The following is a 42,377-nucleotide window of genomic DNA, read 5'->3' as shown; positions in this document are numbered from 1 at the left end:
GCGCTTGCGGCAGTGCATAGAACTTACCCGGATGCAGACCGTGCTGGCACCAAGAAGTCACGCGCACCTTCAGGGGAAGACGCCGTCAAAATAGGCGTCTGGAATTCCGTAAAACCCTGATCATTCATACGCTGACGCATGCTCGCAATAACCTTGCTGCGCAGCATGATGTTACGGTGCATTTCCAATACCAGCGTAAACGCTTGTCCACCTCAGATGGCATAGCGCTGGACCCGGCGCTAAATCGTTCAATGATCGACACTCACGCCGCGCTCCGCTAGCTGATCGCGTAGCGGCAATACCAACGAACCGCCCACAAGATCGCCTCACTAAGAAAATTTTGCCCTTAGAAATCGCTCATTTGTCATGTCTTCGCCACACCCCAAAACGGGTTCAAACAGGAATGCCAACTTTGCAACAGGGCCAAACCACATAACCTATATGCGTCGATCACCAAACCTGAGAACAGATGGCAGTATATCTTTCTCAGCCACCTGTTGTGCCGACACTCCACCTCACCCTTACTTCTGCGACACCCCCAAATGGCCCGTCTTACGCTCTAAAGCCAAGCGCTCTTGCCGTTCACGTTCCGCATAACGGTGCCGTTGCTCTTCCGAGCGTTCATTATGACAATGCGGGCACGCCACACCCTGCACATAAAGCGGAGAGGCTTTTTCCGCCTCCGAAATCGGCCGCCGACACGCATGGCACAAATCATAATGAGAAATTTCAAGGCCATGCTCCACCGCAACGCGTTGGTCGAAGACAAAGCACGCACCTTCCCACAGGCTCTTTTCCTCTGGCACCGTCTCCAGATATTTCAAAATACCACCCTGCAAGTGGTACACATCTTCCACACCTTCCGAGCGCGCAAAAGCCGTCGATTTCTCACAACGGATACCCCCCGTGCAGAACATCGCAATTTTTGGCTTACGCCCTTCCGCTTCCAAAGCCTCCCGCCGCTTACGGAACCATTCAGGAAACTCACGAAAGCTGGTCGTCTTCGGGTCTTCAGCCCCCTTAAACGTCCCGATCGACACTTCGTAATCATTACGCGTATCAATCAAAATCGTATCCGGATCAGAAATCAAATCATTCCAATCTTCCGGCGCAACGTAATGACCAACACTATGCCGTGGATCAATATCCGGGCACCCCATCGTCACAATCTCACGCTTCAACCGCACCTTAAAACGCCGGAACGGCAATTCCGGTGCTCGTGAGAATTTCACTTCAATATCTGCACATCCCGGCAAAGAGCGAATACGCGTCAAAATAGCCGTAATCGCCTCATCCGTTCCCGCAATCGTGCCATTCAACCCCTCAGGAGCGACCAGCAGAATCCCGCGAATGCCCAACGCCTCCCCATCCTGCTTCAACAGGGCCTGAACAGATGGGCAATCCTCAATCGGCACAAATTTATACAGAGCTGCCACACAAATAGGCATTTCAACGGAAGAAGATATCTCAGACATAAAACTCGGTCACGCAACGTTCGTTTGTTGATCCTCCGCACCCGGCAGAGCACGGTCTTTCATCAAGCGGCGTATCGTGCGGATGACCTGCGCTCCCGTAATCAAACGAGTACACTCAAATTGACGCTTATCCCCTTTATGACGAGGGCACCAAAAGAAGTCTTTATGATCAAACTGGTGTTGCGGATCATTCCAGCAAGAATTGCACGTATGCCAATTGATGACACGATACGGCGTAGCAAACTCATTATCCGGATGCGTAAACCCTGAAATCATAACAACAGGCGCCCCCGCCGCATGAGCCAACCACGCCAGACCGCTCGATAACCCTATAAAGAAACTTGCGTGTTTGAGCCAGCGTGCTCGTTCAGAGAGCGGCCTAGGGCCCGTTTCATCCTCACAACCATGCGGAATGTGATTATACACATACCCCGTTCCATGGAACGCATCTTTATCAATACAGATAACGCGGTATCCCGCCTTCTTCAAAAACGCGATCACCTCATGCCAGCCAGCAGGGTTATTCCAATACTTACATTGCGTACTCGCCTGCGTTGCTATGACCACATAAGGGCCATCAATCGGTGGCGTATCTCCATCCGGGATTGTCACCTTCGGCGGTGTATCATCCCAAGGATCAACCCCTAAAATATACGCCGCAGTACGGTGCAACCCAACATGTCGAAAATCCGTCGGCTGATAGACACAATCTTTATCCGTGAAGAACAAACCAATACGATACGTCGCGTAAAAGCGGCTCGTAAAAGCCTCGTCCTTTTTCGCAACATTATGCCCGATTAACACCACCTCAGGGTTAGCATCTGCGACAAGCGGTAAAATAATATCCGCAACACTGCACGTCACACGCGCACCTGTCTGCCGCGCAAAACGGATAACGGCTGGCAACCATGCCAGTGTATCCCCCAACGTCCCCACAGGGAGCTGCACCAAAACCGGCCGTTCCCGCAAAGACATCTTATGATGCAACGCGGCTACACGCGTCCCATCCGCCTGCACCAAAGTCACATCAATCTGAAACGGCACATGATACTTCTTCGTCGAAGAGACCATACCGCCTTTTAATTGGGCATTGAATAATACATTACCCGTCTCATAATCGGACAGACAGATATGCCATTGTCCAATTTTTGGGTCGATTTCAGGCACCATCACCCGGGCACCATCATTGAAATCAAAACGTATATTACGCTCAACACTCAATACCGGCACCGCAGTCGGTAACAAATAAGGCGCCGTATCCGACGCCTTACTCTCAACAGGCGCCGAGGATGTTTGAGAGGATATCAAAGGAAAATTATCAGCCATCGTTCTTTTCGATATCCTCTTTCACAATTGGAATTTAAACAAAATATAATCAAATAAGAAAAACGAAAAGCCCCCGTTTATTATAAATAAAATTATTCACTATTATATTATAAAGCAAGGATAATTTATTCATATTTGAGCTTTAATAGATGATGATATTTTTGATTTCCCAACAACACGCCGAACCAAACGCGTTCCGAACCGCCCTAGACGGTCCATCCACAAATACACCACCGGCGTCGTATATAAAGTCAATAACTGGCTCACAATCATCCCGCCCAGTACCGAAATCCCCAAAGGCGCACGCATCTCAGAGCCATAACCATGCCCAATAATCAAAGGGACAGCCCCAAGCGCTGCAGCCAAAGACGTCATAATAATCGGACGGAACCGGGTGACAGAAGCCTTGTATACGGCTTCTTTCGGACTCAACCCTTCTTTGCGCTCAGCTTCAATCGCAAAATCAATCACCAAAATAGCGTTCTTCTTCACAATCCCTGTCAGAAGAATAATCCCAATCATCGCAATCAAACTGAACGAACTGCCCGACACCAAAAGAGCCAGAACCGCGCCAATACCCGCTGACGGAAGCGTCGATAAAATGGTGATTGGGTGGATCAAACTCTCATACAAAATCCCCAACACAATATACATCACCGCCAAGGCGGCCGCGAAGGCCAACAAACCATTAACCAACATTTTGGAGGTATCACCCGCCGTTCCCGTAAATTCCCCCAAAACACCAGAAGGTGCATGCGTCTCCTGCAAAGCACGCTCAATAAATTTCGTTGCTTGTGAATAGGAAAACCCCGGGGTGAGATCGAATGAAAACGACTCTGAGAAATACCCCTCCCGATGCGCCACCATTAAAGGCTGCGGCTTCATCAAAACCTGCGCCACATTATCCAATGGCACCATCGTTTCGCTCGAAGACGATACAGCAGACCCCGCAGAACTCGTACCAGACAACCTATTGGCCAGCGCATTCTGAATCGATGCCGCAGCACGCGCATTAAACGCAGATTCCGTTCCACCCGTTTCACGCACACGTATCAAGTTCGAGGCAATACCACCCGCTGCCGTTCCTGCCGAAGTCGAGACCCATAACGAATGCAATTGATACGGATCCAACCGATATTCTGGTGCCACAACCATCACCACACGATGCGTCGTCATAGGCAGATGAATCGTAGAAACAATGCTCTGCCCATACGAATCATACAATGCCTGCTGGATCAGTTGCGGCGTCACTCCATAGCGCGCTTCCGTCTCACGGCGCACTGCCACAACAGCAGAGATCGTTTGATGTTCTGTCGGTGAAGAGAGGTTGTTAAAATGCCCAGAATTACGCAAATAAGACATTAACTTCGGGATATAAGCCGACAAATCATCAATATTTTCACCGCGCAACACATAACGATAATTCCCAGTATTACTCTGGCTATTCCCGCCTTGATTGCCGCCGCCCTGATTCCAGAACATCACCTCAGCACCGGGATCATTCGGTAAGGCTTTACGTATCCGGGCCAGAACCGTCTCAACCGGAGGTCTCTCGCTTTTATCTTTCAAATGCAGATAAAAATCTGCCTCATTTTTCGAACTCGTAAACACGGTTGTCGACAAAACATCAGGGTCTTTCCCCACAATATTCGCCACAACTTTAATACGCCGATCCAACTCTTGGAACGACATCGTCGGGTCACCCTGTATATTCCCTCCCAAAAGCGAAATATCTTGCTGCGGTACAAACTCCTTCGGCAAGATCGTGACGACCGCAATCAACGCAATAAAGCTTAAGGGTAATGTCAAACCCACCAGCACCGTATGCCGTAAGCACCAGCGCATGGAACGCGCATAGAGCGCAGACAACCCGTCCAACACCCATACGGTTCTGTTCAGAATAGCCCCAACAAAACCATGCGCTTCTCCATCGCCATGATCCACTTCCAGCATACGCGCGCACATCATTGGCGTCAGCGTCAGCGAAAGCCACATAGAAATAACAATAGCGGCAATCATCGTCATGCAGAACTCGAACATGATCGAACCCGCGGTGCCCGGCAAAAACAACAACGGTATGAACACCGCAATCAGTGATGCACTGATCGATAGAACCGTAAATCCAATCTCAGAAGCACCACGTACACTGGCATCATAGCGCGTCTCACCATTCTCAATGTGACGCGCGATATTTTCCAACACGACAATGGCATCATCAACCACAAAACCAACAGCAATGGTCAAAGCCATCAAGGACAAAACATCGAGTGAAAAATGGAACATCGCCATCACAGCCAATGTCCCTGACAAGGCCAAGGGCACCGTCACGGCTGGAATAATCGTCGTCTTAACACGGCGGAAAAAGACTAAAATCACCAGCACAACAAGGATCACAGAGATAAATAACGTCTCTTTGGCATCCAATAATGCCGCCCGAATAGAGCGGGATGTATCCAACCCAACATGCAACGCCACATGAGGCGGCAAAGACGCACGAAACTTATCCATCCGCGCATTAATACCATCCACAATCGCCACGGTATTCGCATGGGGCTGCGCCGTCACCACCAGCGTCACCGCCCGCTGCCCATTCAAATAGGCCGTTTGATAAACATCTTGCACATCATCTTTGACCGTTGCGACATCACTTAACCGCACCGGGAAAAAGCTATTGCGATACGCAATAATCAAGTTCCGATAATCTTCCGCTTTAAGCGCCTGATCATTCGTTGTCAGCGTCATACGCTGACCGTGACTGTCAATAAAACCTTTCGGCGTAAACGCATTCGCCGAAGCCAATGCAGACCGAATATCCTCCAGCCCAATACCCCACCGATACAAAGGACCTGGGTTAAGCTCAACACGCACCGCAGGGTTAGACGAACCGACAACCTCGACCCGTCCTACCCCAGACACTTCAGACAAAATCGGATCAACATTGATATGGGCAATATCGTAAAGCTGCCCTTGAGATAACGTATCCGACGTCAAACTCATCAAATAAACCGGGAATCCACCACCATCTTGCTTAAAAGCCTGCGGATCTCCATCCAAAGTCCCTTGGGGCAAATCCACCCGTGCAGCGCGCAACGCAGCACGCACATCACGCAACGCTCCATCCGGATTGCGGGACGATGAGAAATTCAAGTAGAGGCTACTACTACCCTGCGTTGTTTCAGATTCAATACTTTCAAGATCTGCCAGCCCCGTCAGTCGATGCTCCAACGGTCCGACAACAGACGTCGCCATTTGCTCCGGATCTGCCCCCGGCTGCGTCGCCACCACCATAATCGCAGTGGATGACATATCCGGCATAGTCGAGACCGGAAGCGATGGATAACAAATAATCCCTGCAACAAAAATCGCGATAGACATCAGCGTTGTCGCAACGGGGCGGTCAATGAAAATACGGCAGAAGTTCATAAGAAAAGTATAGCCTCATTGACCTGTTTTTTGTCATTACCAATTAGACACAATACATCATGCCTAATCCATGAAAATTATCATGATATTCTGGTTAAAAATCCGGCATGCCCGCAGGCTGCGCCGAAGGCTGCCGTAAATAACACCGCTCCGCCCAGCGTGGCGGCAAAAGATCCATCAGCCGTGACCCAACCACCAGCCACAACGGAAACACCACACGCCGCTTCCCCCGCCGCACACCCCGCATAATACGCGAAACGGCCTCTTCCACCGAGACCAGACCCGGCATCGGGAAATCATTCCGCCACACCATTGCCGTGTCCACAAACCCACAACACACGGACGTCAACGTAATACCAGCGCCACCTAACAAAGGTGCCATAGCTACAAACAGTCGATCCACCGCCGCTTTAGAAGCGCCGTAAGACGGCGTACCCGGGTAAGAGACAAACCCCGCAACGGAGGAGATCACGCAAATACGCCCCCGCAAGCCGCGCGCGTTACGACGGCGCCGTTTCATCAACGCCGCCGCAGGGTAAAAGATATTCAAAACCCCCACGACATTAATATCAAACATCGCCCGGACACGCTCTTCACGTTCGACTGCTACGCCGTAATGATCACAAGGGGGGCGCCCCCCCGTAATGCCCGCACATAAAAAAACATAGTCCAACACCTGCGCCTGATGAACCCATGCTTCTAACCCGGCACGATCCCGCACATCCAGCACCGCACTTTGAACCTCCGCCCCTTGTGCACGGCAGTACTCCCCCAACACCCAAAGAGCTTCAGCTTGAATGTCTGTAAGAAACAACACGCATCCGGGCCGCGCCAAAACACGCGCAATTTCTCGCCCAATGCCAGACGCAGCCCCTGAGATCAAAACCCTCATGGTTCAGAACACGCGTTCAACCGCACCTCACCAACGCGCAGGACACCTGCACAAGAGAAAGCCTTCCTATCGCGTACCACTTCAGAACAATCCAAATAATAACGTAAATATGTATTATAAATACGCTTTCCAATTAAAATTTTTGGCATTTTTTATATGATCATGCCATTGTATTCCTGTTTCCTTAATAATATTATAATATCCAATTCCTGGATCTCTTTCTGTTTTTCGAACAATAAGTCCTGTAATAGCTGGAAATTCTTTATTTTTAGTCCACTCAGCCAAATCATCAAGCCCCATATGCTTTAATAATTTCCCGGCATCATCACCTCTTTCAAGTCTCCTTCCCGGCATAATTTCATGCAAAATCTCCGAATATGTAGGACATTTTCGAACCGAATCCCCCCGAATTTCAACATGCTCAAGATACGGTATAAGTATCTTTAATAGCGCCTTTCCATTATCGCTTAAAATCATAACTACCCCATAAGTTAACACTATATTTATACATAAAATATAACCATCATATTAATAAATTTATTTCAATACCAATACACAAAAACAAACGACATAAAAAATATGATCGTCTTTTGAGAGCCCATTTGATAGTTCATGGATAGGCGTTTTTGTGTGTAATATTTACCCCCATAGCGACGAAGATCATGACCCTAAAACGCAATTGAGAGATCAAAACACCCGACCTTCACGAATTTCTCTTCACCGTCCACAAGGAGAAACACACAGGACGAGAGGTTGATGGCTTGGAGAGTAGCGCCTTGGGCGCTAGAGAAGGAACGAACACATCACAAGAACAGGATCATTCCCATGAGCGATACGCCTCCCGACCGCCTCTGCGCCAGCCCCGACAGCCCTTTCTACAATGAAGAAGTCCTAGCACGTGGCGTCGGTGTCCGCTTCAAAGGTGAAGAAAAGACCACGGTTGAAGAATATTGCATCAGCGAAAGCTGGGTGCGTCTCACCGTCGGTAAGGCAATGGACCGTAAAGGCCGCCCCATGACCCTGAAGATCACCGGCCCAGTCGAAGTCTGGTTCAAAGACGACAACACCGAATCGTAATAAACAAAAAGAGAGAGCGCACTCCATGGCTCCATTACCTCGCCGCATCATTATTGATACGGACCCCGGTCAGGACGATGCCGTCACCATTCTTCTGGCGCTTGCGTCACCAGAACTGACGGTAGACGCCATCACCACCGTTGCCGGTAATGTGGCCGTGGAGCAAACAGCGCGTAATGCCTGCGCCCTGCTGGAACTTGCACACCGTACTGATGTCCCCGTCTATGCCGGTGCGGCCCGCCCGCTCCGTAAAGACCCCATCTACGCGGCCAATGTTCACGGAGAAACAGGCATGGGCGGCGCAAACCTGCCGCCCCCCACCCTCAGAGCACAACCCCAACATGCCGTTGATGCCCTGATTGAACGCCTCACCCAGGCACATGACGACCAAAACCCCATCACCCTCGTCTGTCTTGGCCCGCTGACCAACATCGCCACCGCCTTAACCCGCGCGCCTGACTGCGTGCACGGCATCGCACAGATCGTCGCCATGGGCGGCGCACAGCGCGAAGGCGGCAACATCACCCCCACCGCAGAATTTAATTTCTTTGTAGACCCTGACGCCGCCAAAATCGTTCTCGAATGCGGGCGCCCCATCACATTGCTTCCGCTTGACGTCACACACCGCGCCATCGCCACCCCCAAGCGCCTCGCCCCCATCAGCGCACACAACACCCCCGTCAGCGCCATGGTCACTCGTATGCTCGGCGCAGAAGACCGTTTTGAAAAGCTCAAATACGGCTGGGAAGGCGGCGCACTGCATGACCCCCTCACCATTGGCTGGCTCTTGCGCCCTGATCTCTTCGCAGGGCGGGTATGCAATGTCGTCGTTGAATGTGACGCTCCCCTTTGCCTCGGCCAAAGTATTGTCGATTATTGGGCCGTTACATCACGTACACCAAACGCTTTGTGGGTGGACGAGATCGACGCAGAGGCGTTTTATAGTCTTCTCGCTGAGCGTCTTGGCCGCTTGAAGTAAACCTCACTTCAACCTCTTGGGATGGCTCGGCTCTTTCGATCTTTCGGAGTTTCGATCATGGCTGATACATCCCCATCATCTGAAGATCGCTTCACCGTCGTCATTATTGGCGGTGGTGCGGCAGGCATCTCCATCGCGTCATTACTGAAAAAACACCGCCCGAACCTTTCCATCGCCATCATCGAACCCTCCACGACCCACGCCTACCAACCGGCATGGACCTTGGTTGGCGCTGGTGTTGTTCCCCTACGCAAAACCCTACGCCAAGAAGGCGGTCTCATTCCCCGTGGCGTCACATGGATCCGAGAACGCGCAGCCTCCTTCGCACCCGATGACCTCAGCGTCACCCTTGAAAGCGGCCGTACCGTCCAGTACCGCCGCTTGATCGTCTGCCCCGGCCTACAACTGGACTGGGACAAAATCGAAGGCCTCCCCGAAACCCTCGGGCGCAACGGTGTCACCTCCAACTACTCACGTGAAACGGCTGCCTATACATGGGAGTGCATCCGACACTTGGATGGCGGCAAGGCAATTTTCACGCAGCCCCCTATGCCGATCAAATGCGCAGGCGCACCACAAAAAATCGTCTACCTCGCCTCAGACCATTGGCGTCAAGAAGGCTCACTACATAATACCGAAGTAGATTTCTGCCTCGCAGGGGACGCCCTCTTTGGCGTTGCCCACTGGGTCCCAACCTTACAGCGTCAAATGGATTATTACGGCGTAAACGTACGCAAAAAAGAGAACCTCATCAAAGTTGACGGCGAAAAACGAGAAGCCACATTCCAAATCGTCGGAACAGAGGAAACCATCACACGCAGCTTTGACCTGCTGCATGTCACCCCACCACAAAGCGCACCAGATTTCGTAAAAGCCAGCCCCCTCGCCAATGCTGGTGGTTGGCTCGACGTTGACCCCGCCACCCTGCGACACACCCGCTATGACACAATTTTCGGCGCTGGTGACGTCATGGGCACAACCAACGCCAAAACGGCCGCCGCAATCCGTGAACAAGCCCCCATCGTTGTCGAAAATGTGCTTGCGTCCTTAGACGGACGCCCACTCAAAGGTGTTTATAACGGCTATGGCGCATGCCCTTTGACAGTCGCCTACGGAAAAGTCGTTTTAGCCGAATTTACCTATGGAGGAAAAATTGCCCCCAGCTTCCCATATGATCAGCGCAAACCAAGTCGCTTTGCATGGTTCCTAAAAACGCAAGTCTTTCATCGAATTTATTGGCATACCATGATGAAAGGATATTCTTTTAGAAAAACAATTCAGTCACGATAATCTAAGTTGCCGTCTGACTATTATCTACGGCCTCACCTTAAAATCAGGGGCAGGGATCAAAATCCCTGCCATGTCTGGGCAGTGCCCCAACATCAAAGACGAATACGCCTTTACCCCAAAAGCAGCGCGACCTTCGTCATAAAGGCTTCGCGCTCCCCTTTTGCGAGGATCGGCGCAGCATCTGCAATCGCATCCAACCAACGCTCTAACTCAGGCTCTTCAGCCTTCGCGAAATTGCCGAGTACATGACCATGCACACGGTCTTTATGGCCGGGGTGACCAATTCCCATCCGTACACGCCAGTAATCTGGCCCGGGCAAGCAGCGATCCATAGAACGCAGGCCATTATGCCCCGCAGCACCGCCACCACGTTTGATCCGTAATTTAGCAAAAGCCAAATCAAGCTCATCGTGAAATACGGTAATGTCGGATTGTGGGATTTTGAAAAACTGAGCCGCCTGCTGAACACTATCACCCGAAAGGTTCATATAGGTCAGTGGCTTGAGGAGCAGAATTTTCTGCCCCCCAATGTTTCCGTCGGCCGTTTCACCACGGAAACGCTTGCGCCATGGAGAAAACCCATGACGCGCGGCAATGGCATCAACTGCCATAAAACCGATATTGTGTCGATGACGGCTCATCCCCGGCTCGGGGTTGCCGAGGCCGGTCCAGAGCTGCATGGACTTACTCCGCAGCAGCGTCTTCAGCGTCCGCGTCAACACTCGGAGCAGCAACAGACACGATCACGAGATCAGAAGGCTGAGAACCGGTCAGCTTTGCGCCTTCCGTACCCTTCAGATCTGTCCAACGAACGGTGTCGTGAATGTCCAGACCACTGATGTCTGCAACGAAGTGCTCAGGAATGTTTGACGGATCAATTTCAACGTCAACGGAGTGGTAGACAACGTTCAGAACGCCGCCACGCTTCACGCCTGGTGCTTCGCCTTCAACAGCAACTGGCACTGCAACATGGATCTTGTGACCCGGTGCAATACGCTGGAAATCAACGTGGATCGGTGCGTCAGAAACCGGGTGCAGTTGCACGTCACGGATCAGAACGGAAGCCGTAGCACCGCCTTCAATGGCGAGCGTGTATACACGTGAAGAAATACCACCACGATACAGCTCCTTCATGATGAGGCGCGGATCGATGGAAACAATTTCAGGCTCTTGCTTGTTGCCGTAAATTACAGCTGGAACAAGACCTTCACGTCTCGTAGCGCGCGCTGCCCCCTTACCAGCCTTCGCGCGCGTGGAGACAGCAAGTGTCGTCAATTTGGTCACTATTTTACGCTCCTGCGTAGAAAAAATTCATAAAACACAGACCTCCAGGGGTGCCTGTGCGTGCGGCGACGTAGCTGAAAATGGCACTCTGCACAAGTTTTTTCGCACAAAAGCGCCATTTATCCGCAGAGTTATTATTGAGGTGTAATTGCTTTTAACACCAAAGCAGGCGTCAGAATCTGTGGCAAAACAACCCCTTCCCCATGAGGCGGGTAGTACACATAAAGCGGCACACCATCACGGCCATGCTCTTTCAAGAAAGCTGAGATCGTCGCATCCCGATTCGTCCAGTCACCCTTCAAATAGGCCACATGATTTTGGACAAACCCCTTTTGTACAGACGCCACATCCAACGCTACACGCTCATTCACCATACAAGTGATGCACCAAGAGGCCGTCATATCCACAAAGACAGGTCGGCCTTCAGCCCGCAACGCGGCTAAACGGTCTGGCGTATACGCTTCAATCCCTGCCTGCTGTGAAGGCGCAGCAACAGCCTGTGCCGGCCCACGCACGGCCTGCGTTAAAGCACCAACACATCCCAGCACCGCCAGCGCCGTCAGCCCACGGCATAGCCAAACCGTCCGGTCTGCCCCTTCCATAATGGCGCGACGCTGCCCAATGCCATGCAGCCATGCCGCAATCGCCAGCAGCACCAAGCCACCAGCCACGGTCACCACAATATCAGCCCCACGCTGCACCACAGCAACCCAAAGCAGCCACACGCACGTTGCCAAGAGCGGAAACGCCAAAACTTGCTTCAACACATTCATCCATGCACCCGGCTTAGGGAAGCGTGCAGCAATGCCCGGCACCCCAGCCGCCAGAAGATATGGCGCAGCAAGACCAAGCCCCATGGAAAGAAAGACCAACAGCCCCATCACCGGCGGGCCACTCAGCGCCGTCGTAATAGCAACCCCCATGAAAGGCGCAGTGCATGGCGTCGCGACAATAACCGCCAAAAGGCCCGTCATGAGGTCATTCCCCACACCATGACCACTGGTTTGGATTTGCCCCAAGCGCCCCGCGCTAATTTCAAAAATCCCCAACAAGTTCAGCGCCATGCCAAACAGCAACCAACAGACCGCAACCACAAAACCCGTGGATTGGAACTGAAAGCCCCACCCCGCAGCAGACCCGGCCATACGCAGCCCAATCATGGCACCGCCAAGAACCGCAAAGGACCCCATAACGCCCAGAGTATAAAACAGCGCACTCCGCAACTGAGCAGCCCGCCCATGCCCGCCCATCCGCGCTAACGACAGAGCCTTCATCGCCAAAACCGGGAAAACGCATGGCATCAAATTCAAAATCAGCCCGCCAATAAACGCGAACAGCATCATCCGCAGCCACCCAGCAGCCCCGGGAGAAGCCTCCACCACATCTGGCGACGCTGCAACGGGCTGAGCCGCCGCCCCCGGCTTTACCGTCACCGATAAAGCACTTTCTTCCCCATGCGCATCTTTCAAAACGACAACGCCGCTTAACGGCACATCACGTTTCGCATTTTTTTGGAAGGACAGTGCTAAAGAGAGACGATTCTTCTGCACGGTCAGGCGCTGCTGCGCCACCTGATCCAAAACGCCACTCTCCAACGGCAAAAACCACGCATCAGACACCGCCTCGGGTGACAAACCCGCGCCAGATAATGTCAAAGCACCATCCGTACTCAGAGTAACCGGAAAAGGAGACGGCACTGGCATATGCGCTTGCACCGCATCAAAGCGCGCGGCATCTTTCCCAAATGGCGCCGCAGCAGACGACGCAGGCAGGGACAGCGTGAAATCACCACTTTCCGGAACACAAACCTGCGCACACACCAACCACTCAGCATGCGCATGCAGCGTCACGGGGCCATTGCCCTTCAGCGCTAAGGTCTCAGGGAGCAAAACATCCCCAAGATACGCATACGACATCAAGCCACCTTCACTGATCCGTACTGGAACGGGCCAATGAATGTCTGATCCCGTACCCGCCGCACCGCCAGAGGCCGTAACATCTAAGGTCGGCGCATCCCCTGCATCCCCCGGATTAACCCAGTATGTATGCCACCCCGGTTTCAGCTGAAGCCGCAACCCCACCCGCAACGCCTGATTCGGGCCAACCGCATCACGGTCCGTCACCAAACTGGCCGTATCATTCTCAGAAACAACCGGGGCACTTTCTGCCGCATGAGCCGAATATGATGTCACCACACCACACGATAAAGCAGCCCATAAGGCTAAAAAACGAGACACGTTACGCAAGGTCAATCCTCAAAACGCAAAAAAAGGGGACACGATCACCAACAAGAGCGTTAGAGATAAGATGCATCGCCATGATGCACCACCCTGTACGTTATCATAATGATGTTTTGCCTGATGTTGTATGCCCTGAAATACCCCCTCAATCGTGCTTTTCATGCCCACACCCACACCTAATTTTATTAATAAGCAAAACCGGGCTTTTATAAAAAATAATTCGGTCCTATCTATGATTCTATGAGCTACATTCCTTTAGCGGGCCTCTCCCTGCGCGATATCGAATACGTCGTCGCTGTTGACGACCTACGGAACTTCTCACGTGCAGCAGAACGGTGCGGCGTCAGCCAAGCTGGCCTGTCAGAACAAGTCCGCAAATTGGAACAGCTCTTAGACGTCACATTATTTGAGCGCTCGCGCCGCCATGTCGCACCAACCCCCGAAGGAGAACGCCTCATCACCCTCGGGCGTGAGGTTCTCGCAGCCGCCCGCAACCTCTTAGAAGTTGCCCGCGCACGGTGCAGCCCTTTGGACGGGATTTTACGCCTAGGCGTCATCCCTACTTTAGGCCCTTACTACATCCCCAGCCTTTTGCCTCAACTCCGCCATAAATACCCACAACTCTCCCTACAGCTTACTGAGGGAATGACGGATATTATCGTCCGTCAACTGCGCGGCGGCGAGCTGGACCTAGCTTTAATGGCCCTCCCCGCCCCAACTGATACGCTCGAAACCGTCCCATTATTTAATGAAGCCTTTTTAGGCGTATTTCCATCCACACACGAACTCGCCCACCATAAAACACTCAAACTGCAACAACTCGGCCGCCACGACCTCCTCCTCCTTGAAGACGGCCATTGTCTACGCGATCAAGCATTATCCCTCTGCACGGCACTTCCCCGCCCGCGTGAAGGCAGCAGCAACCCACGCCTCGCAACAAGCCTCGAAATGCTTTGGTATATGATTGGCGCTGGTGAAGGCTTTTCACTCATCCCACAATTAGCACTACAAAACCGGAGTAATTTCCAAAACCTTGTCCGCATACGGTCCTTCACAGAAGCGGAAGCGCAACGCACTATCGGCCTCGCATGGCGCCGTTCCGACCCCCGCGCAGAAGTTTTTCGGCGTTTAGCCCACTTCCTCCGCGAAACAACGCCTGAACCCTGCACCCCCTACCCATCCGCCCCTTAACAGACCTCATGCAAGAGCCGAACGCATCGTAGAAAAAGCCTCCACCCGCAAAGCACCACATGTTCCCTGTAAACATTCATGCAGGGACGGAACCGTACGCACGCTAAACTGCGTCACAAATGGCAAAACACCTTCTGCGGGCAATGGACGGCTAATATAATAACCCTGATGCTGCGTGCACCCAATGCTCTGCAATACGGCCATTTGCATCGCCGTCTCGACCCCCTCTGCCGTTAATGAGATAGACAACTCACGGCACATCACAACAACCCCCTGAATAATTGCTTGCGCGGCTTCAACCCGCCCTAATTCAGCAATAAAACTTTTATCCATCTTCACACGCGTGACCGGGATTGAGCGCAAAAAACTGAGCGATGAATACCCTACGCCCAAGTCATCAATAGCAACCTTCACGCCCAAACTCCGCAGCGCCATCACCGCCGCATGTACACCGGGCAAATCCTCAATCATCGCCGTTTCGGTAATCTCAATTTCCAAACGCTCCGGGGGCAAATGACTCTCTTTCAACGCCATATAAATACTGTCCAGCAGGTCATCTTCAACAAAGCTAATGGGTGAAACATTCACCGAGAGAATAAGGTCATCAGGCCATTGCGCCGCTTCTTTACAAGCTGTTTTCATGACCCAACAGTCAATCTGAAAAACCGCCCCTATTTCTTCTGCAATAGAAATAAATTTATTCGGTGGAACAGAGCCCAGTTCAGGGTGCTCCCAGCGTAAGAGAGCTTCAAAACTCATGACGCGCTTTGTGCACCAATCAACCACAGGTTGATACACAAGATGAAACTCATGAGTCTCAACTGATGTTCTCAAAGCCTGCTCATATTTCTGCCGCCGCTCAGCTTCATCCAACATCCACGGCTCATAAACAGCACAACACCCTTTACCGGTGCTCTTCGCTGCATACATGGCGCAATCAGCATGGCGCAGTAAACGCTCCGGCGTGACCTCACCAACCTGAGCAATAGCCACCCCGACACTCGCGCTAACAGCCACTTGCCCAAAAGGGAGTTCCTCACATAACGACAAATCAGCCGCTATACGGGCCGCCATACTCATAACCGCGTCCTCATCCACACATGAGGCACAGAACACTACAAACTCATCCCCGCCTAAGCGCGCAACCAGATCATTCGCCCCAACATTTATCTGCAAACGCTGTGCGACAAGACGCAACAATTCATCACCCGCACCATGTCCATAACGATCATTAACCTGCTTAAAATTATCCAAATCCAAATAAATAAGAGCCACCATACCCGCAGCCTCTGACAACGCTAAAGCACTACGCATCATATCCTGCAACGCCGTACGGTTTGCTAAACTCGTCAGAATATCTTCCCGTCCACCTTGTAACTTTAAACGTATTTCCTCCAATGCGCTGGCCATCGCACCAATTTCATCACGCCGTTTTTCTTCTTTAACCGAAACAGCAAATTCACCCTTCGCAATGGCTAATGTCCGATCCCGTAATCTGAGCAATGGCCAAGCAATCTCTCGATACCCCATCACAGCAGAAACCAGCACAAACATCACCAAAGTCACGCCAGAAGCCCACCCGCATAAACGGATATCTGACCACACAGCCGCTTCTAAACCTGTCACCTGCTGCCGTACACTCCCCCCTAGAACGCGCTCTAAAGTATTTATGTCTTCTTGAGTTTTATATTTTGAATAAACATTATCTATCATAATTCCGTTATTATAAAAATTATAGAGATGCATTTTTGTTATTTGTTCAGAATAGCGGCGGGATAGAATACCATTCTTTCGCCGCATCTCATCCGGCTCCTGAACAATGCTCTGAGCAATCCCCAATGTATCTCCCCAAGAACAAGAGACACACGACAGAACAGGCACACGCCCCTCAGACTGCTGCAATAACGCTGAATAATCTGCTCTAATGTCTCGTTCACGCTTGGCAATATCAACGGCAGTATAAACACTGCTCATCAATGACACGGCACAGAAGGAAAATGTTAAAATAAACACTTTCCCTTGAATCGAAACATTCCTAAACAACCCAATCTCCGCACAAAAGCATCTCAGCAATGTGCATTTGGTTTGTTAATGACGTCCTAATTCTTCACTATTAAAAAGAATATATCCTTTTTCTATCACAGAACATTCTACAAACCCTCTTATGATCCGTATTTCTGCTGCACAGCCTGCCCGACCACCAAAGTCAAAAAGACGTTTTCAATAACCATTAAGCATTGAACATACTTTCCACGCTTTTTCCGCACGGAAAGGCAAAACAAGAAAAAAGACGCGTACGAAATGTCGCCCTACCTCTGCGCCAAAAACAACACATCCTTATTCCTTAGACCTATCGCTCCTCAGCTATCCTGAAAACGATCAGACGCAACCGTCGCAACCATCAGAACACCAATCAATGGAACAAAGCCCACCATTACCGCTTCAGAAATAAGACAGGTCGGAAGACCAATAAGGTACGAAATCGCCATAGAAATCATGATGTAAAACCGCCTATTTTTAACGCCGGGATTGGCGTTGGCGGGGAGACATCTACGAATTCATACTTGAGCACAACAGCAATTTACAGCACATCAGAGCTGCACTTTTCGCATATTATGCACCCAGAGAAACCCTGCCAATTCCCATGATCATGGCAGTGGCGGCAACGCACCACGGCGCTTTAATCCATGCCAGCTTAAAAAAGTATCCGCCAAGAAAAACGATAACGCCCCAACCGTACACATCAAAGCCAAACCAAAAAGCGCTAACATCCAAGACGATGTCCCTGCATCACGCAACGACCCAACAAACAACGCCATCGCCGCACCACACGTCGCGGCACCCCCCGTCCCATTCAGCAAAATAGCCGCATCCAACACAAAAATACGGCGCTGCAAATGAACAGCATGCGCTTCCAAATGCTTACGATCCACAGGCTCCATCGGCGCTTCACTCTCCACAATTGGAGCCGTAAGTTGTTTATGAATCGCCTCTAAATGATCTGATACACGGGCCAGACGCGTGTTGAACACGTTAATCAAAGTCCCAATACCGGACAGCATAAAAACCGGCGTCAATGCAACTTGGATCAGGTGTGCCGCGCTACCCACAGGGTCAATATCGGTGGAAGTCTGAAAAAACATAATGTCTCTAATCGATTCCGCTACAGTTCTTCGCGCTTGAAAGCCACGCAACATATGGCAGCCCACCGCTCGAATACGCTCTATAACGCCCCCCCACTGGAAAGGCTTCGTCCTTATAGAGTAATAAATACCACACCTCACAACACGGAAGGATGGCACATGCGCCTCTGGCGGCCTCTCTCACGTCTCGCGCTTTGTATCGGCACATCCTTCGCCGCATTAACCGGCCAGCTCGCCCCAGCCCATGCAGCCGAAAGCTGCACTGGCCTTGCTCAACATGTTGAGCTCAGTTGCCAGAGTTGGACCGATATTAACGCGCAGCTTCAGGCCGGAACGCGCACCATCATCATTCCTATTGGTGGAACAGAACAAAGCGGCCCCTTTATCGGCGTTGGCAAACATAATGTCCGCGCCCTTGCCCTAGCGGATATAGTTGCCAACACCGTTGGGCAAACACTTGTCGCGCCCGTCATCGCTTATGTCCCTGAAGGCAGCACCACACCCCGTACGTCCCATATGCGCTTTCCCGGCACCATCTCTGTCCCCCCCACCGTGTTCACGGGCCTTCTCCAAGGCGCTGCTGAAAGTTTCCGTGTACAAGGCTTCCATAATATCATTTTTCTCGGGGATCACGGGGGCTATCAAAGCCTGATGACCGAGACGGCCCAAACCCTCAATAAACGCTGGAAAGGCACCGCTTACGCCCTCGCCGCCACCAGCTATTATGAAGCTGTTCCCAACGCATTCGCTGATGCCCTCCGCGCCAAAGGCTATGGTGCAGATGTTGGCAAGCATGCCGAACTCAGCGACACATCTCTCATGCTGGCTGTTGACCCATCTCTCGTCCATAGTGATGCTTTACGACATGCATCAAAGCCAACCACAGCAGATGGAGTCTATGGAGGCGATCCGCGCCCTGCCACAGCAGCGCTCGGCCAGATTGGTACCTCTCTTCAAATACAGGCCGGGGTTGCGGCCATTCAATCCTTTAAGGAGAAGCACCCATGACATTTACCCCTCGTTCCCTCCGTATTGCCAGCGCTGCCGCGTTGAGCCTGCTGTTCAGCACAGCACTCTCCGCACATGCACAAACAACGGACACTACACCAGCACAGCCAATAACCGCACCAACCCCGGCAGATGCAACGACCACTCCTTCCACTGTGCACACCATTCCGGGCATGCCGGCCGTCATCAACCCCAACAACATTTACAGTGAAGCAAGCGCTGGCCGGGTTACCCCAGCCATCACCAATGACCCCGCACGCATCTATGTACCCAACCTGCGCGGCAACAGCGTTTCCGTCATTGACCCACAAACCTTCAAAGTCGTGAAAACCATTCCCGTTGGTCGTTCACCACAGCATGTGGTGCCAAGCTGGGATCTGCGTACCCTTTGGGTTACAAATAACAGTGAAGGGCGCTCTGACGGTTCCCTCACCCCCATCGACCCCGCCACCACACTGCGCGGCAAAGATGTGGTCGTAGATGACCCGTATAACATGTACTTCACCCCCGATGGCCGCTACGCCATTACCGTTGCTGAAGCGCATGAACGCCTCGATTTCCGTGACCCGCACACCATGGAACTCAAAGGCTCCGTCTCAGCACCACAATGTAAGGGCATCAACCATGCCAACTTCGCAGCCGATGGCAGCTACGCCATCTTTACCTGTGAATTTGGCGGTTATGTTGCCAAAATTGATACCGTCAATCTCAAACTGCTCGGTATGCTCAAACTGTCACGCGGCGGCATGCCACAAGACATTATGGCCGCACCAAACGGACGTAAGTTTTACGTTGCAGACATGATGGCCAACGGCGTGTTCGTCCTCGACGGCGATACATTCCGTGAAACCGGCTTCATCCCCACCGGCATCGGTACGCACGGCATGTACCCAAGCCGCGATGCCAGCGTGCTCTACGTTGCTAACCGTGGTTCCAACAAAATCCATGGCCCACGCCGCGGCCCTGGCAGCGTCTCCGTGATTGATTTTGCCACAGACAAAGTCCTGAAAACATGGCCCATCCCCGGCGGCGGCAGCCCCGATATGGGCAATGTCAGCGCAGACGGCAAGCTCCTCTGGCTCTCCGGCCGCTTTGATGACGTTGTCTACGCCATTGATACGGATACCGGTGCAGTCCGCAAGATACCCGTCGGGGCAGAGCCACATGGCCTCGCCGTCTGGCCACAACCCGGCCGCTACAGCATCGGCCATACAGGCCTCATGCGCTAAGTTATAGCCCCACAAAAAAAGCCCCGGTTCACGCCGGGGCTTTTTTACATCCACTTCACACGGTCACATCATCCAACCGTTTTATTAACCGCCAAACCACCTGAAGCCTGACAGACCGGCATAATCTCCATCGAATTCACATTCATATGCCACGGCAAACGCACCAGCCATGAGACCGTCTCCGCAATATCTTCCGGCTGCAAGGGCGTCGTCCCCGCATAAACAGCGTCAGCCTTCGCATCATCGCGCAAACGCACATTGCTGAACTCACTGCCACCGCACAGGCCCGGCTCGATATTTGTGACGCGGATTTTCGTGCCCAACACATCCGTGCGGAGATTACGGCTAAACTGACGCACAAACGCTTTCGTCGCCCCGTAAACATTTCCACCCATATACGGATATGTCCCCGCCGTACTGCCAAGCGTCATGATATACCCAGCATTACGCACCACCATTTGCGGCAAAAATGCCCGCGTCAATTCCACAACACCAGACACATTCGTGGCAATCATCGTTTCCCAATCATCAGGATTCGAATCCTGTGCCCGATCAACACCTAACGCCAAACCCGCATTATTGATCAGCACATCCACCACGTCCCAACCCGACGGCAAACGCTCTGGCAACGCACGCAGCGCAGCTTTGTCCTGCATGTCCAACGTCACAGGAAGAACATGATCTCCCAACTCCGCACGCAATGCTTCTAAACGCTCTGTACGGCGCCCCGTCGCAATGACCCGATGCCCATCTCGCACCAATCTCTCGGTAATGGCACGACCAAAACCCGCCGTAGCCCCCGTCACCAATACTGTTTGAGACATCCTACCCTCCACAAACTGCACCTGCTGAATACGATGCAATTCCATCATTATTCATGACAAATGCTTGCAAACAAAGGTGAAATTCTCGCATGTTACACGGATGACGAACACTTTCTCCGGACACAACGAAAACCTCACTGGGAAACTGCTCATCGCAGCCCCTCAACTCGCTGACACCTTTTTTGCCCAGAGTGTCATCTATGTATGCAGCCACTCTGACAGCCACGGGGCCATGGGCCTCATCATCAATAAGCGGGTCTTCAAACCTTCCATTGGAGAGATCTTTAGCCAACTCTCCATAGAACCTAACCCACCCAAGCGCGCTCTCCCACTCTGCCTCGGCGGCCCTGTTGATCATGACCGTGGCTTTATCCTCCACAGCGCAGACTGGCAGCATGAAGGCGGCATTACCGTCACGGACACGACACGCCTCACCGCCAATTTAGACATTCTCAAAGACATCGCCGCCGGAAAAGGCCCCGAGCGCGCTATCATGGCGCTTGGCCATGCGTCTTGGTCCACCGGTCAATTAGAAAATGAAATCTTAAAAGACTCCTCATGGCTCGTTGCCCCCGCAGACCAAGACCTCATCTTCAGCACACAATACGCCGATAAATGGCGCAAAGCCCTAACATCCATTCAGATTGATCCACTGCGCCTTTCCCCCCATACCGGAGAAGCTTAAAGGTTTTTACAAACACTCCGCTGACAATATTCCTCACCCCATATTTTACAGAGCAAAACGCACGACGCTCTCTCATCGCAAACACAAACCACTTCAGGTCATGCCTACCATCACCTAAAATCTCTTGCCCAAAAGGCGAATAATGGCATGGCCCGCAAGGCGCGCCCCCTTTCTGTCACGGTATCATGAACAAAAAGATGCGCCCGAATATAAGAGAGTCGTTTATACTCTCCCCTCTATAGTCTTGGCAGAAAGCATCTGGTTATGTCCTCCGCATTGCCCATCCTCCATGTGTATGAACACTGCCCATTCTGCGTAAAAGCGCGTATGATTTTCGGACTGCATGCACTGCCTTTCGAAAAGCGTATTTTCCTCCATGATGACACGACTGGCCCAACCGAGATGGTTGGGCGTAAAGTTGTACCAATCCTTGAAGAAAACGGGACTTTCATGCCCGAAAGCCTCGATATCATCGCACATATTGAGAAGAGCGCCCCCACACCACTCCTCACCGGCCCACTCAATGACGCCATCACTCAATGGCTCTCCAGCATTGCCGCACCTGCTTATAAACTTCTCATACCGCGCGTGGCCTCTGCCCCATTCCCAGAGTTTTCCACCACGTCCGCACGAGCCAACTTCATCCGCCGCAAAGAAAGTGCCGAACATCCTTTCGGCATAATTCTGGACAACAGCACGGACGACATTCAGCACATCAACCAAAAGCTCCTAGAGCTTGCCCCTCTGATCCAATCCCCTAGCGCCGTAAACGGCACCTTATCTTACGATGACCTGCATCTCTTCGCTCAACTGCGCAGCCTGTCGCTCATTCGCGGAATTCACTACCCAGTTGAGGTTGATGCCTATCGCCACACCATGAGCGAACGAGCGCGTGTACCCTTGTTAGAGGTCTTCGCCGTCTAACCGTCACAGAAACTTTTTATACACCCCATTGCCTCGCCCATAACAATTTGGCGTAAAGAAACACTATGAAAATGCGTTTTTCTTCCCTCCTCTCCCTCGGCGCGCTCCTCGCCGGGTCCTTGCTCTCCGGCTGTGCGACCACGCCGCAGACATCACAAGATAATACCGCCACCGAACCAACACCGGTCATTCTGGTGTCACTCGATGGCTTCCGGACGGAGTATCTCTCCCGTGGGCTGACGCCCCATATCGCTGCCATCGCACAAAACGGCATCACCACCACCGCGATGCACCCATCATTCCCCTCCATCACCTTCCCAAACCACTATACGCTGGTGACCGGTTTGCGCCCCGACCATCACGGCATCGTCGGCAATACAATGACGGACCCCGCTCACCCGGGCGTCACCTTCACAATGGCCAGCAAAGAATCCTACTGGTGGGATGAAGCCGAACCAATTTGGGTCACAGCCAAAAAACAGGGGCTCAAAGTCGCCACCATGTTCTGGCCCGGCTCCGAAAGCGAAATCCACGGCATCCGCCCCGATGATTACAGCGCTTTTGATAAAAGCATGACGGATGATCAGCGCGTGAATAAGCTCTTAAGCTGGTTTGATGTCCCCGCCAAAGATCGCCCACGCTTCGCAACCCTCTACTTCAACACAACCGATACAAACGGGCACCACTTTGGCCCCAACTCACCACAGGTCAATGATGCCCTGCGCGATGTCGATGAAGGCGTTAACCGCCTGATGGAAGGCCTTGCCAGCCGCCACATCAAAGCCGACGTCATCGTCGTTGCTGATCACGGCATGTCCGAGATTGGAGACAACCACTTTATCGCCTTGGATAAGGTCGCACCGGCAGCATCGTTTAACTTTATCACCGGCGGCGCGTACGCTGGCGTCAACGCCCAGCCGGGCAAGACCAAAGTGCTCGAAGCCGGATTGCTCCATAAGCATGACCACATGCAGTGCTGGCGCAAAGGCGAAATCCCTGAGCGCCTGCACTACGGCACCAACCCACGCGTACCAGATTATATCTGCTTAGCGGATCCGGGCTGGGTCGTGCTCAAAACAAAGCCCGATGCCAACCACCCTCCCATTAAGGGCGATCATGGCTATGATCCCGCCTCTCCGGACATGAATGCCCTCTTCGTTGCTTCCGGGCCGGACTTCCCTGCTGGAAAAGTTCTTGCACCTTTTGACAACGTGGACGTCTACCCATTGGTGATGCAGTTGCTCAAAGTTCAAGCACAACCAAATGACGGTACATTAGCCCCCTTCGTGCCTTTGCTGACCATGAACCCAACCTAACCTTCATACCAATACAGGCTGAGAGGTCACCTTCTCAGCCTGCTTCAACTCTCCCCCAACACCACCTATCTGGCACATTGGGGCAGCCTATCCACCCTCATAAAAAACGACGAACCAAGCGTTACAAACTCCAGTTCACCGCCAGCATCGGCGTTATACTCGCAGCCGTATTACGCCCTTGGAATGTGATGCCCGCACCTGCGATCACACCCACCATCCCCGTAATATTATACTCCAAAGCTGGCGCAATCATGAGCGAGTAAGAAGCCGGCGCATTATCTTGGAACACACTCCCCCCCTTGCTCCGTCCATGCACACGCACAGCATCACTCTGCGACACGATAAAATCCGTCGCAAAAACCCAATGCTTGGTAATGCTGTACTCGTTTGACAGATTAAACACCGAACCCTGCCCAACGGAAACATGCCCTTCAAAACCCGGCAATGTTCCATAAACAGAACGCCCTTCAAGATGGCGCCCCGTCGGCACAACATAAGAGTAATTCAACCGCACACGATCTAAGCGACCATTCGGCAACCAGACATAAGACTGTGCAAAAACCGAAAGCTGCTCACTAAACACACCCGACCCAATCGGGTTCGCAGATTCTGATAGATGGTCAATACGCTCAACCGGTAGTGTTTCTTGAAAGTCCAACGACACTGTCGGCAAAGAGCTTTCCTTCGGCGGATGCCAAATCCGATATTGCATTTTCACAGCAACATCACCGACGTGAATCCCACGATATGGTGCAAAAGCACGGCTACTATTATAGCCAAAATTAGCCTTGACCCCGACCATAAGGTTCGAGGTCAAGCCATAATAAAGTGGGTTAAAAGAGCGTACATGATTCACCACTGGCCCTGACTGATGCTGACCTCTGGCCGAGTACGTGCCGTAAGACATCACATTCCATAAATACGGCTCAAAGAACGCACTCCCTTGTGGCAGGGTCGCCGCCGTCGAGGAATACAACGACCCAGTCACCCAAAAGTCATTTAAGGACTGACGCTGGTCATTCGCCTGAGCAACACCAGCCGAAAATAACACAGCAATAATAGCGAAGGATTTTAACCTCTGCTCTGAACACAACCTAAAAGAAAACCTATTCTTTTTAAGATACGTGCAGAACGTCAATCATCATCTCCTCAAACATTATCGAGATGAGCAATGTTTGTGAAATCGCTGCAAAAAACAGTACAAATAAACACTGCATCTCAGCAGGCTATTTGATACAAATATTGCTCTATAATAAAAAACCGCCACATCCCGAGGACATGACGGCTCCCACCGCATGGTGGTGGCACTGCTTTTCCCTACCACCATGACTTTAGTGGCAAGGAATATCAGAGAAAACAACTCTTTCTTTAAAGTAAAAGAAAAAGTTTTATTTCGTTTTCATTATGGACGACGGCGACGACTAGAGCCATCACCTGTCGGGCGGCCGCCACGTGAGCCGCCTTCTGGGCGGGAGCGGTTCGGACCTGCGCCACCACGGCCCTTATAGCCACCACCAGCACCACCACGTGGGCCACCCTTACCAAAACGCTTGCCTTCGCCCGGATTACGACCACGCGCACCGTAGCCACCACCCTGTGGCGCTTCTGACGCTTCAATCGTCACTTCATCAGCATCTGCACCAGCAAGGCAGGACTTAAAGCGATCAACGCTTTCATCCGCGATTTGGAAGTGTGTCTGCTCTTGATCAATACGGATGCTACCGATTTCACGCTTCTGCACACCACCCAAACGGCAAATCAGCGGGATCAGCCACTTCGGATCTGCACGCTCCGTGCGACCTACACCCATACGGAACCACTGGCCAGCCATAACGCGCTCTTCACGCGGTGCGCGTTCTGCGCGCTCACCACGCTCGCCACGTTCACGACGCGGTGCCTCAATAGAAACAGGACGCAGCGCTTCAACACCTGGCAGACGCGCACGGTACATACCAACCAATGCTCCTGCCAAAGCCTTCGCGTCATGCGTTTCCGCAATCTTCGTGACCAGCGCATCATCTGTTTCACCAGAAGCTGCCGTCAAAATTGGGTCTTCAAGCAAACGCTGTGCATCCTGCTCTGCAATCGCGTCTGCCGTTGGAACAGCATCCCATGATGCATTCAGCTTTGCCAATGCCAAAAGACGCTCAGCACGACGGCGCTGGCTGAACGGCACCATCACAACGCTGGTACCCTTACGGCCCGCACGACCGGTACGACCTGAACGGTGCAGCAGCGTTTCGGCTGATGTTGGAATGCTCGCATGAATCACAAGATTCAGCGCTGGTACGTCAATACCACGTGCCGCAACGTCCGTCGCAACACACACACGGGCTTGACCAGAACGCAGGCTCTCAATAGCGCGGCTACGCTCATTTTGTCCCATCTCACCAGAGATAGCGACTGATGCAAAGCCACGCTCTAACAGAGCGGCCTGAACCTGATTTACCATCATACGGGTGTTACAGAACACCATCGCCGTTGGGCTTTCATAGAAACGCAGAACATTCACCAAAGAACGTTCGATTTCCTGAGGAGCCGTCACAACCGCACGATACGTAATATCGCTATGCTGCTTCGCACCGCTAACCGTATCAACACGTGCAGCATTCTTCTGGTAACGCTTTGCCAGAGACACAATTTCACGCGCGATTGTCGCAGAGAACAGCAACGTACGACGCTCAGCCGGAGCACCATCCAGCAACTGCTCCAACTCATCACGGAAGCCCATATCGAGCATCTCATCCGCTTCGTCGAGTACGACGCAACGCACAGCGCTCAGATCAAGGGCACCACGGGAGAGGTGATCACACAAACGGCCCGGCGTTCCCACAACGATATGGGCGCCACGGTTCAGTTCACGTGCTTCACGGCGCGCATCGGTACCACCAATGCAGCTCGCAATACGTGCACCAGTATCAGCATAAAGCCATTCAAGCTCATTTTGCACCTGAATCGCGAGTTCACGCGTTGGGGCAATAACAAGCGCCATAGGCTGCGGGGATGGTGCAAGACGCTCAGCTTCACCCAGGAGAGTCGGCGCAATCGCGATGCCAAAAGCAACCGTTTTGCCTGATCCTGTCTGAGCCGACACCAGCAGATCCCGCTCATCAAGTCCCGGCTGTAAAACAGCTTCCTGAACAGGCGTAAGCTGTTCGTAACCGCGTGCTTCAAGCGCGCGTTTGAGTGCGGGATGGATATCGGAAGACAACATGGGCAACAATTACTCGACAAACGTCACGCCGACGTCAAAAAATGCGGCGGCAGGGAGGGGTGGGATAGAGACTTATGCGTCAAAAAGCCAGTAAAATACCGAAAGGTATTGGTCTGCCCCCTCCTGACATCCCCCCTCCAGCACAGCTCTTCGCCGCGTGAACGATCAATTAGGCATGTTTAATCGCGTGAACGACGCCCAATCAAGGCACGAACCGTGTCGTGCCAGCCGTTAAGATCTTCTGGAGGGACCACTTCCCCTGTATCAAGATCCACGAATCCAGCACGAGATAGCAGAATACTTATCAGACGGCTACGATCTTCTGCTTCCAAGGCCTGCCAAAGCGCAACGGCCTTCTGTGGATAGAAGCTATCCCCAAACGTCACAATCAGCGGTGCACCGGGCTTTAACACACGGTGTAGCTCATCAAAAACGGCTAAAGGCTGGGTCAAATACGCCACACCATCGCAGAGCGTCACCGCATCTAAACTCTGATCTTCAAAGGGAAGAATCGGATTTTCGTTTAAATCCTGCACTTTACGTTTCGTCAAAACAGGATTCGCTTCAAGGGTTGTTTTCGTCACCCCCAGCCCTGTCGCCTCAGAAAACTTTGCCTCTTCCGGATAATGGCTCAAAGATCCAGCCATCAGATCCAGAACACGCCCCCCAACCGGCAACGCTGTCTGATACAAGGCCGTAACCGCCGTACGCGCCCCCAAATCCATCAATGTATCGGGCAAACGATCCGCATAAAACGCCGCATCCGGCGCATCATCAACGCGCGTAAAGGCCGCAGCATGGAACCCTTCAATCTGCTCTACCTTACTCATCGCACCACTCCCCTCTATCATCAGGTCACTCAAAATCCCCTCTCCCGTAAATCATGTTCTCCGTGCGTCAACCCGCCACATGCGCTAGAAGACCCCCGCCATGACTCTATCCTTCACGAAAATGCACGGACTCGGTAACGATTTTGTTGTTATCGACACACGCCACTCTCACTCTGTGCCCAGCACAGATATGATTAAACATCTCTGCGACCGGAGATTGGGAATCGGCTGTGATCAACTGGTCCTGCTCAACGCCCCCACACGCGACGGGGCCGATGTTTTTGTGCGCTTTTTCAACCCGGATGGTTCAGAAGCCGGCGCATGCGGTAATGCCTCACGCTGCGTCGCCCTCTACTTACAGGATCTCTCAGCCCCCACACTCCAAACACAAGCAGGCCTCCTCTCTACCACTCGGCAAGGCGACCTCATCACCGTCAATATGGGTGCACCACGCTTGGACTGGAAGGAAATCCCTCTCAACCACGCGTGTGACACGCTGGACCTGCCTGTGCAGGACATCACCCCACATCCCGCGGCGGCCTGCTCTATGGGTAACCCACACGCCACCCTCTTTCATGGCATCCAAGACGCTGAAACCCTCGGCCCCATTCTTGAACACGCCCCCCTTTTTCCAGAACGCGCTAATATCGGCTTTGCAGAAATCCTCTCCCCAACACATATGCGCTTGCGTGTCTGGGAGCGTGGCGCAGGCCTCACCCCAGCCTGCGGTTCCGGCGCTTGCGCTGCTGTCGTCAACGCAGCCCGGCGCGGCCTGACAGAACGCGCCTGCACAGTCGATGTCGATGGCGGCACACTGCATATTGACTGGCGCGCTGACGGCACCGTCTGGATGACTGGCCCTGCCACCCGCGTTTTTGAGGGAACACTCTCATGACGTCCCCAAAAGTCCTCACCTTTGGCTGCCGACTCAACGCCCATGAAAGTGACGTCATGGCGCATCTGGCAGAAGGCGAAAACGCCAAAGACACCATCATCGTCAATACCTGCGCGGTCACCGCCACCGCAGAGCGCCAAGCACGCCAAGCCATCCGCCGCGCTCACCGCGAAAACCCCAATGCCAAAATTGTCGTCACCGGTTGCGCGTCTGAAGTCGCGGAAGAAAAATGGACGGCCCTTCCCGGCGTCTCCCGCGTGGTCAAAAACACCGATAAGCTAAACCCCAAACATTGGGGCACCCCGCAAGCACAAGCAAAACGGCCCAGCACACCGCCCTCACGCCATGCCCGCGCCCTCTTGCAAGTACAGCAAGGCTGCGATCACCGCTGCACCTTCTGCATCATTCCCTATGGCCGTGGCGATTCACGCTCCACCCCCCTGCCAGAAGCACTCGAACGCGCTCAAGCCCTCGTCGATGCTGGCCACCTAGAAATTGTCCTCACGGGTGTAGACGTAGCCTCATGGCGCGGCCCCAACGGTGAAGGCTTTGGCCATATTTGTCGCTCCCTCTTAAAAGAACTCCCAGCCCTCCAGCGCCTACGCCTTTCCTCAGTAGACCCCGTCGTACTCGACCCAGACAAAGGCGATTCTGACCTCTGGTGGCTTCTTGAGAATGAGCCACGCCTCATGCCGCACCTACACCTCTCCCTACAGGCTGGCTCTGACCTGATCCTCAAACGCATGAAGCGCCGCCACACCACCCGCAGCGTCGCCCATAGCTTGGACCGCATCCGCGCCATCCGCCCAGAAATCGGCATTGGTGCAGACCTCATCGCAGGCTTCCCAACGGAAACCGATACGCTATTTCAGGAAACTCTATCCTTCATTGAAACGCAGAAAATCCCTTTCCTGCACGTCTTCCCTTACAGCGAACGCCCAGAAACACCCGCAGCCCGTATGCCCGCCGTCCCCAATGCAGAACGCCAAGCCCGCGCTGCACTGCTGCGTGACGCTGGTGAACGCAATAAAACCGAGTTCCTGACGCAATTTGTCGGCACGCAACAAGCCGTACTCATTGAAACCCCTGCCCAAGGCCATATTGCCAGCTTCGCCCCATTCCGCTTGATCGACCCAGAAACATCCCCCCCACGCGGCACTCTGGCCCCCATTCATGTCGAATATGCCGAAAACGGAACGCTCTTCGGCATCCTACAGGGCTAAGGCGCTCCTTCTGTCCGTCTTGAAAATGAGGGAGTGTATCGCCGTAAGTTATTCTTTTTGCTTAAAAAAGCAAAACCTCCTTATCCATTTATACGCAATGCTTTAGGTGATCATAGTGATGCTTAGCTCTGTTCTAATGAGCTTTCATGTTCCAATGATTTGTGAAGCTTTGCCGTCATAAACTCCAAGACACTTGCGTCACTGTTCCCAAAAACAGGAAAATATGGGGCCCCAACAATCAAAAGTTTTTTGGTTCTTTTTTCCAAAAAATAATAAAATGCCTCCACAGCAACAGAGCTTTTCTTTCTGTTTTTCTTCAAAAAAAGAACCCATCACACCAAAACACATGAGAAAATTCCCAAAATCCCCTTCCAAGGCTTGACGCGAAGCCCAACCTGTCCGAACTCCCAAGTATGGCTGGATTTTTCTCTCGACTAAAACAGGGTTTGTCCCGTTCAAGCGCACGGCTTGGCGCGGTCTTTACGCATCGTCGGCTCGACGAAGCTGCACTTGAGGAACTTGAGGACGAGCTCATTGCAGCCGATCTCGGCCCCGCAATCGCACAACGCGTCATCGAAAATTTCCGGCGTTCTCGCTTCGGAAAAGACGTCACCAGCGATGAAATCCGTGAAGCTCTCGCCCATGAGATTGCGCAGGTTCTCAATCCCGTCGCACAACCCTTCACAATTGATACCAACCGTAAGCCGCATGTCGTGCTGGTCGTCGGTGTCAACGGCGTTGGTAAAACTACAACCATCGGCAAAATGGCCCGCCATTATTCCGAAGAAGGCAAGAAAGTCATGCTCGTCGCGGGCGATACGTTCCGCGCCGCTGCCGTCGAACAATTAGACGTTTGGGGAAAGCGTAGCAACGTACCCGTCATCTCCGGCAAACATGGCGCTGATGCCGCGGGCCTCGCATTTGACGGCCTCAAACGCGCAACAGAAGAACACGCGGACCTTCTCCTCATCGACACCGCAGGGCGCTTACACAATAAAAGCGCACTCATGGAAGAACTCGCCAAAATCATCCGCGTCATGCGGAAGTTTGACGAAACAGCTCCTCACTCCGTGCTACTCGTACTTGATGCCACAACCGGCCAAAACGCCATTGAACAGGTCCGCGTCTTCCGCGAATTGGTCAACGTCACCGGCCTGATCGTCACTAAACTGGACGGCTCCGCGCGTGGTGGCATTGTCGTTGCCCTCGCTGAGCAATTTGGTCTGCCCGTCCATCTGGTCGGCGTCGGTGAACAAGTAGAAGACCTCCGCCCCTTCCTCGCAGAAGAATACGCCCGAGGCCTCGTCGGGGGCGATAGTGACCTCGCCGCCCGCTTAGTGGAAACCCAGCCCGAAAGTAACGAAACCTAATACAACACACGGTGAGGCAACACCTCACCGTACCCCCCTCAACGCACAGAAGACAGCCCCCATTCTTCCTCCAACGCCGTAACCCTTTTCTCTAACCTCACCCGCTCCACACGCAAGCGCTGCCCCCCTATAAACCGCGCTACAACGGTAGAAGCCTCAGCCACAAACCACGCAAACGCTAAAGCGCACCAGTCTAGAATTAAGAGCTTTTCGTCCTCTACAATCTGCACACATACAGGCCAGGCCGCACGCCCTCCCCACACATGGTGCAAAGGGCGTACCATCACCGCGCCAATATAAAACAACATAATCACCAAGCGCTGACGATCCGCTCGCGTGTCGATCATCATTAAAACCGCAACAGGCAACAGCAAGACGCACAGCACCAACACAACACCGGGGCAATACATCACACCAACCCCTAGAAAGAGACCATGCCACCATCGCAAGTCAGGGAATACCGCACCACGCTTCATGGTCTAATGCCCACAAAACTCATACCAAATGCTCGACATCGCCACCACGATGCCAACCACCAAACAACAAAACTCTCCTAAATTCCGTGCCTGTTTTTGCGTAGCACTCAGCCTCTCCGCCTCACACGCAATATAAGCACGGATCGTCTCCACTTCATGCTCCGCCTCCTGCGCTTGCGCCTGATCACGCCCCAAATCAGACGGATCTTGCACAAAACTTAACAACGCCCCGAGGTCACCACGTTCCACTAATTGTGCAAGCTGCTCAGATTTATGCTCTCGTACTGTTTTGCTCCGCCACGCACTCAACTCTTCCTGCAAATAAGGCAAAGCTTTTTGTGCAATATGCGACAATGGCCCCATATCGGACATCTGCTGCACACGCGCAATCATCTGTAAATCTGACACCCACACCGCACGCCCCGCCACATGCACATCTGCAATCGAGCGCATAAACCCTAATGTTGCGTGTACATTTAAAAAACTGCGCATGTGCTTATCCAGCAAAGCCCCTCCCGGAAAACTTCCCTGCTCAGCACAGTGCTTTTCCAACCAACACACCAAACCAACCGATTGAATAATCCGTTGATCCCAACATTGATCCGACAAGCAGGGCTGGTAGTGATTCGCGTGATACACAATACGCCGCGCCTGCTCCTGACCTTTAACAGAAGACTGCCGGGCTAAACGTAAAAAATGCTGTAATGGCTGCTTTAACAATGGGGAGAGCTGCGCCTTATTCACTAAATCCGGCGTAGCAATCAAAAGCCCTACAAAACCAAAGACATCCCGCCGCATGACCGAATCCTCACCCTCTCGCCAAGCATTGGCCATCATGTGCGGCAAAGCCTGCGGCCAAAACCACCGCTCCCCCCAACATAACGGAGCCGTCGGGTCCAGCAATGATACCGCCTGCATCAGAATCCATGTCTTGGAACTCACCGCCCCAACAACACCACCAACAACCACCAAACGTTCTATGTGGCGAGCGACATCCACAAGATCCAATTCATGATGCAGCCATTTACCAATCACACGCCGCTTCAAAAGTGATAAAAACGTATCCGGATACCGCCCCGCAAACCACGCAACCGCTTGCGGTGTCCGCAAAGCATACCCCTCAATAACCAAAGGCACCCGCGCCAAAATCCGACTACGTGACGAAAACATTTTACTTGGCGCAATCGTCACCAAATCCTTCGGTGCTGGCCGATAAGCTGGCGTGTCAGATAACATCGCCTGCAACAACGACACCAAACCGACAGGGATCGTCGCACCCGCCATATATACTGCCGCAGACCCACGCTCAAAACGGCGCTGTACAATTTCTTCATCAGACAAGCCCTCTAAGGGAACCTTGCCCGTACACAGCATTAAAATCATCACGCCAAGCGCAAAGACATCACACGCAATTGTGCCGTCACCACGCTGATGAGGTGCACACACCGCAGACGATAATGGCTCAAACACAACAGGCTGATGCACAGCAGGCGGCGTCAAGCCCAAAGGTCCCAAAAAAAGCCGACGGCTCCCCTGCTCTTGAAAGACATTATCCGGCCGTAATGCCCGACAGGTCATGCCCAGACCATCAAGATGCATCAGCAATTCAGCAATAGGCCGAATAACGCTCTCAATCAGTTGGCTCTCAGGCCAAGGCGTAAAACCAACAGATAAGGGCGGCCCCGGCAAGGGTGAACACATCACCCATAATGCACCATCATGATATTCCTGCGCCTGAAGCGGAATCACACTTTCATGGCGGTATAACGCATATTCGGGCCATCGTGCCCGCAAAGTTTGGGGAGCAAGCGCCAATAACGGCGCAGCCGGCATACTGACATCATGCGCCTCATACGCATCGCATCCCCCCATTGGGGGCTTCGGCCGGTCTAAGCGGACATTATAACGCCCGCCAATAAGAATCTTATCTGCCGCAACCATACCCCTTCACCGCCCCCAACGGCTCTTCCAGCCTATAATACCAGAAGAACCCTTGATGGAGCGTTAACAGGGGAGGTTATAACTTCAGCAATTAGTCTTCGAACGGATCACGCATCAGGATGGTGTCATCACGCTCTGGACTGGTTGAAAGCAACGTCACCGGCGCTTCAATCAGCTCTTCAATGCGGCGCACATATTTGATCGCTTGCGCTGGCAGTTCTGCCCATGAACGCGCTCCGGCCGTTGTTTCCTGCCAGCCCGGCATCGTTTCATAAACAGGGCGTACCCGCGCCTGCGCACCCGGAGCAGATGGGAAGAAGTTGATCTTCTCTCCGTCCAACTCATACCCGGTGCAGATGGAAATTTCGTCCAGACCATCCAGAATATCAAGCTTGGTCAACGCAATGCCCGACACACCACCAACGCGGCATGCACGGCGTACCATCACAGCATCAAACCAACCACAACGGCGTGAACGCCCCGTTACCGTACCGAATTCATGACCACGCTCACCAATCGTACGGCCAATATCATCATGCAGTTCTGTCGGGAACGGACCTTCACCAACGCGCGTCGTGTATGCTTTTGCAATACCCAGCACAAAACCGATGGAAGACGGGCCCACGCCCGAACCAGATGCCGCAACAGCCGCAATGGTGTTCGAACTCGTCACATACGGGTACGTGCCATGATCCACGTCCAGCATGACAGCCTGAGCACCTTCAAACAGGATACGACGGCCAGCGCGACGTGCTTCATCCAAACGGTCCCAAACCGGGCACGCGAAAGACAAAAGACGCGGCGCAATTTCAGCCAACCATGCCTTGATCTCTTCCTTCGAGAAGGTATCTGCCCCTAAACCTGCCAGAAGCGTGTTGTGGTGCAACAACAACTCATCCAGCTTCCAGTCCAGCGTTTCTGGCTCAGACAAATCACAGATACGAAGTGCACGACGCGCCACCTTATCTTCATAAGCCGGACCAATACCACGGCCCGTTGTGCCGATCTTATGCTCACCACGCGCCGCTTCACGCGCACGATCCAGCGCACCATGCACAGGCAGAATCAACGGCGCTGTCTCAGCAATCCACAAGGTTTCTGGATTCACGACCAGACCTTGCGCGCTCACACGGTCGATTTCGGTCATCAGTGCATGGGGGTCAACAACCACACCATTCCCGATCACACCAACCTTGCCGCGTACTAGGCCGGATGGCAGCAGAGAAAGCTTGTAAACCTGCTCACCCACCACCAGCGTATGACCCGCATTATGGCCGCCTTGGAAACGCACAACGATATCGGCGCGGCTGGCAAGCCAGTCCACAATCTTACCTTTACCCTCATCGCCCCATTGGGTGCCGATTACGGTGACGTTGGACATGGGCTTGCTTTCCTCGAAGAATCAAAAACGAACAACAGATTACAGCGCGTGAGCCGCGCCATCACGCCAAAAATGCGTGCAAGACAAACGCAACGCTTCCGCCTCAAGCTGCGCATCCTGCGCCAAAGCAGATACCGTTGCAAAACCTTGAGTGTGCAACGCTGAAAGCGCATCACCGGATATCTCCAGCGGCACATAGCAGCGCGGGCGCGCGGGGGGAAGCGGGGCCGCACGTAACAAAGCTTGTGGACGCAACGTCAAACCACATGCAGGCTCTGAGCCCGCCAGGTAACGCCCACCACGCCCCAATTCCTCACGTGAACCCACAGCAAACACCGTGACGCACAATCCCGTATGATATTGCCACCCACGGAATTCCACCGGATCAATAGTCAAACGAATACCGGGACGACGCGCACGCAGCGCTGCGATGGATTCAACCAAACGTTCCAAATGCGGACGCACAGCTTCCGGCAAGGCCAAACCACGCAAAATCTCTAGCGCACGATCTGCTGGCCCAGCCGCTCGCAACAACGCCAACAGCGTCTCCGCAATCGAACCACCCAGTTCCGCCACAGCACCAGCATCTTTACGGTCCAGTGCGTGCAAAAGCGCCGCACGGTCCTTTTCCGCAATCGCTCCGTCAATCACACCCAGCGCCAGAGCTGGCATGGACAGATCAAACGAAACATCCGCAATGCCCAGCTCATCCAAAGCCTGCGCACCCAGCGCAATCACTTCAGCATCCGCCACAGCAGAATCCGGACCGATCAACTCAATACCGGCTTGAGACACCTGACGATCCGTCTCCCGCCCCGGCGTACCAACGACAATGCAGCTGCCAGAATACGATAAACGCAAAGGCCGTGGCGCATCCGCCAAACGAATCTGCGCAATACGCGCAATTTGCGTCGTCATATCCGGGCGCAGCGCCATCATACGATGGGAGTTCGGATCCATCAGACGGAAGGTCTGATTTTGCAACGCCGAACCCGCACCATTCAGCAGCGCATTTTCAAACTCCAGCATCGGCGGACGAACCCGCTGATACCCATGCCGTGAAAAAGCTTCCATCACACACGCAATACCGCGTGCTTCCGCTTCCGCCTCTCCCGGTAACAAATCCGCAAAACCGGAAGGAAGCAGCGCATCACCACGAGCATCCTGCGTCAGGATTTCGTCAAATGAACTCATGGGGCAAAAGCCTCCCGCGTTTCTTCATACGCCCAGTCTAACCAAGGCAGAAGAGTTTCAATATCAGCACGCTCCACCGTTGCACCGCCCCAAATGCGCAGCCCAAGCGGCGCATCGCGGTAAGAAGCCAGATCATACCCAGCATCTTCTGCAGCAACGAGGCCCGTCAAATGCTTAACAACCTTCATCTGCACATCACGCTCTAACGCCACAAACCACGGTGCCGTAATTTTCAGGCATATAGAGGTGCAAGACCGTTCCTCTGGCTTTTCGGCCAAGAACGAAATCCAATCAGAACGCTCAACCCATGCCGCAATAACGGCCAGATTGCCTTCCGCACGCGCCTTCAGCGCTGGCAAACCGCCCACACCCTGCGCCCAGCGCAAAGAATCCAGCGCATCTTCCACACACAGCATGGACGGCGTGTTGATGGTATCCCCAGCGAAAATACCCTCAATCAAACCCTTCTTATTCGCCAGACGGAAAATCTTAGGCAAAGGCCGTGGTGCAGGCTGCTGCAAACGCTCTGCAGCACGTGGGCTAATCGCCACCATCCCGTGGGCCGCTTCCCCGCCCAGCGCTTTTTGCCAAGACCACGTCACAACATCGAGGCGATCCCACGGCAAATCCATCGCAAACGCAGCTGAAGTGGCATCACAAATCGCCAAACCATCATGCTGCACCGGGATCACATCCGCATGCGGCAAACGCACACCCGATGTCGTCCCATTCCACGCAAACACAACATCGCGCGCCCAGTCCACCGCCGTTAAATCCGGCAATTGACCATAAGGCGCATCAAAAACACGTATGTCTGGGAGCGCGAGAACATCCCGCAAATCGTGAGCCCATGTGGCGGTAAAACTCTCAAAAGAGAGCACATCCACACCGCGCTGCCCCGCCAAAGACCAGAGAATCATCTCAACAGCCCCAGTATCAGACGCAGGCACAACCCCCACACGCCAATCATCCGGCACGCCCAACACATCACGCGACCGCGCAATAACATCTTTCAAACGTGCTCGCCCTTCAGGCGCACGATGAGACCGACCTAATAATGCATTATCGAGAGCGGAAAGAGACCAACCAGGGCGCTTCGCACACGGACCTGACGAGAAGAACGGGCGATGAGGTCTTACGGTCGGTTTATTCATGAACGTTCCAAGCTGGGCGGTTCGATGCCCTGCCATTAAGGCAGGGCAATATCTGGTGCGAGAGGGGGGATTCGAACCCCCACGCCTTTCGGCGGTCGATTTTGAATCGACTGCGTCTACCGTTCCGCCACACTCGCATGGAACGGAGGCACCATACTGCATTTCATCAGGTAGGGCTAGAGGCCAAAAGCCCCTTAATCCATTATTTCCCGCACATAAGGCGTAAATTTTGGATTGCCGCGCCAGAAGCGCCCTTCCCCAAATTGTCTAAACGCGCCGTAAGCAACACTTTTTCACCATCACTATGCACCCGAAGCTCCATAGCATCCGTGCCCGCCAAACGATCGGCTAACAACGTTAGCTCAGCGGACAGAACCTGCACAACATCACTACCCGCATAAGTCTTACGCAAAATTGCTTCGATCTCAGCCGCCGTCGTCGCTTCTGGCAGACTCCGCAAATGCAGTGGAATGGAAACAATCATCCCCTGCGCAAAATGCCCAACAGACGGCACAAAGATCGGCGCATGGGTCAGCCCTGAATAATGCTGAATTTCCGGCACATGCTTATGCTGTAATCCCAGCCCATACAGCAAAAAAGCCGGCCCACCTTCACGCTCATGCGCTTCAATCGCACTCCGCCCAGCGCCACTATAGCCCGATACCGCATTAATCGAGATCGGATGATCCGCCGGGATCACACCTACCGCCACCAAAGGCCGCAACAAAGCAATCGCCCCCGTTGGATAGCACCCCGGGTTTGACACATGCCGCGCCGCCGCAACACGCGCGGACTGCTCCGCATCCATCTCAGGGAAACCATAGACCCAACCATCCGCACGCCGATGCGCGGTTGATGCGTCCAAAAACCGTACATCCAGCCCTTCACCCAAGGCCACAGCCTCACGCGCCGCATCATCCGGCAAGCACAAAATCGCCACATCCGCTTGACGCAACATGTCTTTACGCGCCTCAGAATCCTTACGCAGCGCCGGATCAATCGATAAAATCTCAAACCCTAACGCGGCAGGCAACGCTTCAATACGCTGGCGAATACCGAGCCCCGTCGTCCCTGCCTCACCATCGATAAAGATCCGCGCCATGTGCTTTGCTCCTGCCATCCTGAATTAGGGGGTCCATTCTCTGTCAGGCTTATTGTAGAGAGCGAAGACGACACTGTCATCTTTTCCTCTCACCCCAAGGGCCCGCCATGACCGCTCCCCACGCTGAAGAACGCCAAATAGACCGTCTTCTGACCATCATGCGCCGCCTCCGTGACCCACAAAATGGCTGCCCTTGGGATATTGCCCAAACACCCCAAACCATCGCCCCCTTCGCCATTGAAGAAGCCTATGAAGTCATGGACGCCATCGCACGGGCCGACCATGACGCCCTCCCCGATGAGTTAGGAGACTTGCTCCTACAAGTCGTATTCCAAGCCCAAATGGCCCAAGAAGCTGGGCAGTTCGACTTTAACGATGTGGCCCGCACCATTGCCGACAAAATGGAACGCCGCCATCCCCATATTTTCTCCCCCGGCGCAGAGCGTGGGAACTGGGAAAACATCAAAGAAACCGAACGCCGTGGCCGCGCCGAATTCGGTGCCCTCGCAGGCATCGCCGCCTCCCTCCCTGCACTCTCCCGCGCCGCAAAAATTTGCTCACGGGCCGAGCGTGTTGGCTTTGACTGGGATGACGCACAAGGCGTGTTCCAAGCCGTCAAAGGCGAAATTGCAGAACTCGAAGCCGAAATGGGCGGTGACCCAGACCGGATAGAAGATGAACTGGGCGATGTTCTTTTCACCGTCGCCAGCCTAGCCCGTAAAATGAACATTGACCCCGAAGCCGCCCTGCGCCGCAGCAACGCAAAATTCACCCGCCGCTTTGAAGCCATGGAAGCCGCCCTCGCCCAAGACGGCAAAACCATGCCAGAACAAGACCTCCCAACCCTAGAAGCCCTCTGGAAAGCCGTTAAAAAACAACCCGGCATGGGCTAAACACTCCCAAAAAAGATGCACCGCCCCAACACCCCACGATATTCTCGGCACGCCGGGAACCTGCTAGAGAACCGAGCATGACCGACGAGCTTGCCACTTTCGACTTTGACCTCCCCCGATCCTGCATCGCCACAGAACCCGCGCGACCAAGAGATAGCGCACAGCTTCTGCACGTTCCTGCACAAGGCCCCTCCGCCCTCGGCATCGTACGGGACCTCCCATCGCTCCTCCGGGAAGGCGATCTGCTGATCGCCAATGATACTGCCGTCATCCGTGCGCAGCTTTCAGCCACACGCGGCACAGCCCGTATTGGCATTACCCTTGACCGTATTTTAGCGGATGGGAGCTGGCACGCCCTCGCCCGGAACTCCCGCAAGCTCCGCTCCGGCGATATCCTCAATTTTGGCGATGATCCGGTCACAGCCACAATCGTCGAAAATGAAGGGGACGGCGCCGTCCAAATGCGCTTCTCCGTGGAAGGAGAAGCCTTTGACGCGTTCCTAGAACGCGTGGGCGCACTCGCACTCCCCCCCTATATTGAGCGCCCCTCCGGCCCAACGCAGCAAGATGATGATGACTACAAAACCATCTTCTCAGACAAGCGCGGCGCAGTCGCCGCCCCAACAGCCGGTCTTCACTTTACACCAGAACTCCTCGCCGCCCTTGATGCACGCGGCGTAACCCGCAAAACACTCACCCTCCATGTCGGTGCGGGCACCTTCCTGCCCGTACGCTCCTCCATCTCAGAGCACCGCATGCACGCGGAATGGGGTGAAATTGATGCCGAAACCGCCCAACTCATCAACGATACCCGCGCCAAAGGTGGCCGCGTCATCGCCGTCGGCACCACATCCCTGCGCCTTCTGGAAAGTGCCGCACAAGAAGACGGAACCGTCCACCCATGGCGCGGTGAAACCTCCATCTTCATCCGCCCCGGATACCGCTTCCGCGCGGTAGACCTTCTCATGACCAATTTTCACCTTCCGCGCTCAACACTCTTCATGCTCGTCTGCGCCTTTAGCGGAACAGACACCATGCGGGCCGCCTATGCCCGCGCCATCAATGAAGAGATGCGTTTTTATTCTTATGGCGATGCCTGCCTGCTGGAGCGTGCCGAATGAGCAAGCCTGATTTCTCCCAACATGCCGATAAAATGGTCTGGACGCCTGAAAGCACCTGCGGCCAAGCCCGTGCAGGCCACCTGCACACACGCCACGGCACCGTCCCCACCCCAACCTTCATGCCCGTCGGCACTGTCGGCACCGTCAAAGGTATGATGATGGATTCCGTCCGCTCCACCGGCGCGGGCATTGTTCTGGGCAACACCTACCACCTCATGCTCCGCCCCACGGCAGAGCGCGTGGCAAAGCTCGGCGGCCTGCACCGTATGATGGATTGGCAAGGCCCTATCCTCACCGATTCCGGCGGCTTCCAAGTCATGTCCCTCGGCGCACTACGCCAATTAGATGAAGACGGCGTCACCTTCCGCTCCCATATTGATGGCAGCGCACACCGCCTCACCCCCGAAAGCTCCACAGATATTCAGCATAAGCTGGATGCCACCATCACCATGGCTTTCGATGAATGCCCCGCACTCCCCGCCACACCAGAAGCCCTGCGCAAATCCATGGAAATGTCCATGCGATGGGCAGCCCGCTCCCGTGAAGCCTTCATCGCACGCCCCGGCTATGGCCAATTCGGCATCGTCCAAGGCGGCACCGAGCGCGACCTCCGCGCAGAATCCATCAAGGCCCTGACCGATATCGGCTTTGAAGGTTACGCCATTGGCGGCCTCGCCGTGGGTGAAGGGCAGGACCTCATGTTCTCCACCCTCGATTTCACCACCCCCATGATGCCGCAGGATAAAGCCCGCTACCTCATGGGCGTCGGCACCCCCGATGACCTTCTGGGCGCCGTAATGCGTGGTGTCGATATGTTCGACTGCGTCATGCCGTCACGTGCAGGACGTACCGCCCGCGCTTATACTGAGCGCGGAACTATCAATTTACGTAATGCACGCTTCGCCGAGGACACACGCCCCATCACCCCTTATGATGATAGCCCCATGGCTGGACGCTACAGCCGTGCCTATCTGCACCACCTGTTCCGCGCCAAAGAAATGCTTGGACCGATGCTGCTGACACTCCACAACCTCGCTTATTATCAACGCCTCATGCGCCAAATTCGCGCCGCTATTGTGGATGGAACATTGAACGAATTAGCCGTTAAACTGCGAGCCGATTGGGCGCAGGGCGATTGGTCCGAAGATGAGTGGCCAATGCCTTCTTATCAGTAAATACCCCCCCTAAGGGAGGGATTATAACCCCTCCCTTATAAACCCCATTTCCTCGCCACCCTAAAACGTCATTTAAAATTAACAAGACTTAATGTTTCCACC

36 protein-coding genes, 1 tRNA gene and 2 pseudogenes are annotated in these 42,377 nt (G+C 53.6%); 15 read left to right on the top strand and 24 right to left on the bottom strand.

The window, feature by feature from the left end; translation table 11 throughout:
* The 7 genes and pseudogenes from NTH01S_RS11615 to NTH01S_RS11790 all read right to left on the bottom strand — a co-directional run.
* A pseudogene (locus tag NTH01S_RS11615) lies at nucleotides 1-185 on the bottom strand (amino acid--tRNA ligase-related protein); the annotation flags it as partial.
* Nucleotides 182-322: pseudogene (locus NTH01S_RS12095) on the bottom strand (IS6 family transposase); the annotation flags it as partial. The pseudogenes NTH01S_RS11615 and NTH01S_RS12095, both read right to left, overlap by 4 nt.
* A 199-nt stretch (nucleotides 323-521) precedes the next feature.
* On the bottom strand, nucleotides 522-1,475 hold the full coding sequence (trhO, locus tag NTH01S_RS09125; RefSeq protein WP_068172769.1) for an oxygen-dependent tRNA uridine(34) hydroxylase TrhO: 954 nt from the start codon (nucleotides 1,473-1,475) through the stop codon (nucleotides 522-524).
* A 9-nt stretch (nucleotides 1,476-1,484) separates the two neighbouring features.
* A complete protein-coding gene (locus tag NTH01S_RS09120) occupies nucleotides 1,485-2,801 on the bottom strand; it encodes an autotransporter strand-loop-strand O-heptosyltransferase (protein ID WP_068172759.1) in 1,317 nt (438 codons plus the stop codon).
* Nucleotides 2,802-2,930: 129 nt separating this feature from the next.
* Nucleotides 2,931-6,224 (bottom strand): efflux RND transporter permease subunit, encoded by a 3,294-nt coding sequence (locus NTH01S_RS09115; RefSeq protein ID WP_068172756.1) that lies wholly within the window; start codon nucleotides 6,222-6,224, stop codon nucleotides 2,931-2,933.
* Nucleotides 6,225-6,318: 94 nt separating this feature from the next.
* Complete coding sequence (locus NTH01S_RS09110) at nucleotides 6,319-7,116, bottom strand: SDR family NAD(P)-dependent oxidoreductase (protein ID WP_068172753.1); 798 nt, start codon at nucleotides 7,114-7,116, stop codon at nucleotides 6,319-6,321.
* A gap of 114 nt (nucleotides 7,117-7,230) precedes the next feature.
* Nucleotides 7,231-7,593 (bottom strand): hypothetical protein, encoded by a 363-nt coding sequence (locus NTH01S_RS11790; RefSeq protein WP_157070926.1) that lies wholly within the window; start codon nucleotides 7,591-7,593, stop codon nucleotides 7,231-7,233.
* A 348-nt stretch (nucleotides 7,594-7,941) separates the two neighbouring features.
* On the opposite strand from NTH01S_RS11790, the gene NTH01S_RS09105 reads away from it, so the two are divergent.
* The 3 genes from NTH01S_RS09105 to NTH01S_RS09095 are packed head-to-tail and all read left to right on the top strand — an operon-like array spanning nucleotide 7,942 to nucleotide 10,462.
* Complete coding sequence (locus NTH01S_RS09105) at nucleotides 7,942-8,193, top strand: DUF3297 family protein (RefSeq protein WP_068172750.1); 252 nt, start codon at nucleotides 7,942-7,944, stop codon at nucleotides 8,191-8,193.
* 25 nt (nucleotides 8,194-8,218) lie between these two features.
* Nucleotides 8,219-9,172: a nucleoside hydrolase gene (locus tag NTH01S_RS09100; protein WP_068172747.1), complete on the top strand. Its 954-nt coding sequence runs from the start codon at nucleotides 8,219-8,221 to the stop codon at nucleotides 9,170-9,172.
* 57 nt (nucleotides 9,173-9,229) lie between these two features.
* Nucleotides 9,230-10,462, top strand: coding sequence for an NAD(P)/FAD-dependent oxidoreductase (locus NTH01S_RS09095; RefSeq protein ID WP_068172744.1), 1,233 nt, complete (start codon nucleotides 9,230-9,232; stop codon nucleotides 10,460-10,462).
* Between the two features lie 110 nt (nucleotides 10,463-10,572).
* On the opposite strand, the gene pth is transcribed toward NTH01S_RS09095, so the two are convergent.
* The 3 genes from pth to NTH01S_RS09080 form a co-directional block, all read right to left on the bottom strand.
* A complete protein-coding gene (pth, locus tag NTH01S_RS09090) occupies nucleotides 10,573-11,142 on the bottom strand; it encodes an aminoacyl-tRNA hydrolase (protein ID WP_068172742.1) in 570 nt (189 codons plus the stop codon).
* Nucleotides 11,143-11,146: 4 nt separating this feature from the next.
* On the bottom strand, nucleotides 11,147-11,746 hold the full coding sequence (locus NTH01S_RS09085; RefSeq protein WP_068172738.1) for a 50S ribosomal protein L25/general stress protein Ctc: 600 nt from the start codon (nucleotides 11,744-11,746) through the stop codon (nucleotides 11,147-11,149).
* A 134-nt stretch (nucleotides 11,747-11,880) separates the two neighbouring features.
* Nucleotides 11,881-13,983, bottom strand: a complete 2,103-nt coding sequence (locus tag NTH01S_RS09080) for a protein-disulfide reductase DsbD family protein (protein ID WP_068172776.1) — start codon at nucleotides 13,981-13,983, stop codon at nucleotides 11,881-11,883.
* Between the two features lie 243 nt (nucleotides 13,984-14,226).
* Here NTH01S_RS09080 and NTH01S_RS09075 point away from each other — a divergent pair, with 243 nt between their 5' ends.
* Nucleotides 14,227-15,177, top strand: a complete 951-nt coding sequence (locus tag NTH01S_RS09075; protein ID WP_068172735.1) for a hydrogen peroxide-inducible genes activator — start codon at nucleotides 14,227-14,229, stop codon at nucleotides 15,175-15,177.
* A gap of 6 nt (nucleotides 15,178-15,183) precedes the next feature.
* Here NTH01S_RS09075 and NTH01S_RS09070 read toward each other — a convergent pair whose 3' ends face one another.
* From NTH01S_RS09070 to NTH01S_RS09065, 3 genes are all read right to left on the bottom strand, one after another.
* Nucleotides 15,184-17,151, bottom strand: coding sequence for a putative bifunctional diguanylate cyclase/phosphodiesterase (locus NTH01S_RS09070; RefSeq protein WP_157070925.1), 1,968 nt, complete (start codon nucleotides 17,149-17,151; stop codon nucleotides 15,184-15,186).
* 386 nt (nucleotides 17,152-17,537) lie between these two features.
* Nucleotides 17,538-17,675 carry a hypothetical protein gene (locus tag NTH01S_RS11785; RefSeq protein ID WP_157070924.1) on the bottom strand — a complete coding sequence of 46 codons (138 nt, stop codon included), beginning with the start codon at nucleotides 17,673-17,675 and terminating at the stop codon, nucleotides 17,538-17,540.
* Between the two features lie 150 nt (nucleotides 17,676-17,825).
* Nucleotides 17,826-18,320, bottom strand: a complete 495-nt coding sequence (locus NTH01S_RS09065; protein ID WP_068172728.1) for a DUF2721 domain-containing protein — start codon at nucleotides 18,318-18,320, stop codon at nucleotides 17,826-17,828.
* A gap of 159 nt (nucleotides 18,321-18,479) precedes the next feature.
* Here NTH01S_RS09065 and NTH01S_RS09060 point away from each other — a divergent pair, with 159 nt between their 5' ends.
* Both NTH01S_RS09060 and NTH01S_RS09055 read left to right on the top strand, forming a co-directional pair.
* Nucleotides 18,480-19,328 carry a creatininase family protein gene (locus NTH01S_RS09060; protein ID WP_068172726.1) on the top strand — a complete coding sequence of 283 codons (849 nt, stop codon included), beginning with the start codon at nucleotides 18,480-18,482 and terminating at the stop codon, nucleotides 19,326-19,328.
* On the top strand, nucleotides 19,325-20,557 hold the full coding sequence (locus NTH01S_RS09055) for a YncE family protein (protein ID WP_084367226.1): 1,233 nt from the start codon (nucleotides 19,325-19,327) through the stop codon (nucleotides 20,555-20,557). The genes NTH01S_RS09060 and NTH01S_RS09055 overlap by 4 nt, the downstream gene beginning before the upstream one ends.
* Nucleotides 20,558-20,625: 68 nt before the next feature.
* Here the strand turns inward: NTH01S_RS09055 and NTH01S_RS09050 are convergent, their stop codons facing one another.
* On the bottom strand, nucleotides 20,626-21,381 hold the full coding sequence (locus NTH01S_RS09050; protein WP_068172723.1) for an SDR family NAD(P)-dependent oxidoreductase: 756 nt from the start codon (nucleotides 21,379-21,381) through the stop codon (nucleotides 20,626-20,628).
* A 100-nt stretch (nucleotides 21,382-21,481) separates the two neighbouring features.
* Here NTH01S_RS09050 and NTH01S_RS09045 point away from each other — a divergent pair, with 100 nt between their 5' ends.
* The 3 genes from NTH01S_RS09045 (at nucleotide 21,482) to NTH01S_RS09035 (ending at nucleotide 24,306) form a co-directional block, all read left to right on the top strand.
* Complete coding sequence (locus tag NTH01S_RS09045) at nucleotides 21,482-22,066, top strand: YqgE/AlgH family protein (RefSeq protein ID WP_068172719.1); 585 nt, start codon at nucleotides 21,482-21,484, stop codon at nucleotides 22,064-22,066.
* A 264-nt stretch (nucleotides 22,067-22,330) separates the two neighbouring features.
* Nucleotides 22,331-22,990 carry a glutaredoxin 2 gene (gene grxB, locus NTH01S_RS09040; protein WP_068172716.1) on the top strand — a complete coding sequence of 220 codons (660 nt, stop codon included), beginning with the start codon at nucleotides 22,331-22,333 and terminating at the stop codon, nucleotides 22,988-22,990.
* Between the two features lie 65 nt (nucleotides 22,991-23,055).
* Complete coding sequence (locus NTH01S_RS09035; RefSeq protein WP_068172713.1) at nucleotides 23,056-24,306, top strand: alkaline phosphatase family protein; 1,251 nt, start codon at nucleotides 23,056-23,058, stop codon at nucleotides 24,304-24,306.
* Nucleotides 24,307-24,427: 121 nt separating this feature from the next.
* Here NTH01S_RS09035 and NTH01S_RS09030 read toward each other — a convergent pair whose 3' ends face one another.
* The 3 genes from NTH01S_RS09030 to NTH01S_RS09020 form a co-directional block, all read right to left on the bottom strand.
* Nucleotides 24,428-25,399, bottom strand: coding sequence for a hypothetical protein (locus NTH01S_RS09030; protein ID WP_157070923.1), 972 nt, complete (start codon nucleotides 25,397-25,399; stop codon nucleotides 24,428-24,430).
* A 309-nt stretch (nucleotides 25,400-25,708) separates the two neighbouring features.
* Nucleotides 25,709-27,520 (bottom strand): DEAD/DEAH box helicase, encoded by a 1,812-nt coding sequence (locus NTH01S_RS09025; RefSeq protein ID WP_068172707.1) that lies wholly within the window; start codon nucleotides 27,518-27,520, stop codon nucleotides 25,709-25,711.
* A gap of 179 nt (nucleotides 27,521-27,699) precedes the next feature.
* Nucleotides 27,700-28,350 carry a class I SAM-dependent methyltransferase gene (locus NTH01S_RS09020; protein WP_068172704.1) on the bottom strand — a complete coding sequence of 217 codons (651 nt, stop codon included), beginning with the start codon at nucleotides 28,348-28,350 and terminating at the stop codon, nucleotides 27,700-27,702.
* Between the two features lie 100 nt (nucleotides 28,351-28,450).
* Here NTH01S_RS09020 and dapF point away from each other — a divergent pair, with 100 nt between their 5' ends.
* From dapF to ftsY, 3 genes are all read left to right on the top strand, one after another.
* Entirely contained in the window at nucleotides 28,451-29,245 is a 795-nt protein-coding gene (gene dapF, locus NTH01S_RS09015; protein WP_068172701.1) for a diaminopimelate epimerase, read from the top strand.
* Nucleotides 29,242-30,468 carry a MiaB/RimO family radical SAM methylthiotransferase gene (locus tag NTH01S_RS09010; protein ID WP_068172698.1) on the top strand — a complete coding sequence of 409 codons (1,227 nt, stop codon included), beginning with the start codon at nucleotides 29,242-29,244 and terminating at the stop codon, nucleotides 30,466-30,468. Before dapF ends, NTH01S_RS09010 begins: the two co-directional genes overlap by 4 nt.
* Before the next feature lie 413 nt (nucleotides 30,469-30,881).
* Nucleotides 30,882-31,838 carry a signal recognition particle-docking protein FtsY gene (gene ftsY, locus NTH01S_RS09005; protein WP_068172694.1) on the top strand — a complete coding sequence of 319 codons (957 nt, stop codon included), beginning with the start codon at nucleotides 30,882-30,884 and terminating at the stop codon, nucleotides 31,836-31,838.
* Nucleotides 31,839-31,876: 38 nt separating this feature from the next.
* Here ftsY and NTH01S_RS09000 read toward each other — a convergent pair whose 3' ends face one another.
* From NTH01S_RS09000 to argC, 7 genes are all read right to left on the bottom strand, one after another.
* Nucleotides 31,877-32,314: a hypothetical protein gene (locus NTH01S_RS09000; protein WP_068172691.1), complete on the bottom strand. Its 438-nt coding sequence runs from the start codon at nucleotides 32,312-32,314 to the stop codon at nucleotides 31,877-31,879.
* A 3-nt stretch (nucleotides 32,315-32,317) separates the two neighbouring features.
* Entirely contained in the window at nucleotides 32,318-34,255 is a 1,938-nt protein-coding gene (locus NTH01S_RS08995; RefSeq protein WP_068172688.1) for a serine/threonine-protein kinase, read from the bottom strand.
* 91 nt (nucleotides 34,256-34,346) lie between these two features.
* Nucleotides 34,347-35,636, bottom strand: coding sequence for an adenylosuccinate synthase (locus NTH01S_RS08990; protein ID WP_068172685.1), 1,290 nt, complete (start codon nucleotides 35,634-35,636; stop codon nucleotides 34,347-34,349).
* 39 nt (nucleotides 35,637-35,675) lie between these two features.
* Complete coding sequence (locus NTH01S_RS08985) at nucleotides 35,676-36,830, bottom strand: ATP phosphoribosyltransferase regulatory subunit (protein ID WP_068172682.1); 1,155 nt, start codon at nucleotides 36,828-36,830, stop codon at nucleotides 35,676-35,678.
* Nucleotides 36,827-37,984 carry a phosphoserine transaminase gene (locus tag NTH01S_RS08980; RefSeq protein WP_068172679.1) on the bottom strand — a complete coding sequence of 386 codons (1,158 nt, stop codon included), beginning with the start codon at nucleotides 37,982-37,984 and terminating at the stop codon, nucleotides 36,827-36,829. The genes NTH01S_RS08985 and NTH01S_RS08980 overlap by 4 nt, the downstream gene beginning before the upstream one ends.
* Nucleotides 37,985-38,037: 53 nt before the next feature.
* Nucleotides 38,038-38,121 (bottom strand) — tRNA-Leu (locus tag NTH01S_RS08975).
* Nucleotides 38,122-38,186: 65 nt separating this feature from the next.
* On the bottom strand, nucleotides 38,187-39,086 hold the full coding sequence (gene argC / locus NTH01S_RS08970; RefSeq protein ID WP_068172676.1) for an N-acetyl-gamma-glutamyl-phosphate reductase: 900 nt from the start codon (nucleotides 39,084-39,086) through the stop codon (nucleotides 38,187-38,189).
* A gap of 107 nt (nucleotides 39,087-39,193) precedes the next feature.
* On the opposite strand from argC, the gene mazG reads away from it, so the two are divergent.
* The 3 genes from mazG (at nucleotide 39,194) to tgt (ending at nucleotide 42,275) form a co-directional block, all read left to right on the top strand.
* Entirely contained in the window at nucleotides 39,194-39,979 is a 786-nt protein-coding gene (mazG, locus tag NTH01S_RS08965; protein ID WP_068172673.1) for a nucleoside triphosphate pyrophosphohydrolase, read from the top strand.
* Between the two features lie 77 nt (nucleotides 39,980-40,056).
* A complete protein-coding gene (gene queA, locus NTH01S_RS08960; RefSeq protein WP_068172670.1) occupies nucleotides 40,057-41,100 on the top strand; it encodes a tRNA preQ1(34) S-adenosylmethionine ribosyltransferase-isomerase QueA in 1,044 nt (347 codons plus the stop codon).
* Nucleotides 41,101-41,132: 32 nt separating this feature from the next.
* Nucleotides 41,133-42,275 (top strand): tRNA guanosine(34) transglycosylase Tgt, encoded by a 1,143-nt coding sequence (gene tgt, locus NTH01S_RS08955; RefSeq protein WP_068172772.1) that lies wholly within the window; start codon nucleotides 41,133-41,135, stop codon nucleotides 42,273-42,275.
* Nucleotides 42,276-42,377 lie beyond the last annotated feature (102 nt).

Source organism: Neokomagataea thailandica NBRC 106555 (assembly GCF_001598495.1).
Taxonomy (GTDB): domain Bacteria; phylum Pseudomonadota; class Alphaproteobacteria; order Acetobacterales; family Acetobacteraceae; genus Gluconobacter; species Gluconobacter thailandicus_A.
This window is presented reverse-complemented; position numbering and strand designations above follow the sequence as displayed.

Excerpts from the sequence above, each read along its gene's own strand:
- trhO (WP_068172769.1), bottom strand. The coding sequence starts at position 1,475 with ATGTCTGAGATATCTTCTTCCGTTGAAATGCCTATTTGTGTGGCAGCT.
- NTH01S_RS09120 (WP_068172759.1), bottom strand. The coding sequence starts at position 2,801 with ATGGCTGATAATTTTCCTTTGATATCCTCTCAAACATCCTCGGCGCCT.
- NTH01S_RS09115 (WP_068172756.1), bottom strand. The coding sequence starts at position 6,224 with ATGAACTTCTGCCGTATTTTCATTGACCGCCCCGTTGCGACAACGCTG.
- NTH01S_RS09110 (WP_068172753.1), bottom strand. The coding sequence starts at position 7,116 with ATGAGGGTTTTGATCTCAGGGGCTGCGTCTGGCATTGGGCGAGAAATT.
- NTH01S_RS11790 (WP_157070926.1), bottom strand. The coding sequence starts at position 7,593 with ATGATTTTAAGCGATAATGGAAAGGCGCTATTAAAGATACTTATACCG.
- NTH01S_RS09105 (WP_068172750.1), top strand. The coding sequence starts at position 7,942 with ATGAGCGATACGCCTCCCGACCGCCTCTGCGCCAGCCCCGACAGCCCT.
- NTH01S_RS09100 (WP_068172747.1), top strand. The coding sequence starts at position 8,219 with ATGGCTCCATTACCTCGCCGCATCATTATTGATACGGACCCCGGTCAG.
- NTH01S_RS09095 (WP_068172744.1), top strand. The coding sequence starts at position 9,230 with ATGGCTGATACATCCCCATCATCTGAAGATCGCTTCACCGTCGTCATT.
- pth (WP_068172742.1), bottom strand. The coding sequence starts at position 11,142 with ATGCAGCTCTGGACCGGCCTCGGCAACCCCGAGCCGGGGATGAGCCGT.
- NTH01S_RS09075 (WP_068172735.1), top strand. The coding sequence starts at position 14,227 with ATGAGCTACATTCCTTTAGCGGGCCTCTCCCTGCGCGATATCGAATAC.
- NTH01S_RS09070 (WP_157070925.1), bottom strand. The coding sequence starts at position 17,151 with ATGAGCAGTGTTTATACTGCCGTTGATATTGCCAAGCGTGAACGAGAC.
- NTH01S_RS11785 (WP_157070924.1), bottom strand. The coding sequence starts at position 17,675 with ATGATTTCTATGGCGATTTCGTACCTTATTGGTCTTCCGACCTGTCTT.
- NTH01S_RS09065 (WP_068172728.1), bottom strand. The coding sequence starts at position 18,320 with ATGTTTTTTCAGACTTCCACCGATATTGACCCTGTGGGTAGCGCGGCA.
- NTH01S_RS09060 (WP_068172726.1), top strand. The coding sequence starts at position 18,480 with ATGCGCCTCTGGCGGCCTCTCTCACGTCTCGCGCTTTGTATCGGCACA.
- NTH01S_RS09055 (WP_084367226.1), top strand. The coding sequence starts at position 19,325 with ATGACATTTACCCCTCGTTCCCTCCGTATTGCCAGCGCTGCCGCGTTG.
- NTH01S_RS09050 (WP_068172723.1), bottom strand. The coding sequence starts at position 21,381 with ATGTCTCAAACAGTATTGGTGACGGGGGCTACGGCGGGTTTTGGTCGT.
- NTH01S_RS09045 (WP_068172719.1), top strand. The coding sequence starts at position 21,482 with ATGACGAACACTTTCTCCGGACACAACGAAAACCTCACTGGGAAACTG.
- grxB (WP_068172716.1), top strand. The coding sequence starts at position 22,331 with ATGTCCTCCGCATTGCCCATCCTCCATGTGTATGAACACTGCCCATTC.
- NTH01S_RS09035 (WP_068172713.1), top strand. The coding sequence starts at position 23,056 with ATGAAAATGCGTTTTTCTTCCCTCCTCTCCCTCGGCGCGCTCCTCGCC.
- NTH01S_RS09025 (WP_068172707.1), bottom strand. The coding sequence starts at position 27,520 with ATGTTGTCTTCCGATATCCATCCCGCACTCAAACGCGCGCTTGAAGCA.
- NTH01S_RS09020 (WP_068172704.1), bottom strand. The coding sequence starts at position 28,350 with ATGAGTAAGGTAGAGCAGATTGAAGGGTTCCATGCTGCGGCCTTTACG.
- dapF (WP_068172701.1), top strand. The coding sequence starts at position 28,451 with ATGACTCTATCCTTCACGAAAATGCACGGACTCGGTAACGATTTTGTT.
- NTH01S_RS09010 (WP_068172698.1), top strand. The coding sequence starts at position 29,242 with ATGACGTCCCCAAAAGTCCTCACCTTTGGCTGCCGACTCAACGCCCAT.
- ftsY (WP_068172694.1), top strand. The coding sequence starts at position 30,882 with ATGGCTGGATTTTTCTCTCGACTAAAACAGGGTTTGTCCCGTTCAAGC.
- NTH01S_RS09000 (WP_068172691.1), bottom strand. The coding sequence starts at position 32,314 with ATGAAGCGTGGTGCGGTATTCCCTGACTTGCGATGGTGGCATGGTCTC.
- NTH01S_RS08995 (WP_068172688.1), bottom strand. The coding sequence starts at position 34,255 with ATGGTTGCGGCAGATAAGATTCTTATTGGCGGGCGTTATAATGTCCGC.
- NTH01S_RS08990 (WP_068172685.1), bottom strand. The coding sequence starts at position 35,636 with ATGTCCAACGTCACCGTAATCGGCACCCAATGGGGCGATGAGGGTAAA.
- NTH01S_RS08985 (WP_068172682.1), bottom strand. The coding sequence starts at position 36,830 with ATGAGTTCATTTGACGAAATCCTGACGCAGGATGCTCGTGGTGATGCG.
- NTH01S_RS08980 (WP_068172679.1), bottom strand. The coding sequence starts at position 37,984 with ATGAATAAACCGACCGTAAGACCTCATCGCCCGTTCTTCTCGTCAGGT.
- argC (WP_068172676.1), bottom strand. The coding sequence starts at position 39,086 with ATGGCGCGGATCTTTATCGATGGTGAGGCAGGGACGACGGGGCTCGGT.
- mazG (WP_068172673.1), top strand. The coding sequence starts at position 39,194 with ATGACCGCTCCCCACGCTGAAGAACGCCAAATAGACCGTCTTCTGACC.
- queA (WP_068172670.1), top strand. The coding sequence starts at position 40,057 with ATGACCGACGAGCTTGCCACTTTCGACTTTGACCTCCCCCGATCCTGC.
- tgt (WP_068172772.1), top strand. The coding sequence starts at position 41,133 with ATGGTCTGGACGCCTGAAAGCACCTGCGGCCAAGCCCGTGCAGGCCAC.